This is a genomic window from Erythrobacter sp. S158, from assembly GCF_057364915.1.
Window position 1 is genome coordinate 1 of the sequence record NZ_CP200279.1, and the last position, 55392, is coordinate 55392.

The following is a 55392-nucleotide window of genomic DNA, read 5'->3' on the forward strand; positions in this document are numbered from 1 at the left end:
GTGAATTCCATACCGAGGCAGGCAGCGGCACGATCTGGAGGACGGGCAGGAGAATTGTCAGGCCGACCAAGGCTTTCAGCGAAAGCGGAGCCGTTCTCCAGAAATCGAAGAAAGCGGCTCGATGGAATGACAGCGCTACGAGCGCAACCAACTGGACGATCAGATTGGCTGATCCGTATTTCGATCCACCCCCGCCAAAGGCAAATGCCGCTACGAGGATCGCAAGCCCTGCCCAGAGGAGCTTGCGCTCGGCAATATTCTCATTGGTCATCGTTAGAGAGTCCCGCCTGATCCCTGGGAAATTCCGCGCTTATGCTTGCACGGAATTCAGGCAAAGAAAAAGCGCCCGGAAAAAATCCGCGCGCTCATTCTTGGTCAAAACCAACAAAAGTTGGTCAGGCTCGTGAGAGCTCAGGTGCCGGGCGACTGACCGTCGTCGTCATTGTCGACAACTGCGACAACGCCTGCGACCGCAGCAGCAGCAGCGAGGAGCAGGAGAACAACACTCGTTCCGCCACGGGCATTTTCACCTTCGGCTTCGCGGGCTAGGCCCGGCTGAGAAGCAGGCTCTGCCGTGTAAACCGGAGCATTGTCTGCAGCGCGGGTGTTAGCCTGAGCCGCAATCGGTGAGAACACCATACCAGCAGCAGCAGCCGAAACCATCACGCGAGAAATCGTCTTTTTCATCAAAGTTAACCCCCCTTGGGAATCCATTACGCATTTACCATTAGTGCAGTGCAGCAAGATTGACAACACCTTCTAGGAAAAAAGGGTAAACGGGCCCTTGTCGAAGGTGCAATCACGCTCTGTCAGCGGTTTGGCGTGGTTAATCGATAAACAGCCGAATTTAGTCTTTGGTTCCCGAAACACCCTTGAGGCGCGATTCGGACAAAATTACGTCATATTGCGCTATATCTCCGCCGGTGATGATTTCACCTCCAGACATGAGCCATGCATGTGCGCCGAACTCACCATCCTCGGGCTTTTCAACGCCAATCTGGATTTCGCTTTGCACGCCTAGCGAGCACAGCCAATTTTGGGCGGCAATCGCCTGAATCAGACAGTCGCTGCGCCATGGAAGGCGATCCGAAAGCCGCGGGATCACATATCTGATCCGGGCGAGCGTTGCGGCATCGACGGGCTGCCCGGACGCTGACATTGGCCGTCCAGCATTGCCCGCCGCAAGGTTGCGAAGCGGGATGTCACTTGCCTTGAAATTTCGAAAGATCAGTCTGGCACGAAAGAGCTCGCCGAGGCCGCGTGCCGAGTAGCTCGCAAGCCAGCCGATGTCGGCCAGGGTAGGCTTTTGCCCTTTCGCCGGGACCGGTGATGATTGCGCGGTTTCCATGATGTGCCTATGTCCGCGCTCCTCTTGGCACAGGGTTGCTGGCGCTGCCAAGCGTTACAGCGGCAAGGCCATGGGATCGAAGCGGTAAGGGGTGAGAGCGCGAAGCTGTGTCGGCGATCGGTGGGATCTTTTCAGACGAGGACGTGCAGGACGATCAGCTCGCCGTGCTGAAACGCTCCTTGTCGCGCATTCCGCATGATGCAAGCGGGGCATGGCGCTCAGGGCGGATCGCACTCGCTGCTGCAAGCCGGCACACCACAGACGAATCAACTATTCAGGTGCAGCCATTTGTTTGCGACAGCGGAAAGTTGGCTGCCGTGTTTGATGGGTACCTGCTCAACCCGGACGAATTGGCAGCCGACCTGGAGGCGGGCGGGGTAAAATTAGTCAGGTGTTCGGAAGTGGAGCTTGCCCTTCGCGCCTATGAAGCGTGGGGCAATGAATGCGCGAACAGGATGCAAGGCGAGTTCGCGATGATCGTGGCAGACCTTGCTACAGGTCAGCTCTTCGCAGCTCGCGACCACATGGGGACGGTTCCCCTGTATTATCGGCGCGAGGGCGGGCGCCTGATCGTCGCATCCGATTTCCCCACGCTTGCCGCGCTTGGCGAAACACTGGGCCTGGGAGCCATGACGCCAGATCGCCTTTATCTCGCCCAGATAATGGCCAATCGTTGGTACCTTCGTGAGGCGACCCCTTGGAAGGAAATCAAGCGGATCGTGAGGGCGCATACATTGCGCTTCGATGGGACGCGAGTGATCGCGCAGAAGTACTGGACCCCTCCGACCGAGGTCACAATCCGATACAAGCGCGACGAAGATTACGCCGAGCATTATCGCGAGATGTTGTTCGATTGTGTTCGCCGCTCCTTGCGCTCCCACCGCAAGGTAGGCGTTGCTGTGAGTGGCGGGCTCGACTTATCCGCAATTTTTGCGATCGCTCATCGGCTTGAAGGCTCGGGCCAATCCCTTGCGCCCAGCATCGCGGCGTATTCGCTTGCAGCGGAAGAGGGGGGGAATGCATTTGAATTGCCCTATGCGAGGGCCGTGGCCGCTCATGTTGGCCGCGACCTTGCAGAGGTTCCTTTATTCGATCCCGACATCGATTGGTACAGCGCAGACGGTGCTCGCCACATGGACCTGCCCACTCCTTCCAATGGTGCGATGATGTGGGGGCTTGAAGAGCGTGTGGTCGCCGAGGGCGCCCGAGTGCTCATCAATGGCGGCGGCGGGGACGAGTGGTTGCAGGGCAACGAGCTCTACTACTCTGAATATGCCGCAAGAGGGGAGTGGGGGAAATACTGGCAGGCTCTACGCCGCGATGCCGATGCTTTCGGTTGGCAGCGCGCATTCAAGCGCTCGATGCGTTTCACCAGTGCGGAACTCGCGCCTCGGTGGTTGCGCGAGCGGATCAGAACGCGCCTACGCGCCGCGCGCAGAAAAAGCGACGCGGCCATGAATTGGCTGTCGCCAGAACTGCGCAAGGTGCTGTCCGAAGCGGAAGAGCGCTATGAAGCCGAATTGCCCGACAATGCTGTCGATTGGACCAAGCGAAACACGGCTACGTCGCCGTTTAGTGACCTGTCGCACCAGCTTATGCGGCGACAGCGGTCACTGATCGGGGTCGAATCGCGGCACCCGATGCTCTCTCGCGCATTCATGGAGTTTTCGCTGCGCACACCGATTGACATCAAGATGAGGGGCGCAATGACCAAGGTTATTCACCGCAAGGCGATGGCCGGAATCCTGCCTGACGAGGTCGTCTGGCGGACAAATAAGGCTAACTTCACTAACACGGGGATTGATCAGCAATTCGCTGACTACGTCCGTGCGAACGCCTCCACGCAACTTGCTGAAATATGTGACCTCAACGGGCTTAAGGCCATTCTGGACGTCGATTTTAGCGCTCCAGAAGGAGATTATTGGGCGTGGGAAATTTGGGGCCTTTACGCATCCGCAGCATTTTTGTATCAGTAAATTTACGTAAGGGGGATTAACCCTGCCTCTGCGGTGCAACAGGACAGGATTATGCAATGACCAAAGCGACTGAAAAAGTGAAGTATGAGGCTCCGAAGCTGACCGTTTTCGGCTCGGTACGTAACCTCACCGGCGGCAGCGGTACGAGCTTCCGTGACGGTGCGGTAACCAACACCCGCTTCTAAGCGACCCAGCCGTTCCGCCGTACGGCGGAGCGCTCAACGCTTTACATCAGGCGCCCCGATCGGGGGTGCCTTTTGTTTTGCGTGAAGCTCCGGAAAATCGCTGATTTTCAGGTGCATCGAGTGCTTTCTGGCTGGCTCCTCACGAACGGCTTCTTCTCAGATTCGCTGATTCGCAAAAGGTCTTCGATGGAGCATTTTGTTCGGCCCGTTCGACAGGTCAGAGGCGGCGACGTGTAGAGCAATTCGCCTGAGGCCGCTGTTTCTTGAAGCGTTTCCCCTAATCCGGGTCTGCAAATGCCGAGACGTTCGTGGACATGAGCTCCGCCGGTTGTGAATGGCAAGCGCGTTGCGAATTGAATCGTTGCACAAACGGCTGCCTTTCGGACACGATTGATGCGTGAATGTTCTCTGCTTGGTTAAACCAGCGCATTTTTCGAGAGGTTGGCGGCAGTTCAAACTTCTGTCTAAAGGCTAGTCTCGATGGAATGGGAGCCCGATAGTCCGCGTCCGCAGGTTGAACTGCCACGAGAGCCCTATGATCGTTGGGTTGCTCCCAACGGATTTTGTCAGGCTGAGTTTTATCGCGATGAGCTCGGATACTTGATCCGCTTTCCTTCGCAGGCCGATTTCCTGATCGAAGTGCCCTCAGGCGATAGTGGTGAATTCCGCATCACCGGTTGGCCGACACCGCAATGCGATGCGAAGACCACAATCAACCTTTATCACAACGCAATCCAACCGATACTTGGCAACCATGCTGGCGGGCTGTTCCTGCACGGAAGCGCGGTTTGTGCACGCGTGGAGGATCATTCAAATGGAGAGGAAGGTGCTGTTGCATTCCTAGGGCTGTCTCGCAGTGGGAAGACGACCTTGGCAGGATCGTTCGCTCAAGCAGGACATCCCTTTTTGACCGAAGACGTGATTGATCTGGCGCACAGCGGCGGTCGATATTGGCTACAGCCCAAGCGGTCAAAGCTGCGCTTGTTCGCTGACAGCGCGAGGCACTTGCTCGGGATTGATACCGAGTTCGAAAATGACGATATCAAGCAGGATGTCGATGCCGGAGCAGGCTTGCCGTTTGCAGATAAAGCGAAACCGCTGCGGCAAATATATGTTCTTGGCACCGACTTGCGCGCAGACCTTTCCATTCGCCAATTCAGTTTGCAGGAAGCGCTGAGTGTGCTGCTTCCCAACGCGTTCATTCTCGACGTGGAAGACAAAGCAAGCTTGCGCGGGCATTTCGGCAGGCTCGCTGACCTGTCTCAGGACATCCCGTGCTACGCGCTTGACTTTACGCGCGACTACTCGGAATTGCCGCGTGTCAGGAAAGCGGTGCTCGAAAACCTCGCAAACGGGTAGCTGGTGCATCGTCGCTCCTGTATTTGGGGGATACGGAATTGCTTATGCAGCTCAGCGACCGCTTTGCAGTCTCGGCCGATGTCGTCGCTCGTGAAGTCGGCGGGGAAATGGTCCTTCTCGATTTATCGAGCGGACAATATTTCGGGCTTGATCCAGTTGGCGGACGAATCTGGAAATTGCTAGCTGAAGGTCCGCGCGAGCTTGCTGAGTTATGCGACAGCGTAGAAGCCGAATTCGAAGCGCCCCGCGATCGTATTGAAGCCGACCTGCTGGCTCTCGCCAAGCAGTTGAAGGACCAGGACCTGATTGTCGCTGCCTAGACCCAGATCCCCAAGACGGCTTACCGGCCTACTCTGACAAAGCCGTCTGGTCCCAGTTTCAGCACTCTGTCGGCAAGCGCGAGGCTCGCCGGACGATGAGTGATGATGATGACGGTGCGCCCTTTCAGCGAACCGATGCATTCTTCGACAAAGGCAGCTTCGCCTTCTAGGTCGTACATGCTCGTCGCTTCATCAAGAATGTAGATCGGCGGCTCGCTGTAGAGCGCACGAGCGAGTGCAATCCGTTGCCGTTGGCCACCTGACAGGCGTACCCCGTGATCGCCAATCACGGTCTCCAGGCCATCTGGAAGCGAGGCGATGAATTCATCCGCCTGTGCGAGCTTAACCGCGCGACTGACGGCCTCTTGCGGGTGAGGCGCGGATTGGCCGAACACGATATTGTCGGCAATCGTGCCGTTAAAAAGAAGGGCACGTTGGGGCACGTAGCCAAACTGTCGCCGCAAGTCCTGAACCTGATATTCGCTGATGCAGGTCCCATCGAGCGTGATCGTCCCCAACAAGGGTTCGTAAAAGCGCAAGAGCAGGCGAACGAGCGTCGACTTTCCGACACCGTTCTCGCCTGTGAGTGCCACGATCTCTCCCGGCTTCACATCGAAATCCAAGGCATCAAACAGAGTCGGACGGCCCGGATAGCCAAAGCTTACTTTGCGGAATGCGATAGCGCCTGAAGCTCGCTCAAGCTGCTGTCCAACTTGGTGTCCTGGCTCGGCCTCCTGCTCAAGCACGGACTGCAATCTAGCAAGAGTCCCACGCGCCATTTGGTAGGCACCATACATCTTGGCGAGAGCACCGGCAGGCTGCGTCAGGAGCGCCGCATAGAGAAGAAACGCGAACAGGTCGCTGGGTGAGCGATCCGCGCCGAGCAACTGCTCGCTACCAACCACGAGCACGGAAATCGCTGCAAGCGCCGCGATCAATGCCATGACCGGGCCAATTGTGACGCTCCATTGCGCTTGCCGGACTGCCAAGCGCCGAGAATTGTCAGCCGCTGTCGCAAATTCTGACTGGTGTTTTTCCTCTGTCCCAAACGCCTTGATTGCAGGAAGCATTTCAAGATCGCGCTCCGCAATTGCGATCAGTTCGACCTCGGCTGCACGCACCTCGCTTGAAAGCTTGCGCAGTCGCCTGCCTGACAACCTGATAAGACTATAAAAGGCGGGTATCAGAAGTGGGACAATCGCGGCCATGACCGGGTCAATCGTGAACAAAATCACGATGGCCCCTGCTGCCGTGAGCAGCATGGCGGGCGCATTGGCGATAGTGCCGGCCAGAAAATCGCTGAGATTGCCTACTTCGTAAGACGTGAGCGCGAGCACGTCGCCCCTGCGCGCATCGTCATGAAACCCAATACGCAGCATCTGGACATGGTTGTAGATCTTGATGCGAAGCTCGGTCAGGATCCGCGTCGATGCGCGTTCTGAAAGAATGGCTGCCGCAATGTTCAAAACCGTGAGGGCGACTAATGCTATAATCAGCAGGATGAGGATTTGCCCGACATCGATGTCGGACACTGCCGAGCCTGAAACCACTTCACCCAGGACCTGAGCTGCCAGCCATGGCACGGACAAAGCCGCGCCGGAACTTAGCAAGGTAAGCACGCTTATCAGCGTCAGTTGCCCGCGAAATCTGCGCGCCCATTGAAGCCAGAAGCCGAAACTCATCGCGAGTGTCCCTGGCGTACAAAACGTGCTGCCGTCTCCAGCAGCATTCGCCCCTGCAAGGCCAAGGTCGGCCACCCTTGCGCCTCCGGATATCTCTCCACGAGGTGGCGACGCGGCGGAAAAGCACGGGACAGCAGGAGTTTGGCTTTCGACCCTGCGCCCTTCGTGTGGCTGAGGTCGAGTTTGAACTGCGCCAAGGTGTCGTGCTCGCTGAAATACGCCTTGAGATCAGGCGCAAGCTTTGCCTTCTTCAGACGAGAATCGACAATTGGCGGCAGGGGCGTGCCCAGATCGCTACTCATTCCGACAAGGGCCTCTGCCACGAGCGGAGCAATTCCCTCCGCGATGCAATGGTCTGCGAGAGCCGCCCATTCATCTTCGCTCATGGCTCGTACCATGAGGTCGAAATCGATAGACCAGATCAGGCGTCTCTGGCTCGTGACTTTTCCGTCTTCGGCAAAATAGCCGTGTTCGGAATGCCACTTCTGATTGATCACCGCGTGCAGGATCATGGTCGCGGTGTTTGGCCTGAAGGCTGCGTCATCGAACTTCGGTAGTGGAAGCTTGCCCTCGAAAACCAATTCGAGCGGCAGCACCTCATGAAGAATAGGTCGGTCGACCGGCTTCCAGTGCAGATCGATCGAGTGCACAAAAAAACCAGCAGCTTCGTGTGTCCAACCTTCCTGAAAATAAAGACCATGCGGTTCGACCCTGCGCTCCCAGCCAAGTTCGGTGAGTACCTCGCGTGTGTGCTCCAGAGTTCCGGGGCATACCAGCAGGTCGGTGTCACCGCGCCTTCGGGTGGCCGGCTCTGCATGCAGGGAATAAGCGAGGGCCGTGCCTTTCAGGATAACGGAAGTCACCCTCTCCTCAGCCAGCTTGCGAACCGCTGCCGAAACGAGTTTGTGATGGGTCGCTTCCCAAAGAGCGATCAATCGCGCTTCTTCGGCAATTCTGTCGATAAGCGCGCTCGGCCAGTCTGTGAGGTGGGCCGAGTTGTTGTGCAGCAAGAGTGCTATGCCATGATACTCGATCCTCAGCCAGACATCGTGCCATTCTGCACTGTCAGCGATGTCCCAACCTGCTGGACCGGACGCTCGCAAAGAGCGCAAGCACTGAGCCAAGAAAAGGTCGACTGATGCGGTATCGGTCATGGGCTTCGCGATTGCCGTGCGTCTCTCTTGCTAGTCCCGCAGGGATGAGTTGGCCTGGTGCTTTCCAGCGCGTTCATGCGGGAAATCCGCCGCTTTGACCAGTGTCGCTCACACTCTCTGCCCACCTGTGTTCTTCAATCAGGGACTTGGCAAAAGCGGGCTGCCAGCCATTCACCCAGACACCGGTGCCCAGCCGCGTTCATGTGAAGTGCGTCGTAGGTCAGAAGCGGCTGCGATCCCTCGCAGGCCGCAAAAGCATCGGCTGGGTCTAGGACAGGAACCTTCAATTCTCTGCCAAGATCGCGCAGCGCCGAGCGATAGGGCCTCAGCCGTTGCATGATTGCCGAGCTGCCCGCTGGCGGAGGGGCGAGAAACACGACTTGGCGCCCTGCGTCTGCTCCAGCGGAGGCAAGCCGTGCTAAGGCCGACTTGTAGTCGGCAAGGGGCACGGGTTCTTTCGATCGCAGCCATCCGCGCGGGGCCGCGTCGTTGGTTCCGTAAGCGATAACGACCGTCTCTTCGGCGCTGTCTCGAACATCCCACCGCGCTTCGCCCAATCGTGCCGTGTGCCCACCAACACCGCGAAGCGAGACCGAAATGTCAGTTCCCAGTTCAGCCTCAAGCACGCGCCCAAATGCAGGACCACTTTCGCCGCCAAACTGCGTCATGCGCCCACCCGTGACATGACTGTCACCGTAGATCGCGATCTGCTCTCCTTCACTAGGACATGTGAATGACTCTTGGAGATGGGCGACTGAACTCGCAGGCAGGCTTCTGGCCCCACCAATCCGCCAGGAGGGTATCTCTACCCACAGGAGTGCCAAAGCACCCAAGGCCACAAATGCACATATCAGCGCTATTGTCCGTGTGATCTTCAAGGAAATCGCCCGAAAATTGCTAGACGCGGGATTGCACCTAAGAGAGATATGGGACAAGCCGCAACTTGAAGGCATCAGCAAGCAGAACGGAGACCCTGGGTGAGCATTCTCAGGCTTTCAGCGCTAAGAAACGTCCTCACCAAGGCCCGGCTTCGTTTCTTCCGCGGCGTGATGAAGATGGACATCCACCCCACGGTGGAGATGTCTCTTAGCGCGAAAATGGACATGACCTTCCCCAAGGGCGTGCATATCGGTGAGTGCACATACGTCGCCTTCAATGCGCGAATTCTGACGCACGACAGAACTCGAGGGCTCTACGTGCATACTCACGTCGGCAAGAATTGTTTTCTTGGTGGCGAGAGCTTGATCATGCCGGGCGTGACCATCGGCGACAATTGCGTGATCGGTGCAGGCAGCGTGGTGACAAGGAATGTGCCCGCACGTTCAATCGTGGCTGGAAATCCGGCACAGATTATCCGCGAAGGTATCGAAGTTGGCCCCTATGGCCGCTTTCTCGACGCTGACGAAACCGAGCGCCAGATCCGCGATACCGACCCTTCCGCTGCCGATTTGCCAAGCCGCTTGGCGCGCTGAGCATCGGATAGCATCAGCCTAATTTTTCAAAGGCCAATCTGCATAGTGAACAACCGACAGACACTAACGGGCGGCGATCCGGCTGAGGATTCAGATGACAGGCCTACCCTGACTATCGGTCTGCTGTGGCACACCTTCTTCTCCGAAAATCTCGGGGTCGGTGCGCTCACGATTGCCAATTCAAGTTTGATTGCTCAGGCCGTGGAGAAGGCGGGCTATCGCCCTGTCTTCCGTGTCATTGGTCCACGCGGAGAACTCGATTACGGCTCTGAGTGCGCGCATGAGCACGACTTCACCAATATCGGCTATAAAGCCCTCGCTAATCCATTTTCTAATCTGCACCGCGCCATCCGAAGCTGTGATATTACATTCGATATTGGTGCGGGCGACAGCTTTTCGGATATCTATCCGTGGGCTCGCTACAACCTGATCCTTGGGGTCAAGGTTGCTACCAAGATGGCGGGCGTTCCACTTGTTCTTAGCCCCCAAACCATCGGACCCTTTTTTTCCAAACGCGCTCGCGCGGGGGCGAAAGCGGTCATGCGAATGTCCAACCATGTTTGGGCGCGTGACGAGATGTCTTATGCGTTGCTTGAGGAGATGGGCGTCGCTGGCAAATCTTCGCTCACAACCGATGTCGCGTTCGCGCTTCCGTTCGAAACGCCAGCTGACAAGGAATCCCGCGACCTATCCGGCGGCAACATCAAGGTTGGCCTCAATGTCTCGGCCTATCTTTACCGTCATGGCGATGTGCCGACCGACAACATCAGGCTGGCCGCAAACTACAAGGATTTGGTCGATAGTATCCTGCAAAGACTCTCGAGCGACGAGCGCTACGAGGTCCATCTCGTCCCGCACGTTTTGATCCAATCGCGGGCATATGACGACGACTACGATATGGCGCTGGAACTTCAGCGTCGTTTCCCACAAGCGATCGTCCCACCCCGTTTCAACGGGCCTTCGGATGCGAAGTCGTACATTGCTGCGCTGGACCTGCTGTTGGGCAGCCGAATGCATGCGACGATTGCAGCGATCTCTTCGAATACCGCCGTCATTCCGCTCGCTTTTAGCCGTAAGTTCAATGGGCTCTATGGATCATTGAATTACAGGTGGAATGCCGACCTTACCAAGCAGAGCAACGAAGAAGTGCTCGGCAAGCTCGAGGCCGCATTAGCAGATCTACCGCGCGTCCGTGCAGAGGCCGTTGCAGCCAATGCAGAGGCGCAGAAGCGGCTTGGCGTGTATCGTGACTATCTCGACACTCGCATTTCGGAGCTGGTCGCGAACCGTGTTTGATATCGATACGATTAAGGCGAACGGGCTTTGCGCGGGTTGCGGCCTTTGCGCTGGCATCAGTGATCCTAACGATCCCGCAATTGTGATGGAAAACTCGCTGGAGGGCTTTCGACGCCCCGTTCTTCAACATGAACCGAGCGAAGACCAGAAACGCCGGATCGATCAGGCTTGTCCTGGTGCCAACATCAGGCACGATAAGACCGCGCATGAGGCAGAGTATCACGAGATTTGGGGGCCGCTTATCAAGGTGCGCCTCGGTTGGAGCACTGATGTTGCGCTTCGACAAAACGCTTCTTCAGGGGGCGGACTTTCGGCAGTTCTGAAGTACCTGCTGGAAACCCGGCAGATCGACTACGTGGTGCAAACCTCGGTTTCGGAAAGCTCGCCAATTCGCAACGCCCTGAAAATCAGTACGGGGCGAGAAGACGTGTTCCAGTCGGCCGGTTCACGCTACGCGCCCTCTTCTCCACTTGAGGATATTGGCAAGCGACTGGACGGCAGTGAGCGTTTCGCCTTCGTTGGCAAGCCATGCGATGTCGCAGGGCTTCGCCAGCTCGCGCGGCACGATCCTCGCGTAAATGAGAGGGTGCCTTACATGATCGCCTTCATGTGCGCCGGCGTGCCGAGCTATCGCGGAACTTCGGCGCTGTTGGGTGCGCTGGGTGTTGAAGATGAGACGGATGTGGTCGCCTTCCGATACCGCGGTGACGGCTGGCCCGGCTATGCGACCGCCGAGCTCTCCGATGGGCGCAAGCTGAAGATGGACTATGACAGCAGCTGGGGCGGGATCCTGAACAAGCATCTGCAGTTCCGCTGCAAGATCTGTCCTGACGGGATCGGCGAGTTTGCAGACATAGTGTGCGCCGACGGTTGGCACTCAGACGAAAGCGGAAAGGCGCATTTCGAGGAGCGCCCAGGACGCAGCCTTATCCTTACTCGAACGGCAAAAGGCGAAAGGCTGATCAATACGCTGATCGATGCCGGAGCCATCGAAACCGAGCCCACCACTACCGAAGCGATGAAAGTGATGCAGCCCTATCAGGCGCAGCGCAAAGGTTTCGTCTGGTCCCGGCTCTTCGCGATGATGGCGTTGGGCAAGCGAACGCCGCGTTTTCGCAATCTCAAACTCGCCCGCAATTCACGCCGTTTCGGTCTGGCGCGCGGCTTCAAAAGCATGGCCGGGATGGTTGTCCGCCTCGCTCGTGGCGGTCAACTGAATTAGCGCAGCTTTAGCTTGTCCTCGAGGACAAGCTGCTCGTCATTCCCGATATACTCGTTGTAGCGCGGGTGAGCGAACAGGTGAGCGTAATAGATCTGGTAGCGATACTTGACGTGATTGAGCGAGAGGAGGTTCTGGTTGAGGTGAACCTTCACATTCTCTGAGCGCTCATTGTACTCGGTGATGGCAGCTAGCTGTCCGTTGAACGGGCCGTACATTTCGATGGTCGAACCAAGGATGTCGTCAAAGTACATCGGAATGCGCGGGAGGAAACGTTCCGGGTGCGAGACAGCGTGATCGAACATCGAGAGTGAATCGCGGGTCGATGAGAAATAGTCGGTGTCATTGAAGATTGCACCTATCGGAGCGGCGTCGAAATCTTCGAAGAAGGCCGGGATCGTCTCTTTTACATTACCCAGCACCAGTCGCGCTTCGGGCAAGCGCTTTTTCAGGGCGTCCACATCCATCCGATATTGGCTTGCTTGAAACCAGTAAGGAAGGTCCTTTTCGGATTCCGGAGGCGGCATGCCCTCACCGGTGTCGAAGCCGATACATTCGATCGTAACGCCGGTGTCAGCCTTAATTCGCTCGGCAAACTCGACCATGAAAGCAAGGCCATTCCCGCCTGCAACGCCAATCTCGATCGCCGAGATCCGGTCCATACCGAGGCTCTTGGCAAGCCGCGCGGCGACCAGCATGCAGTAGGCGTAGTTCGGTCGCTCGGTCGCCTCGCTGCGAACGAGGTAATCGGCCGAATGCTTCGAGAATTTGTCCGTGATCTTGATCGCCTTGCGTACGATCGGGCCAAGCACAGAGGCCTGGATATCGCGCGAGGTGCCGATTCTTCCCAACATGATGTCTAGTTTCCGTTTTCGTTGAGGGTGCGAGCCCGATCAGTTTGATTTTTTCGCCTTTAGCGAGCGCAGTCCACGCTGAATGATGGGCGGTATTAGGTCGGCGGCAAGCTCGCGGGCTTTGACCGCCCAGTCGATCTTGTCTTCAGTTTTGGGGCGCGCGCGAAACTGAGTTGTGTGGGAGCGCTTATTCTCGTCCCAAGTGGACGTATAGTAATAGAGCGCTATCGATTTGCGCGAGATGCCGTCCGGGTGATTGACCGGGTTCGGATTGCCGTGATTGCTGAACGAGGTCGTGTTGAAAATGACCGCGCGATTGATCATCGGGACGATCGAATGGTGGCACCTGGACATGTCGTTTGCCCACAACTCCAGCTGGCCGCCATATTCCGGCTTCCAGTCGTCGTTAAGGTAAATCAAGAGATTTATCCGCCGCTCCAAATTCATGCTTACATGGTGGTTGAAGTCGGCATGAACCGATAAATGCCCGCCATTGCGGATCTCATGAAAACCGGCACCCCTGAAATAGGGATCGGGGATCAGACCTTCGATACCGGTGATGTTCTCAAGCACCTTGATGAAGGGCAGAGAATTGAATGAATAGAATAGCTGACGAAGCTCCGGATGCATTTCGTCCGGGCGATACTCGTGCTTCTGTTTTTCCTGCGGGCGACTGTAGCTCGCGGCTTCGCCGCCGCCGTGATGAAAGTGCTCGAGACATTTCGCGATGATCTCCGGCGGGAGAAAATCATCGATCATGATGTGCGGGAAGGGCTCACCGGCATTATAGGCCTCTTGATGCTCGAGACCGAACTTGTGCGCTGCTGACCGATCGACGAAGCCCGTCTGCGGGTCCATTGCAGTCAAAAAGGTCATCCCAAATCCCTAGCCAGCCCCTGAATGGCTGCGGATCGTCTTGCATTTCTGCGGTGCAACATCAACCTCTATTTGGCGCTGCAGATGCAGTGCTGACCCGGGGGTCAGTCGTCCATTTCGTACCGCAATTTTTTCAGATCGACAGGGCAAAATCGCTGGAGGATCGCATTTGATTTTCCGAACCGGTTAGAGAGTTCCGCATCCAATGCGGCGTCGGCTCTTTGCTTTGCTTTGGCTTCGCCCAAGGTCCAGCGATAGCCCACCCTTTCGATCAACTTTCCGAGAGGTGCTATGCGGCTTCGCGATCGCGGGTTGAAAGGGCTTTGACCGATCGAATTGGCTATGCGCAGCAGAGGGGCGCCGCTGAGCGGAGGACTGATGCTGCTTGCCGGAGCTTTCGCCAGCTCATGCTCAGCCACTGATTCTTCAAGTCCGACAAAATCAAACATCAGTCTGAGATATTTAGGACGATTACTGACCAACAATTCCTGCGGGAGGACCATCACGTTCTCTCGCCCAAAATACGCCGCATACGCCTCCGCGACCTTGTGAAATTCGAGCGTAAGCGGGTCGAACCAGAAATAGCCTGGCTCCGGCGCAAACCTCAGGAATTCTTCAATCCCCAAGCGTCCGCCCCGTTTGACGTATTGCTGGTAAATCGAACGGGCCATCGGCTTCTGAGCGCGCACGGTCAAAAGAACCTTTGCGTCCTCGCATGTCGCTGCGAGCCTTTGGGCCAATTGCGCGCTATCTCTGGAGCCTAGGAGGATGTTTCCCGAAAGGATCTCAGACGAGATCACGTCCACGACGCCAGGCTTTGGATCGGTTCTCAATGCTGAGATCTTGGCGCTTGCTTGCTCGGCGTCGAACCAGAAATCGTGCGGTCGCACGAGGAGATCATCAATTTCCTCATGCGTCATCAGTGAGCGGAACAGCCGCTTCTCGGCGAAGACAGTACTCTGGACCCAACTCGTCGCGGTTTTGTGAAACCCTGGGTGGAGCAGTAGCGTCATCGAATTCAGTCCATTGAGATAGCGCGCACGGTGCCTGTCCAGATGCCGATACCGAGTTTGTAGCGCACGATCATGTAAGCCAGGATGTTGCGTAACAGCATGATCGCGGAAATACACCACGCGATACCTTCTAATCCGGCATAGGCTGCAGCGGCTGGAACGCAGGCGAGCAGGAGCAAGGTGCCGGCGACCGTGATGATGAGATTTATCTTCTCATGGCCGGACATTGCGAGCACGAGACCGCACGGACCGGTCAAGGTGAAAGCAAGTTGCCCTACCACCAGAATGTAGACGAGCGACCTTGCTGCAATGAACTCATCGCCAATCAGTTGTAGCAAGGGTTCGCTGGCTATCAGCAAGATGATCGAGGCAGGTAAAGCGGCGGCTGTGCTAAGCCGAACCGCAGAACGCGCGAACCGCGCAACAAGCTCGGTATCCTTTGCGTGATAGGCGGTGCTGATTTTGGCCGAATAGACCGCAAAGAGTGCGACCGAGATAATCTGGAGCACAGCTGCGATCTGAGCCGCGACACGATAATAGCCCGCCTCCGCTGCCCCCAGCATGCTTGCTGCCACAGCCAGCCCATACCAATCGCCAATATTCGTCGCCATCGCGACACCCCAGAGCGGGATCGACGAGGTCAAAACAGTCTTGAGGGATATGTCCAGCGCTTCACCGGCGCGCCTGACGTGGCGACGAAAGGTGAATGCGCCAATCAGGATCGCGACGAACCCACCTACAGACGCCGCCCACAAAGCATCCTCGACAGAATCTGCAATTCCAGTGACCAGCGCAAACGCTGTGGACGCGGGGATTGCTAAGGCGGCGACGACTTGCCCACTGGTGAAGCGATGTTGTGAGCGCAGCAGGGCCCCTAGAAGCTGAACGCCGCCTCGAGCGACAAGCAGGACGCAAAGGATGAGCAGGAATTCGCGCGGAACGACGTCCCCGAAAAGAGGCAGCCAGACAAGATCGCCCGCAAGCCACAACATAAGGCCAATCGCAGCCATGAACGTGAACCCGAGCGTACAAACTCTCAAAACTGTAGCGAGGGCCAGCGGTGCGCCAGACGCGAGCGTTTTCGCGAAATGACGCACCACGCCAACGTCGAGACCAAACAGTCCGATCACAGCGAGGAAGATTGCAGTCTGGGCGGTGAGAGCGAACTGCCCGGTTGCGGCGGCACCCATTGAGCTGCCGATCATGAAGGTTACCGCAAAACCAGCCAAGACCGAGGCGCCACGGATGGCGAGCGAAGAGAGGGCAGCCGAGTGCTGCTCCAGTTTGCGAAGCATCGCCTGCATCAATCGCCCCATTTGTGTCGCATGAATGCGTTCATGTTCGGTGGAATTGTCCTTCAGCAGTCGATCGGCCTGGCGCATGTTTGGCCAGGAAGTGCGGAGTGTCGCTTGGCAATTCGATTGTCCAGAATTCTTTTCCTGCCACCTTCCGATCGCAACTGCGCTTCGCCGATCAAGCGAAATCCCCTGCTCGTTTCCACGGGTCGGCATTAGCTTCATCCGCAGTGTTGCCGACCGTCTTGTGTCGGGCTCCGTCCAGGTCGACGGACAGGTTCGCTATGCGAGTGCCGGTCGGGAGCGGCGTGTTGCCGTTCGCGCTCGCCGCGAACACGAAGGCTCGATTGGATTGGAATATGCTGTTGCCAGAGGCTGCAAAGGCAGTGGTGAAGACAGAGCCATTGAGGAGAACCCTGACTTCGCGCTCAGCCTGGTCCACATCAAATTCTACCGTGTGCCACGTGTTTGGAGTGAAGAGACCCGCTGGCACAACTTCGAAGTTGGTCAGCATCTTGGCTCCAGTCCCATCCTCAATCGTGGCTTTGAGCGAGCCATCAGGCTGCAAGGTGAGGTCGCATCCGGTGCTGACCTGAGCGAAGAGCTTGACCCCTTGTGTGAAATCAAAGGGAATATTGAACTGACCGCGAGCTGTGATCCTCGATGTGCCAGCCGGCACGTTCGCTGGATCCTGAAAGTATCCGACAGGATCTCCTTGCGTCAGAAACTCGGTCGGGACCGAGGCAGACGTGATGCTCGCCCCCTGTGTGAAGCCATTGATGGCGATCGAGGCTGTGGCTGTCTCGCCGTCCAGTGCTGCACTTCGACGTCGCACCTGAATGAACTGATCCGGCTCGATTGTGCCACTACTGTCGGTCCAAGCCTGAATCTCGGTTGTGCCGTCGCTTGAAACGGAACGCCATTCTGTTCCGCTGGCTGGAACCACGCTTTGCGATGCGAGGCGATTTAATATCTTGCGCAAGGGAAGTACGATGAGGCTATCGGCCGGCTGGTTTTCGAGAGCATTCCAGTGCGCTCCGCTCGGCAAGCTCTCCCACCTGATTACGGCAGCATGGTCGCTCGTGGTCCAGTCGACGGCTCCAGCAGTGGCGATTGCTCCAAGCCCTTCTCCCTCTGCGGCGGAGACCATAGCAGCCTCGATCTCTGCTCGCTCATAGGCCAGGGGCAAGTTATCAAGGTTCGGGAACACAGCGTCGCGTAGCTGAGCGTCGGATAGTGCGAAGTTGTTCTGGCTTTGCCATTCAGCATCGGTGACGCGCAGCTCACTCGCGATGCATTTGGCGACATATACCGTACCGTCGCCATCGTGATCGACCGAGATGAAAGGAAGATCGGAGCTGGGGTTAGATCCGTCGATTGCCGTTATGCCGTAAACGAAAGCATCGCGGACCTTGAAGTTGGTTCCCTCCTCGCCGAGCGAGAGGGCACGACCGGAACCGCCGATTTGCATCGTCGAGATGAAGAATAGGTTCGTAAAGCTCGGGTCAAAATCGTTGTCAGACACGAAGATGCCCTGGCTCCGGATGCCTTGGCGGCGCGGCGTAAGGCGGATGCGATTGCCAGCGTAGTAGACGGGTCCCACGGTGCCAGATGCGCTGTTCTCGAACATCTGGAACTGGTCGCCATGCGGGTCGCGGGCATCGCCGTTCAATTCTTCTGCAATGCCAGTCCGGGCGAAGGGCAGGCTTTCGATGTTTCTCAGAATGTGGATCGGAACACCTGGTGCAGGAGCGAGTGCGATGATGTCCTGATAAATGCGATCGAAATCACAATCCATCATGATGCAGCCCACCGTTGGCCTTAGGCCCTTTGCTGCATTGCTCAGGTCCCTGAACAGGCAATTGCGAAACTCGATGTCTTCCAAGACTGCGCCGCCCGTCTGGCGCAGTGCATTGGCCAGATATTCCGATAGTCCGATCTCGGTTCGGGCATTAACCTCGCTCGCGCCTGATGGGGCGATGATCGCAAAATGGGTGTCCAGGTCGGGGTCAAGTGAATTGATGCGTATGCGCGCGCCGGGAGCACATTCAATGTCGGCTGTACTTGCGGTCACGTTGGTTGCGCCGACAGCCACATGGACTACCTCGGTGCCTCGATTGAAGAACTCGATCCACCCTGTTGGAGCGCTTGGATCCTTCCAAATGAGGGGATGGGCTGTGCTCTCGGTCGCGGCAGTTGCGACGTTGTCGATCCGCTCATATTCGGGGAGTTCAGCGACGGTATCAAAATCGTTTTGACCTGGACCGTAGCCGTGGCGGAAGGTGGTGCCGTTGAGAAATCGAAGCTTCCCAAACGTACCGGTCCCCAGCATCAGGCAGGCGCTATGGTCGCTCGGCCATCCCGTCATCTGAAAGTTCAGCGAGGAAAAATCGATCCCGCGTACGGTCCCGTTCAATAGGATCGAGGGAACGCTGGCGGACCCATCGGCGCTTCGTATCACTAGCGGGGCACCAGCAGCCTCGATGTCGAGATCAGATATGATGCGCTGGGTGAAATTGCTTCCGCTCACCTCCACTGTTTTTCCCGCGAGGGTCAGTGCGTCATTTGCAAAAACGGCGTCCCACTCCGCATCTGAAGCCACCACGAAGTCTGCGTTTGTCGGCGGTGGAGGAGGTGGCGGAGGCGGGGGTGTCGGATTTGAGCCGCCACTAAGCTGGACTTGGCCAGCCGCAATCATTCGCGCGAGCATTAGGCGCAGGCCACGATCGACGTGGCGGTCGTACCGGCGGCCCGAACATGGCTGGCTCTTACGTAGATGTATCCCCCCGCCGGAACGTTCTCGAACACCACATCGGTCGCCGCATCCATTGCCCGAAGGGTGACGTTTCCTGCGCTGCCTACATAAAGATACTTCGGTACGCTGGCGAGCGGTGTCGTGTCGTTGGGAATTACGGGGAAAGCATTCTCGCTTGGGGTGAGGGCGGTTTGGGCGGCGGACTCAAATTCGTCGGACATTGCGAACCTTTCCATTGATCAGAAGTCTGATTGATAACCAAATCGGTTATATGTAGGAAAGTTGTTTCTTGACTTGCAGTTACGCTCACAGGGATCGCATGTCCCGTGAAGAACGCTCGCACATCTTGGAGTGGAATGGCTTCGCTAACGGTGCTAGCCAGTCGCACTAATGGCTTTCGGCGATCTCTTCGTCGTCTAGCTTGTTGTTGGGGTTTGAGGGAAACCGGGGCGGGCTCATCCGCAAAGACGTATGAACAACACTCAAAGAATTCGCCAGCCTTTGCCGGTTCGCCGGCCAACAGCTTTTTCGCAGAAGCCGGATCGCAGCAGCGTCGTCAGGGTCGGGCTGGCAACGGTGCTCCTCTATCTCATTCTCGTACCTCAGCAATTCAACATCACAATAGGCAGCTTTTACCTTTCGCCATACCGGATATTCCTGCTCGGTGCGACGATCTACCTTCTGACCAGTGCCCTCAGTAAGAGCCTGCGCTTTGTTTGGCCGGACCTGTTTTTGATCCTTTCCATCATCTGGATCACTCTTGCCTCCTACATGACCAGTGGCCAGCTCACGACCGCGATGGTTCAGGGCGGCTCCCACCTTGTTGACATCGGTCTGGCTTATTTTCTTGCCAGGGCGACAATTCAAACCCCGACCGATCTCCGACGGTTCCTGATCCTTGCTGCGCCCGGTGTCGCGTTTACGGGCGTTATGGTTTTTGCAGAGGCTGTTAGTCACCAATATATCGTCCAGTCTCTTGCCTCTGCGGTAACGGGTAATCCGGGCCCGGCGCGCGCCGACGTGCGGCTAGGCTTCATGCGAGGAATGGCGTCATTCCCTCATCCGATCCTTGCAGGCATTTTTCTCGCCAGCTTTGTACCGATTTACATGCTCTCCGGCCTTCGCGGCCTGCCAAGATTCATCGGCTGGGCTGGATCGATGTTCGCAGCATTCACGATGAGTTCTGCTGCCCTTCTGGGCCTCGTTGTCGGGCTCGCAATGTACGCATATGATTGGCTGACGGAACGGTTTTACAATCTCACTTGGAGATTGTTTTTGTCCTTCGCCGGACTTGCTTACGTGGTCATCGAGTTCTCGAGCAATACGGGCTTCTACGGCCTGCTTGTTCGCTATGCATCGTTGAATTCGGTGTCAGCGTACAACCGTGTTCTCATCTGGAAATACGGATCTCAGAACGTTGCCGAGAATCCATGGTTTGGAATCGGTTACGCGGATTGGGATCGACCCGACTGGATGCACTCCGATTCGTTCGACTGGTTCTGGCTCATTGTGGCGCTGCGCTTCGGCATTCCTGCAACCGTCTTTATTCTTGCGGCAGCAATCATGGCGATCGGGATGATTGCTTGGAAATCACGGCAGATGGCCCCAGCGGACTCCCGCTTGCTGCGTGGCGTTGCTATCTCTCTCGGCGTGTTTTCGCTCGGATTGAATTCGGTTTCGCTCTGGCTGACCACTCTTGCATGGTTTTTTATGCTGGTCGGGATCGCGGTCTCGCTGGGGACCTACGCTCCGCAACAGGCTCGGCCAGCCGGACGCCGTGTCATGGTCTGGAAGCCGCATCCGGCAGGAGGCGCGCCGACTGGTCAAGGGCCCCCTGTGCGAGCCTAGTGCGTGACCGTCGGGAGCGTGGCGGTCAGCTCACATTCTCTCGAGTTCGAGCGAGAAGACCTTTGACCGGGTGATAGCCATGCCGCCAAAGCCAGGGCCGCAGCGCAATAGAGCGGTGACTTGTCCCGACGAGGCGATAGTGAGACTTCCAACTGCCAATGAGCAGACCGACAAGGTAACGTTGCCAAGCACCTGCCCAAAGCAAAAGAAACGCGAGCATTTGGTGCATCTTGCTCCAGTGCAACCGCGCAAACTGCATGGTACCCGCAGCACGGTAGAGCAGGCGAGTTTCAGTAAGCGGCTCGCCATGGCCGAGGTCGTGATAGCCGCGAGCCTTGCCTATCCGCCAGAAGCTGTAGCCCTTCTGCCCGAGACGATAGAACAGGTCGACTTCCTCGCTGTAGAGGAAGTAGCTTGCATCAAGCCCGCCGACTTCGTCCCAAGCACTGCGCGAGAACATCACGAAGCTGCCGCTGAGAACGTCGACGCGGGCATCACGCGTAAAATCTTGATGGATCGCAACTGCAGCGCTTGACCGCCCGACGACGCGGCTTGCCATTTCACCAAGCGACGGCAAGCAAACGGTGTTGCTGAGATCAGGCTGACCGTCTCGGTTCAGGGTAACTCCTCCCCAAGCCGCCGCCTCATGATGCTCCTTTGCGCCATGCATTAGCGCATCAAGCGCCCCGGCGTCGAGTTCGGCATCGGGATTGAGGAGCAGCAGATATTCCCCGTCAGCATGCGCAGCGAGCAAGTTGTTTCCTGCGGCGAACCCCACATTGCCTTGGCTTGGAACGATCTGCACCCACGGAAATGTGCCCGCAACCCGTGCTTCTGTCGATCCGTCACCATTGTCCACGAAGAGGACTTCAAAGCTGTGATTACGGCAAGCCGGTGCAATTGACCTGAGGCAGGCGTCGATCACGTCTGCAGAATTGTACGCAACCACCAGAACGCTGATTGTTGGCTTCTCCCCTACTGATGTTGAAGCAAAAGTACTCGCCATGAGCTGGGCCCTCAGGCTTGCCTGGACGTAAGATCGCGGGTCCACATGGCTCCGCGGCCGCGCCACGCATTGAGCCGTGCTTCCAATCGCGCGAGCACTTTCATCGCATAAAACACGATGAGGTTGATTGGTGACACACCTGAACGAAGCGCCACGCTCAGCCCCTGCTGACCTACAAGATTGGACATGTGCGGGCTTGGATACTTTTGGCGAACCTCACGATTGCCCAATTGCCGACGCGCCTCGACTTTGATCTGCTGCGTCGCCGTCCGGGGAGGGCGGACGATAGAGTACACCGGGGTGCCGTCAGAAGTTTCGGAAACCATGCGTTTGGCATCATCGGCAAAGCGTGTGTGGATCCAGATGTCGTCGCCGACGATCGGGGGAAACTCGCCGATCTGATTAATGGCTTCTTTGGAGAGACCATAGCAGCCAGCGCCGCCCTTACCTGCTTTAGCGTAAGGCTGCTCGGCCCATGCGCGATAATACGCTCGCACAAACCAATTACACCGGTCGAGGTTTAACCTGATCGCAGGCGCTGCGGTCATCACGCCGGGCTTATCCAGGGCTTCGGCCAAAGCCGCCAAAGACACAAACCTGCACTCGACATCCGCATCGAGAATGATCGCTGGCGCATGCTTGGCGATACGAAGAGCGGCGTTTATCGCGCCTGTCTTTGAACCTTCCGAAAGGTCTAGAACTTCCGCTTCCGGAGCACTCTCGCGCGCGATTGCCACCGTGTCATCAGTGCAGCCATTTGCGGCGACGATGATCTCCATCTCGTCGCGGCCTGCCATGCCGTCAATCGCCGAAGCAAGACAGCGCGCGATCACGGTCTCCTCGTTATGTGCTGGAATGATCAGCGTGAAGGGCCTGACTTGGGTCACGGCGTCAATCTTCCAAGACCTCTGGCGCTAGAACATCGCCGGGATGAGAACCGGTCGGGCTCGCCGAACCGAAACCGCAACCAGCCGCGTTCTATTTGTCCGATCCGTACTCATAGTAATTGTACTGATATCCGTAACCTTGTCCCGCCTCGAGGGCGCGGTACTTGGTAAGGATCAGGCCGAGCACGTTCGCACCAGCCGAGCGCAGACGTTTCACAGCATTGCGAGCTTGTGCAAACGGTACCTTGTTCGCTTCGAGCACGAAGATCGTGCCGTCGACGTTGCGCGACAGTGTCGGTGCGTCCGCCAGCCCCAAAACCGGGCATGAATCGAACAGGACGAGCGAATATTCGTGGCGCACCTTCTCGATGAACTTGATCATTTCATCCGAAGAAAGAATCTCGGCTGGATTGGGCGGAATCGCGCCGATCGGGAGAACTTCGAGATTGTCGTGAACTCCTTTCACGACAGTTTCCTCAAGCGTTGCATGACCCATCAGCACTTCGACAAGACCGACCTTGGGCCGCTCAAGCTCAAGCAGGGTTGCCACCGACGGACGACGAAGGTCGGCGTCGATCAGCAGAGTCCTGCGGCCTGAGCGTGCGAACAACTCGGCGAGCACAACCGCAGTGGTCGACTTGCCCTCGGATTCGTGCGTCGAGGTCAGCTGCAAAACGTTCCGACTGCGCGGCAGCGAGAACTCGATCGCCACTTTTATCGAGGCATATGCCTCCATCAGCGAGGTAAAGTTGTTCGAGCTCTCTGAATCGATGTCGCGCTCGTCGACGTGGGGCGTGTGTCCGATCAGAGGCAGGTCGATCTTCTGCTCGACCTCATCGAGCGAGCGGACCCGGTCATCGAACATCTCGCGAAGCACTGCGAGACCGGCAGCAAGACCGATACCCAGAACTAGCGAGAGGCCAAGGTTCTGGATCAGGCTTGGCGCATAAGGGCGGCCCGGAACCAAAGCACTTTCAATCTTGGTCATCGTGCCGCTGTTGACGGTTGCGGCACTGCTGATCTGGTTGAAGCGGGCAAGCAGCGACTGAAGCTGTTCACGCAGCGCATTCGCTTCACGTTCGAGCGCGCCAAGTTGGACCATCTCGTCTTGCTCTGCCATCGAGTTGCTCGAGAGCGATCCGAGCTCAGCCTGGAGCGCCTGCTCCTGGTTGCGAGCCACGATGTAGGCATTGCGGACGGTCGATTTGATATCGGCGCTGCTGCGCTCGATCTGCGCATCGAGTATTTCGATCTGCGCGATCAGGTTCTGAATCTGCGGGAATTCGTCGCTGTAGCGCTGACGCAATTCAGCCAGCTCAGCAAGCTTGCCGGTTCGGTTCGTGATCAGCCCCTGAAGGACAGGATTGTTCTGTACCTCGGGAAGCTGCGCTGCTGGCAGGTTCTCCATCGAGCGCCATTTTTGCTCGGCAGCGATACGTGCCGCGCGTGCATCGGCGAAGCGCTGATTGATGCTCGCAAGGTTCGCGTTGGTCAGCGTCGAGTTGGATTGGGTAAGTCCATCGGCCGAAGTCACCGGCTGAACTACGATCCCGGTGTTACGCGCGTACGTGTTGGCATTGCGCTCGGCTTCCTCCAGCCGGCCGCGCACGATTTCGATCTGGTCGCGCAGATACTCAATCGCGTATTCATTGCCTTCGATGGTCTCGCGGGTCTCGGAAGAAATGAACGCGTCTGCGTATGCGTTGGCCATCTCGGCAGCGAGAGCGGGGTTGTCGGAGCGGAAACCGATCGGGATAACCCAACTGGTAGCCGGGATCTCGGACGTTACGCCCCTTACCAAGATCGACGTCGCCATCGCTTCCTTGGCTTCGAGCCATTGCTCATCGGTCATGTCCGGTGAACGGCGCTGGTCGATATCCTGGCCTAGCAGGTCGTACCTTTCGCCAAGATTACGTTCCTGAACGACCACTTCGGCAATGCTGCGGCTCTTGATGAGCTCGACCTGGGTCGCGAGGAACTCGCCAACCTGGTTGCTTGCAATGCCTTGCTCGACGTCCTGGCCCTCGAGAATGAACGCTCCGTAAGGCTCAACACTGACCTTGGCAGTCGCCTGATACATCGGCGTCGACAGCAGCGTCATGATCAACCCAACGGTAAGGGCCGTCAGGATCACGCCCGCAAGGAGCCACCGCTGCCGGAATAGGATGCCGCGTACGGTCGCCAGGCTGATAAGCTGCTGGCGCGGCTCAGCCGGGACCATCTGATGTTCAGGCAGATAGGTCTCAAGCCAAGTGCCACGGCCATCCGGTTCGGACGGATCGATAATAGAGCGGTCGTTCATTTCTTACATCAATTACCGGACTGCAGCGACACCGAAGACGCCAAATGCCGGCAGTGCCTGCAACAGGTTTTGATAGAAAACAGACAGGCCATTGGTGCCCATCACAACGCGGTCACCCGGCTGAAGCACGGGGTCAAGCATGGTGCCTTGGCTCACCTGCTCGTAATCGAACTTGGCAATCATTATGCCTTCCGGGCTCTCACGGAAAACCGCGACTTGTTCCCTCTTTGCGACGTTGGTCGGACCCTTGGCCATCGCAATCGCAGCGGAAAGGCGCGCGCCGGGCTGGAAAGCGAATACGCCGGGCTCTTCGACAGCGCCTTCGACAGTGACAAGGTGCGATGCATATTCAGCGATGTTGACGCTGACCATCGGTGAGCGAAGTCCCGCCCCGAGAAGCCGTCGCGAAACATCTTCTTCGAATTGCTTGGCAGTCATGCCGGCTGCCGGGATAGTGCCGAGCATCGGCAGCGATACCGCACCATCAACGCCAAGGCGCACATTCTCAATCGACAGATCTGGTTCACGGAAGACGTTCACCGAAATCTTGTCAGAGGGGCGCAGCATGTAAGTGGTCGCCCGAGTGTATGAGTAACCAGCCTGGCCAAGGTCGGTGCGGGCCTGCGTCGAAGCCGGACCAATGATCGGCTCAGGCGTAGATGCACAACCGGCAAGAGCAACCGAAGCCAAAAGGGTGGCGGCTCCGAGGCGTTTGCTGAATGATTTTTGCAAAGTCACAAATTCCCCCTAACTAAGGTCTTCCCCTTAGACCGGGCCCTTGGGATGTGCAACCGCTTTGCCGCGAGGAGAAGGTGGTGATCCGCAAGCCGAATGTCCCGAAACGAGACTGCCAAAAGCCCCCCAGATACCCAGTCAAGTATTGAGAAATTGAGCGTCAAGTCAGGACGGCCTTTGGCAGTTCGAGGCTATGGCGCGCTTGCGCATCGAAACGTAGCCATTATCGCTTGGAGTAATCCAAAGAACTTCGCGAGATCGGAACATGAATGTCACGCTGCGTATGACTACAAAGGCATGGAACCAGGCCGCGAGCTATGCCTGAAACGCCTTCGATCCTGAGCATGCTTGCCGCCTGCCTGTATGCAGTTGTCATCACAGCTTCTCTTCTTGCCTTCATCGAAGCGCGCAAGGCACGCCAGAGACCGCTTCACGGCCAAATCTGGATTGCTATCGCAGTAATCTTTACATTGCTCAGCGCCTCGCGCCTGCTTCTGATCGAAGACGCCGTAAGAGCCGATTTGCGTGAAGCTTTGCGAGCCAGCCAAATCTTTGCTGCGAGGCGCGAGATGCAAGGTCCGTTTGTCGCAGGAGCGCTTTTGCTTTGCTTGGCGGTGGGCTTCGGCGGCGCCTATTTCACAATGCGCAAGATCGTTGGACGTCGCGATCGCGCGGTAGCTATCGCAGCTGCGAGTTGTGCAGTCATGTTGGTCATAGTCGCAATGCGCGTAATCTCGCTGCATGCGATGGATTCTCTGCTCTATGGCCCGCTCAAATTGAATTGGGTTGGGGACTTGGGGGCCAGCGCAGCGATCATTGGCGCTGCGAGCTTCTATGTTTTGCTCTTACGCGGCCGGATTGCGCCAAAGGCGCGCTAGCCAAGTGCGTGGCTGTGCGCGATGATGTCGACAATCCTCTTGCTGGCAAAGCCGTCTCCGTAAGGATTGTGAGCCTGGGCCATTGCTTCGTATCGCTCTTGGTTGTCGAGCAGGGCTGAAGCTTCCGCTACGATACGCTGCGTGTTGGCGCCAACGATTTTTGCGGTTCCTGCGGCGACGCCCTCGGGGCGCTCAGTCGTGTCACGCATCACGAGGACCGGCTTGCCGAGACTGGGAGCTTCCTCCTGAATCCCCCCGGAATCGGTGAGAACAATCTCGCTCAATTCCATCATCGCGACGAAGTTCGGATAATCGAGCGGGTCAATCAAAGCGATGTTTGGTTTGTCGCCAAGGCTCGTTTTCATGACGTCGGCCACTTGGGGGTTCGGGTGGACTGGATAGATTATCGCGACGTCGCTGCGTGACGACAGCTGCGTCAACGCTTCTGCTATCTGCTTCATTCCGTCACCAAAATTCTCGCGTCGGTGAGCGGTGACGCAGACGATCCGGCGGCCCTCGAACCGGCCGGCGAGGTGCCCGACTATCGGGGCGAGGGCAGGGTTGGCTTTCACTTTCGCCCTGGTTTCCAGCAGCGCGTCGATCACCGTGTTGCCGGTCACGTGAATTGCGCTCTCGTCCACGTTCTCTGCGCGTAGCGCGTCAGCCGCAGAAGTGGTGGGAGCGAAATGCAGATCAGCCACTGCGCCTGTTACCTTGCGGTTCACTTCCTCGGGCCAGGGCGAATAAATGTCGCCGCTGCGAAGCCCTGCCTCGACATGACCGACCGGTATTCGGCGAAAGTAGCAGGCAAGCGTCGCCATCATCGTGGTCAGGGTGTCGCCATGCACGAGCACCCGGTCGGGCTGCGCAGAATCGAGCGCTTCCCCGAAACGCGTGATGATCCGCGAGGATAGGGCATCCAGGCCCTGGCCGGGCTGCATCAGATCGAGGTCGATATCTGGCGTTATGCCAGCAAGCTTGAGAACCTGATCGAGCATTTCGCGATGCTGAGCGGTGACAGCGACCTGCACATCGAAATCGCCAGACGCGCGAAGAGCCGCCACAACGGGAAACATCTTGATGGCTTCAGGACGCGTCCCAAAGGTAACAAGAATGCGCGGTTTCCCGCCTGAGTGGTTCATTTTTTGAGCATTCCGCGCGTATCAAACACCAGCTTGCCGGTGAGATCCGCTGGCAGCAAGTGTTTGAAAGCAGTGTGGTCAACAAGCACAACGATGACTTCTGCGGTCGCAAGCGCCTCGTCAAGTTTTACCAACTGCGCTCCTGTACCGGCGAAGCCCTTGGGCAGTTCGTCCGCGAAAGGCTCGACCACCATGATGCGCTGACCCCTGGTTTTGGCGAGGCTGAGAGCGATTTCGAGAGCAGGGCTCTCACGGAAATCGTCGATATCGGGCTTGAAAGCCAGACCAAGCAGGGCGACCTTCCCGCCGGGCACGGCATCGAGCAAGGCGCGAACGCGGCGCTCGGTGTAGGTCGCCTTGAAATCGTTTACCTCACGCGCAGTGCGGATAAGCCGCGCTGCCTTCGGAGAACTCGAGACAAGGAACCAGGGGTCCACTGCGATGCAATGTCCGCCGACGCCCGGACCGGGTTGCAGGATGTTGACCCGCGGGTGGCGGTTTGCCAGCGAGATTACGTCCCAGACATCCACGCCCAGATCATCGGCGATGACGCTGAGCTCGTTTGCAAACGCAATGTTTACATCGCGGTAGCTGTTCTCGGTAAGTTTGACCGTCTCGGCCACGCGGGCATTGGTAGTAAGACAATCACCTTCGACGAAGCTTGAATAGAGTGCCGCAGCACGTTCAGCGCAGTCAGGGGTGATGCCGCCGATTACGCGGTCATTCTGCACGAGCTCACGCACGATTTTTCCCGGAAGAACGCGTTCGGGGCAATATGCGAGTGCAATATCGCCGCCTTGCTGAGATCCGTAAACCGGGACTTGCAGATCGGGACGCATCTCGGCGATGATCTGTCCTACCCTTTCAGTGGTCCCAACCGGTGAGGTGCTCTCGACAATAACGCATGCGCCCGGCAGGATCTTGGGTGCGATCTCGCGGGCCGCAGCCTCGACGTAGCTGATGTCGGGTGTGTTCTCGTCTGTCAGCGGGGTAGGAACCGCAATCATGTAGAAATGCGCGGTCGGCACCTGCGTCGAAGCCGTGAGACGCTCGGATTCCGTGGCCTCGCGCACCAACCGGTCGAGGTCGCGCTCTTCGATATGAACGCCGCCCGCGTTGACAGTTTCGACAACCTTTTCAGAGATGTCGACGCCGCAAACATTCCAGCCATGGCTTGCCAGAACCGCCGCGGTAGGCAGGCCGATATAGCCGAGTCCGACAACCACGACCTGGTGGTCGGGAGCAGGCTGGATTGCCGCATCGGGGCCGATGGCACTGGCCGTGTCAAAAGGGGCGTTCATGAGCGTCGTTTTCCTCGCGGCGAATTCGCGCGAGAACCATGGACGCAAATGGGTAAATATCGCGTTAGGCTTGACCGTCTGAGCGCAGGGGCGCGCGGAAGTTGCGGCTCAGATGTTGCCGGTTTCTATGAATCTCACGATGGCTGACTGAAGCTGCGCCTTCGTCGGAGACAGCGCCGCACGAGTGCTTGCCAATTCGAGGCCTTCTGCAATCCGACCGGCGAGCTCCTGCTCCTCGAACGCGATGAGTACTCCGGGGCGGCCCTCCAGATTGTGCACAGTTGCGACCTGATGATCGTTGCGATGCTCGCCGAAGTCATATCGCCGCGGGAACAGAACGATCGGGGTCGAGAGCCTCTGCGCGGTCAGAACAGTGCCGATTCCAGCGTGGCTGACGATTACGCGGCTCTGCTTGACCAGCTCCTCAAACTCAGACGGCGCGATCTGCTCGCGCGCTTCCATATTGGCGGGCTGATAAGAGCCGCGCCCGGTCTGCGCGATCACCGGCATGTCGAAGCTCGGCGCAAGTTCGTCCATGGCTTCGATCAGCCGGTCGAAGCCAAGCTGCATGCCGACAGTCACCAAAATCACAGCACGGCTCCGCGATACTTGACGTTGTCGCCGTCAGCGAGGTGCTTCCACTGGGTGATGCATTCGTGCGCCGTGCGCCTTGAGAGTTTACCGCACATGGAAAGCTGCTCGGCGTTGGCGACGCTGTCGATCCAGAGGGTGCGAGCGCCCGTCAGACGTCCTGCCAGAAGGCAGAAATAGCCCGGCGCTGCGCCTGTCGAGAGGATCACGTCGGGGCGGTGCTTGAGAACGACCCAAAGCGCCTTAAAGGCACACAGAAGCGACTGAACCGGCTTGTTCTGGTTGCAATCGGGCAGTGTCTCAACAGCCTCGATACCATGCTGTTTTGCGACCGCCGGATCGGTTGTCGCAAAGCGCAGGTCGTATGCCTCAAGGCAATCGCGCAGGAGCATCAATTGCTCCCAGTGGCCTCCACCCGAAGCTGCCGCCAACACCTTCACGCCGGACTTTGTCACTGTGTCTGAGTGTCCCTTGCGACCACTGATCCCTGCCGCGCTCCTATGGCGCGGTCTTGCTCTTGGCAAGGTGACGCGGCAAGGAAGCCGCCGAGAGATTTTGGGAGACTTTTAGAATGAGCAACGCCGCCGGACCGCTGGTTGGATTGAAAGTGATCGAGTTTGCCGGGATCGGGCCAGGGCCGCATGTCGCGATGCTGCTGGCCGACCTCGGAGCCGAAGTGGTGCGGATCGATCGGCCCGGCGCGATGAGCCTCAACCCGATTGTCGAGCGTGCGCGCAACCGCGTGACCGTCGATCTCAAGACCGATGAGGGCAAGGCGTTTTGCCGCGACGCGGCGAGCAAGGCTGATGTGCTGATCGAAGGCCTGCGACCTGGCGTGATGGAGCGGCTGGGGCTTGGGCCGGACGAGCTTCTCGCCGACAACCCGGGCCTCGTCTATGCGCGCATGACCGGCTGGGGGCAGGACGGTCCGCTTGCGAGCGCTGCCGGGCATGACATCAACTACATCGCGATCACCGGCGCGCTCGATGCGATTGGCGAGAACGGCAAGCCGCCTGTTCCGCCGCAGAACCTGGTTGGCGATTTCGGCGGCGGCTCGATGTATTGCGCCTTCGGGATCATGGCTGCGCTTTACGAGCGAGAGCGGTCGGGTAAGGGGCAGGTGGTTGATGCCGCGATTGTCGATGGCGTCACCAGCCTCATGAGTTTTTTCTTCGGGCAGGCAAAGGGCGCTGTACGCACCACCGAGCGCGGCAAGGGCCTGCTGAGCGGTGCAGCGCATTTCTACCAGTGCTACGAATGCGCTGATGGGAAGGAGATCTCGCTGGGGTCGATCGAGCCGCAGTTCTACGCCGAGATGCTGACGCGTGCCGGTGCTCCGCAGGAATTGGCGCAAGGCCAGATGGACCCGTCCAACTGGGACGAGTATGCAGACAAGCTTGCCGCCTTGTTCAAGACCAAGACGCAGGCCGAATGGAACGAGCTGCTCGAGGGCACCGATGCCTGTTACGGGCCGGTTGTCGGCCTCGACGAAGTCCGCGAGCATCCGCACATGAAAGCTCGTGAGGCTTACGTCGAGCACGACGGAGACTGGCATCCAGCCCCCGCACCGCGCTTTGATCGAACTCCGGGCGCTGTACGCTCGAGCGCTGATGACGGCGCTGAGGTCGTTGCTCGCTGGACGAAGGGATAAACCTCAAGATGGCAGGCAAATTCTTCGACGAATGGCAGGTCGGCGATGAGCTCGAACATGACATTCGTCGCACCGTGACCGAAACCGACAATCTGCTCTTCTCGACGATGACTCACAATCCGCAGCCGCTGCACCTCGATGTCGAGGCCGCCAAGGCGAGCGGCTTTGGTCAGATCCTGGTCAATTCAACTTTCACCTTTTCGCTGCTTGTCGGGCTGTCGGTGGGCGATACGACGCTAGGCACGCTGGTTGCCAATCTCGGCTTCGACAAGGTGGTGACGCCGAACCCCGTCTTCATCGGCGACACGCTTCGTGCGCGCAGTTCGGTCAAAGAGCTGCGCGAGAGCAAATCGCGTCCGAACGCCGGGATCGTAACCTTCACGCATGAGCTTCTGAATCAGCGCGACGAGATTGTTTGCCGCTGCGAACGCTCTGCTTTGTTGCAGAAGAAGCAATAAATTTGGAAACCTCTTGCATGGCCTGTGTGTTGAGAAAGCATCATGGCCACTCAGGACTCCAAGAACCCGAACTCGATCGCCGACGTCGTCGATGGTCTGGATGAACTCGCCAGCAGTGAGGACGAGGTCAAGATCGCCGATGTCCTCGACAAGTTTGGTGCGCGCAGTTTTGCGCCAGTCATGCTGGTGCTCGCGCTGCTCGAAATCAGCCCGGTCGGCGTCATTCCCGGCGTGCCGAGCTTCCTGGCGATTTGTGTCGCACTGATCGCGGTGCAAATGCTCGTCGGCCGAAACCACATCTGGGTCCCGAGCTGGATTGCGGAACGCTCGGTTTCATCGACCAAGATGGACAAGGCGACGACCAAGCTCGAAGGCCCCGCCGAAAAGCTCGATGGCGTCGCAAAAGAGCGGCTTGAGATCCTTGCGCAAGGGCCTGCGCTGAAGGTTGCCGCAGCCATCATCATCCTACTGTGTCTCATGGTCCCGCCACTGGAAGTTCTCCCTTGGGCGAGCGCCGGGCCGATGTTGGCGATCAGCATTATCTGTCTGGCAATAATGGTGAGGGATGGCCTCGCTATGCTTGTTGCCTGGATACTCGCCTTCGGTGCTGTTGGCGGATTGGCTGCATGGTACCTTGGCTCTGATGCGGCGGGCAGCGGTTTCTTGCCGTTCTGAGCAAGGCGTCGCAAACTTGACGGGCGGCCTGCCCCGCGTGCACATTACCGATCGGTAGACGCATGCGGGGAGGGAGCCATGCGAAGCAACTTAATCCGGCTTTGGGCAACAAGCGCTGTCGCAATGGCGCTTGTAGCCTGCAGCAGCGAACCGGAGCTTGATCCGGCACAGACCGGCACGGGCGAAGACACAATCGAGCTCGCCGAGTTTCCTGATCGTCCATACTGGGGCGATACGCACCTCCATACGGACAATTCGGTCGATGCATTCGGCTTCGGTGTGCGCCTCGGCCCGGAAGCGGCACTTCGCTTCGCAAGGGGTGAGACTGTCGCCGCCACGACCGGTTCGCAAGCCCGTCTGGCACGTCCGCTCGATTTCCTCGTCATTTCGGATCACTCCGACGCGCTCGGTGCGACGCGCCGACTTTATGACGCGCCGCGCTGGTATGTGAACTGGGTGATCCGCGACGAGACCGTACTTCGCTGGTACGACATGATGCACGAAAGCCCGGAGCAATCTCAGCTAGCCGTGGCTGAACTCATAACCGCCGCCGCAAACAACGAAATCCCCGAGGCATTTGCAGACCCGGAAAGGGCGCGCGAAGGTGCAGAGGACATCTGGAACACGCAGCTTGGCCTGCTCGATCGCTATAATGAGCCGGGCGTATTCACAGCTCTTGCAGGGTTTGAGTGGACGCTCATGCCAGACGGCAACAACTTGCACCGTGTCGTGATGTTCCGCGACGGCAGCGACCGGACGAGCCAGACGCTTCCTTTCCCCGGCCTCAACACGACGGCGGAGGAATTGTGGGACTACATGGCAGCCTATGAGGAGCGGACAGGTGGGCGCGTCCTCGCAATCCCGCACAATTCGAACCTTTCGAACGGCATGATGTTTGAGACGACGAAAACCGATGGCTCTCCTATGACAGCCGAATACGCAGCGATGCGTGCGCGGATGGAGCCTGTCGTCGAAGTCACCCAGATCAAGGGCGACAGCGAAACGCACCCGTTCTTGTCGCCTAATGACGAGATGGCTGGCTTCGGGGTGAAAGGGTGGGAGCTTGGCAACCTGCCGCTTACCCAGCGTTCCACGCCTGACATGTATGAAGGCTCCTATGCCCGCTCGGCGCTGCTGCGCGGGCTCTCGCTCGAAGCGCAACTTGGCGTGAACCCCTATGCTTTCGGCATGATCGGGGCGACCGATAGCCACACCGCCTTCGCCACGGGTGACGAAGACAACTTCTACGGGAAGCACACGGGCAACGAGCCCGCAAATGAGAGCCGCGCCCTCGAACCGCAGAACCTAGGCACGCGCGAGGGCCGTTATGGCTGGCATTATCTTGCAGGCGGATACGCCGCCGCATGGGCGCGCGGGAACACGCGTGCTGAGATTTTCGACGCCTTTGCCCGGCGCGAAGTCTACGCGACTACCGGGCCGCGCATGACGGTGCGCGTCTTCGGTGGATTTGATTTCACTGAGGAGGACTGGGACAGCGACTGGGTGCGCGCGGGGTACACCCGAGGCGTTCCGATGGGCGGCGATCTGGAGGATCAAGGCACGGCGCCAAGCTTTCTCATTAGCGCGATGAAGGACCCCGACGGCGCAAACCTCGACCGGGTGCAAGTCGTGAAAGGCTGGCTCGATGCGTCAGGCACTGCTCAGGAGCAGGTGTACAACGTCGTGTGGAGCGACATGGAAACGCGCCGCCGTACAGGCGATAGTCTGGACCCAGTGGGCGATACGGTCGATCGCGAGACAGCGACCTACACCAACGATATCGGCGCAAGCGAGCTGCACGCCACCTGGACCGATCCCGACTACAGCGCGGGGCAGAGAGCGTTCTACTACGTACGCGTGATCGAAATCCCTACGCCGCGCTGGACCTTGTTCGATGCGGTGCGCTTCGGGATTACGCTTCCGCCGGATGCGATGGAGGATGCGGTCGCGCAGGAGCGCGCCTACACCTCGCCGATCTGGCTGCGACCTGCTGCGTCGGAGGCGCAATGACGCTTCCCGGCTGGGCGCGCGAGCCGCTGGTCCATTTCATCGCGCTCGGCGCTATCGTCTATGTTGCGCTCACCTGGGGCGGCACGCCTGTCGACCCAGCGTCACGCGTGATCACCGTCGGACCAGAGCAGCAGGCTGAGTTGGCGCTCGGCTTCGAGCGCATGATGGGCCGCGCGCCTACCGACGCCGAACTCGACGCGGCGATCGATCGCTATGTGCGCGACGAAGTCCTTTATCGCGAGGCCTTGAGGCTCGGGCTGGACCAAGGCGATGCCGTGGTGCGGCAGCGGATGGTTTCGAAGATGGACATGTCGGCGAGCCTCGCTGCCGAGCTTGCTGATCCCGATGACACGGTGCTGCGGGCGTACTTTGAAGCGAATGCCGCCGATTACGCGGGCGAGCCCAGCCTCACATTCGAACAGGCGCTCTTCGCCGGCGAGGATGAGGCTCGGCAGGCGCGTGAGACGGGCGCCGTACAAGGCACCGTCACTAGTCTGCCGAAAGCCATCACCGCCATGAGCGCTTCGGAAGTGCAGGCCCGTTTCGGCGAACAGTTTGCCCGCAATCTTGCCGAGCTTGAGCCGCGCGATGAGTGGCAAGGCCCGGTCCCATCCGGCTTCGGGTGGCATCTGGTTCGTTTGACACAGCGGACTGCCAAGGACCCTTCGTTTGACGCGGTGCGCGAGGAGGTCGAAAACGACTGGCGAAGCGCCGAAACCGCCGCTCGCAAGGACCGCGCATTCGAGGTCCTGCGCAGCGCCTACCGGATAGAGATCGACAGGTGATCCGCCTCGCGCTGCTGCTCCTGTTTGCGCTCATCGCCGCGCCGGCGTCCGCTGACGAATTGCGCCCGGCGGTGATTGAGATGACCGAGCGCGAACCGGGCGAATGGGCGCTTGAATGGAAGCTGCCTGTCTCGGCGACGCGAGCCATGAATGCGGCTCCCGTAGGCGAGCCAGTCATTCCCCAAAGCTGCGAGATGATCGGTGAACCTGTCCAACGCGCCGCCGTGCTTGCGCTCTTGGGCCGCGCAGATTTGCGCTGCGAGGGATCTCTTGCGGACGAAAAGTTCGGCCTCACCGAACTGCTGGGCAACGCAGATGCCATTGCGCGGGTTGAGCCGCTCTATCGCCCCGTCCAGACCTTTCGCCTCACGTCGGACAATCCCACTGCGACAATCATGGCCGAGCCGGACGCTTGGCAGGTCCTGCGCGATTATTTCATCATCGGGGCCGAGCATATCCTTTTCGGCTGGGACCACCTGCTGTTCGTAATCGCGCTGGTCCTGCTGGTCCGCGCTCCGTGGCCGGTGGTCAAAGCTGCAACCGCATTCACGGTCGCGCATTCGATCACGCTGGTCGCGACCACGCTTGGCTATGCTGGCCTTCCAAGTCGCTCGGTCGAGGCGCTTATCGCGCTTTCCATCGTGTTTCTGGCGGTCGAGATCGCTCTCGTGCTGCGAGAGCCTGATAGCATGACCATCACCCGGCGCTATCCGTGGGCGGTGGCTTTTGCTTTCGGCCTCTTCCACGGGTTCGGCTTTGCAGGAGCTTTGGCCGACATCGGCCTTCCGCAGGGGGAAATTGCGACCGCCCTCTTGGCCTTCAATCTCGGCGTGGAAGCGGGCCAACTGCTGGTGATCGCGCTCCTGATTGCCTTCTTGGCAGCGCTATCTCGCGGCGCACCGCGGATCGAAACGCCCGCCATCCGGATTGCGACCTACGTGATCGGGATCACAGGGAGCTTTTGGCTGATCGAGCGGGTGGTGGGTTAGCTTTCCACCTCAGGCTCAATCACGCGGTCACCGCCAAGCGCCTGCCACAAAAGGATCCGCGCACGGTCCGCGCGGCCCAAAGCCGCAGCTGCTCGCTCACCGCTTGCATCGGCGGCGCGGCGTGCTTCGAGGACTTCGAGGAAACTCGCTAGCCCTGCACGGTAGCGATCGTTCGCTAGGCTTGCCGCACGTTGCAATTCGTCGCGCTCCTGCACCGCAAGCGTCGCTTCTGCATCGCTCGCCGCGATCAAGCCATAGGCTGCTTCGGCATCGCCCAGAGCCTGAAACACCGCGCCTCGATAGGCCTGGAATGCAGCGCGCTTGTTGGCCGCTGCACCGTCGATCTCGGCCTCGATACGCCCGAAGTCGAGGAGCGGCGCGGCAACACCTGCGGTGAGCGTGCCGACAATGGAATCCTCGCTGAAGAAGTCGCCAGCGTTGAATGCCAGGAGCCCAATTACGGCTGAGAGAGACAGGCGTGGGAACCGCGCTCTTGCAGCCGCGGCAAGGTCAGCATCGCTCGCCGCAAGCTCTGCGGCAGCAGCGACAACATCGGGGCGGTTCGCAAGAAGTTCGGAAGGAAGGGCAGCAGGGGGCGCTTGCGCAGAAAGGTCCGGGCCTCCAAGCGCCAGAGCGGTGGCGACGTCAGCAGCGGAAGAACCTGTCAGCGTGATAAGGCGTCCGACAATCCGCACGCGCTCGCTTTCCAGCGCCGCAAGCCGCGATCGCGAGGCGCTTGCCGCCGCTTCGGCGCGCACTCGGTCGAAGCCGGGCGCGATACCCGCTTCTTCGCGGGTGCGTGCAAGCGAGGCGAGCTGTGTCGCGGCGGCCACGTCGCTCTCGATCGACTGGCGACGCGCCTCGAGCACGCGCCAGTCGGTGACGCTGCCTGCGATCTCTGCGAGTAGCGCAATACGGACGGCTGCGGCAGACGCGCTCGCCGCGTCAATCCGAGCAATCGCTGCGCGTTCTTGTGCGCGAAGTCGCCCAAACAGGTCGGCGTCCCAGCTGGCGGTCAGGTTGGCGGCGTAAGAGACCTGTTCGGTGTCGATTTGCTGTGCGAACGGGTTGTCCGAGCCGAACTGATTGGGGTTAATCCGGTTGCCTGTGACATTACCGTCCACGCCAACATTTGGCAGGCGCTCGGCCCCCGCACGGCGCGCACCTGCACGCGCGGCATCGACCCGCGCCAGGGCTTCGGCAAGGCTGGGGCCTCTCTCGATGGCCGCTTGCGAGAGCGCTGCAAAAGCAAGGTCTTCGTTCGGAAGGAGCGATGCGAGACCTGCCTGTGATGCTCCGTCGGGGGAGTAGAAGAATTCCGAGGGCAGTTCAGGTGTGGGGGTCGCGATTTCAGGCGCTGGACCTGCAACGCAGGCAGCAAGAGGCGCAGCCAATGCAAGCGTCAGTAGACGAGGGGAGAGCGGACGCATGGTCTTACCCTTCCTCGCCTGGCTGGTCGTCATTGGCTGGGATGAATGCGTCAATCTGTTGCCCAACCCGAAAGGCTTCGGCTTCCGCGCTTTGCGGAAGTGCATAGATCAGCTGGAGTACGCGAACATCGACGCGTTCAGCCGCACTGTTGGTGAGCGAGCGTTTGGGCACGACCTGCGGCTCTGCGCGCACGAACTCGGCCTTGACGCGGATTTGCGCGGCACCGCGCGGGGAGACCACCGCAGGCGCGCCAAGCTTCACGCGCACGGCCTCGTTCTCGTCGATGTCGACGCGGATGTGCAGAGGGTTCGTCTCGCCCATCTGGATGAAAGGCTCGGCATTGCCCCCGCCCTGTGTTGCGACGAACTCGCCCGGACGAATGTTCACGGCGAGAATTTCGCCAGCAATCGGCGCGCGCACGGTCAGGCGGCCAAGTTCGGTGCGGGCGGTGGAAGCGCGGGCCTGCGCCTGGTCGAGCCGGGCGCGGGCGAGTTGCAGGCGGTTTCCTGCGGCGGCTGCTTCACCTTCGACGCGGATCACCTCGCTGCGGCTGACCGCAGCGGGATCGTCGAGGCTTTCATAAAGGGCAAGCTGCTCGCGCGCGATCCGGCGGGCGGTTTCGGCCTCACCGATGGCGGCGCGGGCTTCGCGAATGGCGGCTTCGGCTTCGCGAAGGTTTGCGCGAACGGCCCGGTCGTCGACGAGGAACAGCGGCTGGCCTTTCTCGACGCGCTCTCCCGGGGTGACGCGCAGATCGGTGACAAGGCCCGAAAGAGCCGAGCCGATATTGATGACCTCGCTCGCCGGTTCGACGATGCCTGCGCCTGCGACCCGTGCGCTGTTAGCAAGCTCACCCGTTGCCTTGGGAGGCTCGTTCGCAGGGTCTTCGAGTTCGCGATCGGGCAGGTTGGTCCAGATATAAATCGCGGCGAAGATTATCCCGACGACGGCGATCACCGGCAGGATCTGGCGCGAGAAACTGATGTTGGAGGGGAGCAGGGCCATAATGTCCTCAGTGGTCTTCCGGCATTTCGGTGCCGTCATGGGTTACGCGGCCGTCCTCGAGCACGAGGATACGGTCGGCGAGATCGAAAATTCGGTTGTCGTGGGTAACGATGATGCAAGCGCGATCGGGTGCAACGGCGACTTCGTGCAGCAGGTCCATGACCCGTCGACCGGAAGAGGCGTCGAGCGCAGCGGTAGGTTCGTCGCACACCACGAGGCGCGGTTCGTGAACCAGCGCACGGGCGATGGCGACGCGCTGTTGCTGGCCGCCCGAGAGCTGGTTGGGCAGCTTGTTCGCCTGATCGCCGATATTGAGCTTTTCGAGAAGCACGGTGGCTTTCTCGCGCGCTTCCTCGATCCCCATGCCCTTAGCGATCAGTGGGACGGCAGCGTTCGCAGCAGCGTCGATTGATGGGATCAGGTTGTACTGCTGGAAAATGAATCCGATGTTCTGCAGGCGGAAGTTGACCAGCTCTGCGTCCGACAGTTTGTAGATGTCGGTTCCGAAAACCTTCACCTCGCCTTCAGTCGGCCAGAGAATGCCGCACATGATCGAGATCAGCGTGGTCTTGCCCGAGCCGCTTTCACCTACGACATAAGTCATTTCGCCTGGCTTGATGTCGGTGTCGATGCCGTGAAGCACACGGATCGTGGACTGACCCGCTTCGAAATCGCGCACGATGCCGCGCGCGCAAATTGCAGCCTCCGGAGGGCAGCCGCCAATTGCGGATGTGTCCATGGGCTTGCCGTTGACGTCGTTCATGCTTGCGAGCCCCTCTTCACCGGAAGACCGAAGCGGGTTCGGTGTTGAGGACGCTGCGCAGCGCGAGCCACCCGGTGATCGCGAGGATCACGATGACCGCGCCAAGGCTGATGAGGGGGATCTGCCAAGGGATATAGAAGCCTTTGAAGAACGGATTACCGCTGAAGCTCCACAGGAACACAGCCGTTCCCACGACGCCCAGCGCGTAGCCGACTGCTCCGACAAGTCCGGCTTGTACGCCGACCATGCGGACGATCTTTGAATTGGTCACGCCGATCGCCTTCAATGCGCCAAACTGCTTGATGTTGTCGCGGATGAAGAGGCTGAACGTAAGGCCCACGATGGCGACGCCGACGACAAAGCCGAGGATCACGGTGATGCCAAAGTTTGTCGGGATACCAGTGTTCTGGATGATGAAATCGACGCCTGCCCGAGCGAAGTCGTCGCGGGTTTCCGCCTTCAGGCCGGTCTGCTCCTCGATCCTCGCCGCGACCTCTTCAGCGGTGAGGCCTTCGCTCACACCCGCAAGGACGAAACTCAGACGATTCCTGGTGCCGGGGACGTAGTTCAAAGCCTGGCTGTACTTAGTGTAGAGAACCGCGGTGCTGGTGAATGCGGGAATTGTATCCGCGACGCCTCGAATGACTGCGCGCTGGTCGTTGAGCTCGAGGCGCTCCCCGAGCGGGTTCACGCCTGCTCCGAACATGTTCACCACGCCGCCATCGTCGATAATGACCGAATCGGGCTGTGACAGCACTTCCTTCGAACCTTCGAACAGATTCTTGGGGAGGCCGATCAGGGTCGCATCGTCGACGCCGATGATTGCCACCTGCTCAAGGTCGCCTTCCCGCGTGCGGACCGAGGCGACGGACCTAAGGTGCGGGACGGCCCATTCGACGCCGGGCACGGAGCGAACTTCGTCCAGCGCGGTCGAGGGCATCGCATAATTGACATCGGTTGTCCGGCTAACCGGATCCATGACCCAAACCTGCGCTTCGGGCGAATTGTAAACGCCGCTCGCACCGCGTTCGATCAGGTTGACGAAAATAGTCAGCTGCTGGGTGATCAGCAGCGTCGAAAAAGCGATGCCGAACAAAAGCCCGTAGAACTTCTGCGCGTCGCCAGTCAGCATTCGAATCGCGATCCAGAGCATAGATCAAACGGGGCCTTTGAGGGGGGAGGGGAGAGGGTGGCCGAGTGGGGACTTGATTAACCGAGAGGAAAGAACGATATTGAACGATGTCGTTCAAATGAACGCTACCGTTCAGTTTGTCAACACGCATTTTGAAATCAGAGAATTTTCCGCATTGAGCACTCAAGTTAAAGAGAAGAAGCGGCCTGGCCGGCCATCCGATATCGCCAAACGAGAGGCGATTGTCGAAGCAGCAACCAAGCGCTTCTTCGGAGACGGCTTCGCCGCCACATCGATCGAGCAAGTCGCTGCGGATGCCGGCGTCTCGAAAGTGACGATCTACAACCATTTCGGCGACAAGCGCGGCCTCTTCGCAGCCGCAGTTGAGTGCGAATGCGAAAAGATGCGCGACTACTTCAGCCTCGAAGCGATGCCCACCGGTCCGATCCGCGAGCGTTTATCCATAATCGCTCAGGCCATGTTTGAGTTCCTGTCTCGGCCTGAAATGATCCAGTTCGAACGTCGAATTGCAGCCGAAACCGAGCATGAACCAGCTATCGGGGAAGCCTTCTTAAAGGCCGGGCCATGGCGGATGAAAGCGGCCTTCAGTGCTTGGCTTGCACATGCAGCTGCGAACGGTGAACTCGACATCGCAGACCCGATGCTTGCGGCCGAGCAATTCGTCTCGATGTCAAAGGGAATGGGAGATCTTGAGCGCCGTTTTGGGGCCATTCCAAGCAAGGAAGAGAATGCGGCCCGCATTTCGGGCGCAGTCGATGTGTTCCTTTCTGCATACGCGCCGCGATGAATGGCGTAGCTTCGAAGGTCACCATTATCTTGCCATTCATGGGACCTCACCTACATATTTGGTCTGAGAAAGGACTTCCCTTGCCATGAGCGAACAGAACGACCCCAACCAGCAGCCTCCCGAAGGCCAGAACCCATGGGTCAAGCAATTGATGATTTGGGGCGGCATCTTCATGGCGCTGCTGCTCGTCGTGTCGATGTTCAGCGGCGCTGGGCAGACGCAAGGCACCGCGATCCGCTATTCGGAATTTCGCGACCAGGTCACTGCTGGCGCTGTGCAGGAAGTCCAGCTTGGCGATGAGCTCATCACTGGAACCCTCAAGAATGGCGAAACGTTCTCGACCCTGCCGGTCCCGAACGACACCGAGATCACGCAGCTGCTAGAAGCGAACGATGTCGACTTCACCGGCAAGCAGCGCGATGAGCCTAATGTACTCCTTTACATCCTGATCCAGTCGCTGCCGTTCATTCTGATCCTCGGCATCGCGTTCTTCGCACTTCGCCAGGTTCAAAAAGGCGGCGGTGGCGGCGCGATGGGCTTCGGCAAGTCGAAAGCCAAGATGCTCACCGAACGTCAGGGCCGTGTGACCTTTGAAGATGTTGCCGGCATCGACGAGGCGCGCGAAGAGCTGGAAGAAGTGGTCGAGTTCCTTAAGGACCCGCAGCGCTTCTCGAAGCTTGGTGGCCAGATCCCGAAGGGCGCTCTGCTGGTAGGCTCGCCCGGTACCGGTAAGACACTACTTGCCCGTGCGATTGCTGGCGAAGCCGGTGTGCCGTTCTTCACCATCTCTGGTTCGGACTTTGTCGAGATGTTTGTGGGCGTCGGTGCAAGCCGTGTGCGCGACATGTTCGAGCAAGCCAAAAAGAACGCGCCTTGCATCGTGTTCATCGACGAGATCGACGCCGTTGGCCGTTCACGTGGTCATGGCCTCGGAAACTCGAACGACGAGCGCGAGCAGACGCTGAACCAGCTGCTCGTCGAAATGGACGGCTTTGAAGCAAACGAGGGTATCATCATCGTCGCGGCGACCAACCGTCCCGACGTGCTCGACCCCGCGCTGCTGCGTCCGGGCCGCTTTGACCGCCAGGTCGTGGTGCCGATCCCTGACATTGATGGGCGCGAGAAGATTCTCGGCGTTCACATGAAGAAGGTGCCGCTCGCACCCGACGTGAACCCGCGCACCATCGCGCGCGGCACCCCGGGCTTCTCGGGCGCTGACCTCGCGAACCTCGTCAATGAGGCTGCGCTTCTTGCTGCTCGCCGTAACAAGCGCCTTGTCGCCATGCAGGAATTCGAGGACGCCAAGGACAAGGTCATGATGGGCGCAGAACGCCGCAGCATGGTCATGACCGAGGACGAGAAAAAGATGACCGCCTATCACGAGGCAGGCCATGCGCTCGTCTCGCTGAACGAACCGGCATCCGACCCGATCCACAAGGCTACGATCATTCCACGCGGCCGTGCGCTGGGTATGGTCATGCGCTTGCCCGAGCGTGACAGCTATTCCTATCACCGCGACAAGATGCACGCGAACCTGGCTGTTGCCATGGGTGGCCGTGTTGCCGAGGAAATCATCTTCGGCCACAACAAGGTCTCAAGCGGCGCATCGGGTGACATTCAGTACGCCACCGACCTTGCCAAGAACATGGTCACCAAGTGGGGCATGTCCGACAAGCTCGGCCCGCTGCAATATGAACAGCAGCAGGAAGGCTATCTCGGCATGGGCCAGTCGGCTCGCACCATGGCGGGTGCTGAAACCAACAAGTTGATTGACGCCGAGATCAAGGAACTGGTCGAAGGCGGCCTCAAGCGTGCAACCGACATCCTCACCGAACAGGAGAATAAGCTCCACCTGCTCGCACAGGCGCTGCTCGAATACGAGACGCTGACCGGTGAAGAGATCGACGCGCTGATGAAGGACGGGAAGATCGACCGCCCTGACGAGCCGCGTGGCCCTGCCGCGATCAAGCCGGCCCAAGGGTCCGCCATTCCCAAGGCGGGCAAGCGCTTCGGTGGCTCGAAGGGTGATGAAGCCCCGCAAGGCGCCTAACTACGAGACTGTGGATGAAGACTGGGGCGCTGCCTGACTATCCGGCGGCGCCCTTTTCACATCTGCGTCAGAAGGCGCCGAGCATAATCAGCGTCTGGATGAAAAGCCCGATCACTACCCAGATGAAGATGCTGAGCACCATAAGGCGCCAGAACGATGAGAAGCGACCGATCTCGTAAGTGTGGCGCAGGTGCTTGTAGAGGTGAATGGGCGGAATGATCATCCCTGCCAGAACGAGTGCAGGCAACGGCACGCCTGCTGCGCCGAGAACCGACAACACGATGAACATCAGTGACATGAAGCTGAGCGAATAGGTGATGAAGATCGCGTGATCGTAAGCGTGGAAGCGCCGCTTCCAGGCAAAGATCAGCCACACGAACGGGATCGATAGCGGGATTAGCAGCCAGCTGAATTTGTAGGCGTTCGCCTGTAATTTGTAGAGCATGAGACCCGGGTTCTCCTGCCACTTTTTGGCTAGGCCTTCGTCGAGCCAGTCTATCCCGGTCTCGCCCATAGACATGCGGGCGCTGCCGTCGGAGTCGATCGGTATGATCCGCGTGCCATCGGGCTGCACCTCGATTTGAGGCTGCTCGGCGTCGACAAATGGCAGCTCGGAAATCTGACCAAGGTTTTCGAGGTCTTCCAGCGCCGCGTCCCTACGCGCCCCGAGATCCGCTCTGTCACCCTCGTCCAGTGTATCGGAAGCAAGTTCTGCCTCGATTTCGCGAAGCGTGCGCTCGTTATTCTCGATCGCGCTGTTCAGCGAGGATTCGACCTGCTCCATCCCAATCTGGTCATCGAACGTCGTCGGCGTAGAGATGCCGATGATCTGGAAGATCGCGAACATCGAAAAGACGCTGAACAGGAACATCGACATCGGGCTGACGAACTGCGCGCGTTCTCCCTCGATGTAGCGACGCGTCAGCTTGCCCGGTTTGAACGTCAGCAGCGGCAACGTCTTCCACAGCTTGCCATCAAGATGCAGGACCCCGTGCACAAGATCGTGCGCAATGGCGGACAGTGTCCTGTGAATATGCGTTTTCTGACCGCATTCGGGGCAGAAACTGCCATGGGCGATCGAGCCACAATTGGGACACGCTTCTTCTTGGGAAGTCGTGATGGAAGGATCGTATTCGGCCTTGCCGCGTGCAGGCTCTACGGCCCGGCCTGCGAGCGCGCCTTCGATGGCGCCGCCAATCCCTTCTGCAATATCGCTCATCGCGCACCACCCCTGACTGTGCTGCGCTGCACTATAATCGAGGAAGCGACTTTGCCAAATCGTAAGGCGTATTAGCCCTTCGCGAGCTTCCGCTCGATCGCGGTCCACAGTTGGGCAAAGGCACGCGCCGCTGGCGAACGCGGTGCGAAGGCACCGACCGGCTTGCGCTCCACCGCGCACTGCTCGATCGCGCTGGCCAGTGGGACAACGGGCCATTTGGGATTGGCAGCACGCGCTTCCTTGTGAAGCGTGCGGCGCATGTCGATCATCGACATCACCGGCAAAATCGGTGGGTGCCCCTTACCCGAACCGCGCACTTCTTCGACCACCTGGTCGAGCGCTCGTGCCGAGAGAGGGGAGGGAGGCAGGGGGACGATCACGATATCGGCCGCGCGCATGACCTGAGCGCTCACTTCGCTCATGACGGGAGGGCAGTCGAAGATGATGCGATCATAGTCCTTGCGCAGTCCTTCGGCGAGTTTCGCAAGCCGCTTCTTCTTGCCGATCCGGTCGAATTGGCGGTCCAGTGTGCGGATGCTTTCGTCAGCAGGCAGGAGATGGAGATTGGCGTAGTCGGTCTTGCGGATCAGCTTGTTCGCTTTGCGATCCAGATCGAAAACGCTTTCGGCCGTGCGCTTCTTCTTTGGGTCAACGCCCAACAGAAAGCCCGAGCCATTCGACGCGTCGAGGTCCCAAAGGAGCGTTTCTCGCCGCGAGATGTTTGCTGCACACCAGGCCAGATTGACTGCAAAGGTCGTCTTTCCGACCCCGCCTTTGACACTGTAAACTGCTATGGAAGCCATGGCTGCGCTTTCAATCCCCCCGAGTGTGACGGTTCAATTACATGATATGCTGTTACCCCCGGTCAAGGCAATAACAAGGCCCGCGAAGCTTTGTCGCAATCGTGTCATCGCACGCTGATCCATTCGCCTTATCACCCAAACACGAAAAAGGCCGCCAAACTGGCGGCCTTTTCATTTCGGGACATTTTGGCCCCGTGAATGAGCGGTGTTCTTATCCGTCGTAGTCGGCACCGATCGAGGTGGACCGGGTCGGAGCGCTTGCCGTGATACGCAGAGCTTCCGCCGACTGGCTGAGCGAACCGATTTCATCGGCGTCATCTTCGTCGTCCGGCAGGATCTTCTGCAGGCCGGTAACGAGCGATTCGTGCAGTTCCTTGGGCTTGATGGTCTGCTCGGCAATCTCGCGCAGCGCGACGACCGGGTTCTTGTCGCGGTCGCGGTCAAGCGTCAGCTCGCTGCCACCCGAGATTTCGCGCGCACGCTGTGCTGCAAGCAGAACGAGGTCGAAGCGGTTGGGAACCTTGTCGACGCAATCTTCAACGGTAACGCGTGCCATCTGAGCGGGCCCTTATCCAAAAGCAGGTTGTCTGAAAGAGCGCTGCACCTAGGCATCGCGGGGCCAAGAGTCAAGATTTTGCAACTCATGGCGCACTTGGGCGTTGGATGGTTATGGCGCGAGAAAATCCCCCCGATCCGCTCGACAAAGAATGCGTTGATTACTGCGACCCCGATCCGTTCGAGGTGTCTGCGCAGGGGCACGATTTCACCTTCTATCCTCGCGGCAAGGATCGGCTGAAGAATCTGCTCGATCTGATAGCCAACGCCCGCGAGACGCTCGACGTATTTTACTACATGTTTCAGGATGATGTCTCGGGGACCAAGGTCCGCGACGCACTGGCCGAAGCGTCTGGGCGCGGGGTGAAGGTCGCTCTCATCGTCGACGATTTCGGTTCCGACGCGCCGCCATCCTTTTTCGAGCCCATCGTCGAAGCTGGCGGCGATTTCGCGATCTTCTCAGCTGACTGGAACGTGCGATATCTCGTTCGAAACCACCAGAAGTTCGCGATTGCCGATAATGCGCGAGTGATGACCGGAGGTTCGAACGTTTCCGACCATTACTTCGCGGTCCCGGCTGACAATGGTTGGTGTGACCTTGGCGTCCTGATCGAAGGGCCACTCGCGGAGCAATTCACCAAGTGGTTCAAGCTACTCAAGGACTGGACCGAAAGCGATGGTTCGCAGTTTCGCCGGGTCCGCAAAATGATCCGCGACTGGGACCCCGGTGATGGCAGTGTGCAATTGCTCGTGGGTGGGCCGCTGATCCGGCGCTCCCACTGGTCTTACGCCTTCAAAAAGGATCTGCGCAAAGCGAGCCGTCTCGATCTCGTAACCGCCTACTTCGGCCCGCCTCGCAGCTTCCGCCGGGCCATCGCCAAGGTCGCCAAACGCGGAAAGGCGCGCCTGATCACCGCTGGCAAGTCGGACCTTGAGGGCACGATTGCGGTCGCTCGCCTCTTCTACAAACGGCTACTGAAGGCGGGCGCTTCGATCTTCGAATTCCAGCCGTGCAAGCTGCACATGAAGCTGCTCGTGGTCGACGACAAAAGTTACTTCGGAAGCGCGAACCTCGACCGCCGGTCCGTTCGCATCAACATCGAACTGATGGTCAGGGTGGAAGACGAGGCACTTGCGCAAAGGCTGCGCGAATTCATCGACGGGTTGCAAGAGGCTACGATCCTTGCCGACAAGCAATGGTATCGTGAGAACTCCAGCTTGCTTGAGCGCGTACGCTGGCGCCTATTCCATTGGCTGAGTCTCGTCGATTATCGCGCGGGCCGAATGGCCGCATCGACCTAGCCGTCGATCCCGTAGCTTGAATAGTCGCGCATATTGGGCGAGGTGAATTTGGTGATCTCGCTCTGGAAGTGCAGCGGGACGTTGCCGGTCGAACCATGGCGTTGCTTGGCGACGATCAAGGTCGCCTTGTTCTTCACTTCGAGATACTCCGCTTCCCACTGCGCGTATTTGTCCTGCACTTCAGGTGAAGAGGAGCCGTCGGGATTGGGCATGTCGGGACGCACGGCTTCCTTGTAATAATCCGCCCGGTAGATGAACCACACCATGTCGGCGTCCTGCTCGATCGAGCCGGATTCGCGCAAATCGGAAAGCATCGGCTTCTTGTCGTCGCGCTGCTCAACCGCACGGCTTAGCTGCGAGAGTGCGATCACCGGAACGGACAATTCCTTGGCGAGCGTCTTGAGGCCGCGACTGATTTCGGAGATTTCGTTGACGCGGTTGTCGTTTGCCCGACCAGAGCCTTGCAGAAGCTGAAGGTAATCGACCACGATCAGCCCGATATCGTGCCGCCGCTTGAGCCGGCGCGCACGGGTGCGAAGACCTCCAATGGTGAGCGCCGGGGTATCGTCGATGTAGAGCGGCAGCTCGGCAAGGCGCTGACTGGCGAAGGACAGCTTCTGGAAATCGTCGCGCGTCAGCGTACCTGAGCGCAGCGCTTCGGAAGACACTTCGGACTGCTCGGCAAGGATACGGGTTGCCAACTGGTCCGCACTCATTTCCAGGCTGAAGAAAGCGGTTGGCGCACCGTAATTGTGTTCGCCCCCATCGCGCTGCCAATTGAGATGTTCCTCGGCGCAGTTGAAGGCGATGTTGGTCGCAAGCGAGGTCTTCCCCATACCCGGACGCCCTGCGAGGATGATAAGGTCGGAATCGTGTAGGCCGGCAGTTTTCTGGTCGATCGTCTCAAGACCAGTGGTCTTGCCCGACAGGCCGCCGCCCGAATTCATCGCGGCCTCGACCATCTTGATCGCTGTCAGCGAGGCATCGCGGAAGGTGGATGCCTCGTTGCCGGTCGCAGCGCCTTCAGCAACGCGGAACAGGTCTGCTTCGGCCTGACTGATCCGGTCCATCGGATCGGTTTCTTCCGATGTGTCCAGCGCGCCTTCGACGAGCCCGCGTCCAACACTCACCAGTTCACGAAGAAGCGCGAGGTCATAAATCTGCTGAGCCAGTTCACGCGGAGCGAGAAGGCCCGAGCCGTTCGCTGTCAGCTGTGCAAGGTATTTGGGGCCGCCCAACTCCTTCAAAGCTTCGTCCGCCTCAAAGTGCGGGCGCAGGGTTACCGGCGAGGCCGTGGCATTGCGCTCGATCATCTTCAGGATTCGGTCGAAAATCCGTTCATGCAGCGGCTCGAAAAAATGATCTGGTCGGATCGGGGTCTGCAATTCTTCGAGAACCCGGTTGTCGATCAGCACCGCGCCCAGAAACGCTGCCTCCGCTTCGAGGTTCGAAGGGAGCTTGCGCGCGCCGTCGGCGCCATCGTTCTGGTCGTTCACGGGTCGGATCGGTTCGGGATTTGCCATGGCTCTAGAATCCGCGAAGTGGCCTTCAACTGCAAGAGCGATGAGCGGCGAATTATTTTCGCAGATGCCTCTTGCCTTGTGGATAGCGGGGATTCGCAAAAGGAAGTCTTGAAGTGTGACCCTCGCATCTGCGAAAGCAAGCCGGATGTCCGTCCTGCCATCCGATTCCGCGAATTCTCATCGCATCGCCCACATCGCTCTCGATGAAGAGACGATCCTGTGGCGCAATGCCGATGTCGAACAGGAACGGCGCGTGGCGATCTACGACCTGATCGAGGAAAACACCTTCAAGCCGGTCCGCAGCGCAAAGCGCGGAGCCAAGGGCCCTTATCGCCTCAGCCTCGCGGTGCGCGACGGTCGGTTGGCAATGGACATTGCGGACGAGGAAGAAAACCCGCTCGAGACGCTGCTCATAGGCCTTGCCCGTTTCCGCCGTCCGATCCGGGAGTATTTCGCGATCTGCGACAGCTACTACCAGGCGATACGCAAGGCGACGCCGGCCGAGATCGAGACGATCGACATGGCCCGGCGCGGAATTCACAACAGTGCGGCAGAGCTTCTGGTCGAGCGGCTTGAAGGCAAGGTCGAAACCGACTTTGCAACTGCGCGGCGGCTTTTCACGCTCATCTGCGTCCTTCACATCAAGGGCTGACGGATGGCGCGCAGGGCAAAGACGCGCGGCTCTCTGGGCCGGTGGATGTTCCGACTGTTGGCGCTCGGCGTGCTGGTTGGCGTTGGTTTTGCGGCTTGGCTTTGGTGGGACATGCGCAGCTGGCGGCCCGATGTGGCGCTTTATCCTGAACAGGGCGCTGTTGTCGCCAGCGGTACTTCAGGCACTCGGTTTCAAACTCTCAAGGCGATTGGCGCGGACTTCGTCTATCTCGAGCTTGCCGACGCGGTCGGTGTGCCGGACCCCGGCTTCGCTTCGCGGCTGTCGCGAGCGCGCAGCTCAGGGCTCAAGGTGGGTATCGTGCAGCCTTTCGACCCATGTCTGCGCGCCGATGAACAGTCTTCGCGCTACACCCGTATGGTGCCGCGTGATGGCGAACTGCTTCCTCCCGCAATCGCGCTCTTTCGCACGGCAAGCGGGTGCGAGCCTGCTGTCAGCGACGCTGCGGTTGAGAGCGAGCTTATGACCCTGGTCAATCAGATCGAGATGCATGCGGGCAAGCCGGTCATCCTGAAACTTGGCCGCCAGTTCGAAGCGCGTCATAGGACGGCTCGCTCTACCGAGCGCGACCTGTGGTTGATGCGCGACCGTGCGCGGCCAGACTATGCCGGACGACCGTGGCTGCTATGGAGCGCAAACAGTCAATTGGTTAGCGAGGCATCGACGGATGCAATCGAATGGGTGGTGGTGCAAAGATGAATGACGACGCGCTGATCGCAGCTGCAAGGGAGGCTGCAACCAAGGCATATGCGCCGTACTCCGAATACGAAGTGGGGGCCGCCCTGCTGTTCGATGACGGCGCCGTGATAACCGGCTCTAACGTCGAGAATGCGAGCTATGGTCTTGCGCTATGTGCCGAGACGAATGCCGTTTCCAGGGCGCTCAACGAGGGGCGGCGCGGCGGGCTTGTCAGGGTTGCTGTCGTCGGGCCTCTCGACAAGGGCGACGGCGCGCCGATCACGCCATGCGGGCGCTGCCGCCAGGTCCTTAATGAAATCGCTCAGCTGGGCGATACCAACCCGGATATTCTGTGCGTCGGCAACGACGAAGTACGCCGCGTTAAGCTATCCGAGCTTCTCCCGCATGCCTTCGGCCCGGCAAATCTCGTCTAGTTACCGAGCAAGTCTCCGAGTCCTCCGAGCGGATTGGAGCGGAATTCGCGCTCTTCACTTCCGATGTAAGCGAAGATTCCGTCCAGACCTTGGTCGGTGACCGAGCGGTTGATGCGCTCCCGGTTTAATCCGGCATCGCGAATGAAGCTGTGGTCTTCGGCAAGTTTGTCAAACTGGCCATAGACACCTGCCTTTTCGAGCGCGCTGTCCACAAGCGGCTCCAGGCGCGAATGAAGGCGATCGTTCGAGGACTGACGCAGATATTGCGTGCCTCCATCGCTTTCACGGATGATGCCGGGTGCGTCACTGAACGACAGATTGTCGATCGCATCGCGGAAGATCGGCTTTGCTTCGCCTGCGGCGACCCCTGCCGCATCGTTGATTGAGCGGGTGACACCGCCCAGCACGCCAAGCCTGTTGCCTGCGTTAAGGAGCGAGCCCATCAGCCCACCTGCGCGCCCGCCGAGATTGCCGACAATCGGAAGGCCGATACGAATGCTCTCGTCGTCGTAGAACGCGCCGGGCTGAGACAGCTTGTCGAGTGCGTTGTCTGTTGCGCGCCCCAGAATGGAAGAGAGGCCAAGACCTTGCGCGCGAAGCGGGTAAGGCGTGAGCGCCAGCATTGCGAACGCGCCGGTTCCGGCGAGCAACTGGCGGCGATCAATGGTGCGGTTCAATCTCGTTCTCCCTTAAGATCGCTTTTGAGCTTAGCACATTCCGACCGGCAGCGGTTTGAAATTGTGGGCGCTTGGCACCAACGGCCTTGCGACGCGTTGGTGACCAGAAGCTACCGGAGAGCGCGTATTTTTGTAGAGCCACCCATTGCCGATGCCCTCATTCGCGGCGCTATCCTTGCCGTTCTTGCGCTGGGCTGGATGAATCTGCTCATCCGGCTGAATGGACTTCGTACGCTGTCGAAGATGACGAACTTCGACTTCGTGACCACCGTTGCCTTCGGTTCGCTTCTCGCGGGTGCAGGGCAGGCGAGCGAATGGACGGCATTCCTGCAGGCAATCGCAGCCATGCTCGGCCTGATCCTTGCGCAAGCCGCGACGTCCTTCCTACGCCGCCGATCGGAGACCGCAGCCGACATGATTGGCAATCAGCCCTGCCTAATCATGCGCGACGGTGAATTCGACGAAGGGGCGCTCAAAGCGAACCACATTCGGCGCGAGGACATGATCGCCAAGCTGCGCGAGGCGAATGTCCTCCAGCTGTCCGAAGTCCGCGCCGCTATCCTCGAGACGACCGGCGATGTGTCGGTGCTTCACGGGAACGCGGAAGTCGATGAAGTTCTGCTGGAGGACGTGCGGGGAACTTAGCCCTCGCTGGTTTCAATCCACTCCAGCAGCGCTGCAAGGCAGTCGCGGGCGAGCAGTTTGCAACGCTCGGGTGACCAGCCTTGCTCGGGCTCGGGGAAGTCCGCGAGATCTTTGTAAGGCATCTCCAGCGTCATCGCACAGGCGCCGTAGCGCTCGGCCACCTGATTGGTCGAGATTGCGAGATTGGCCTTGCCGGCCGCTGCTTTGGGATAGCCGAGCTCAGTCTGAAAATCGGGGGTCCGGCGGTCGAGGATCCGCTGGTAGCGATAGAATTGTTTACCCAGTTCGTCGGTCCAGCTCGGGATGCCTTCGAAGCCGGCAAGAAAGACCGCAGGAATGGCTTCGTCACCGTGGACGTCCATCGCGTAATCGACACCGGTCTCATCCATCTTCGCCCGGATTGCGAGCACTTCGGGCGATTTATCGGCGCTGGGCTTGGCCCACTCGCGATTGAGGTTCGTGCCTACAGCGTTGGTGCGCAGATGGCCGCGGCGCGATCCGTCCGGGTTGCAATTTGGCACGACATGAATGCGCGCATGCTTTCGCAGCCCGCGCGCCACCGGATCGGTGGGATCGGTCAGGCATTCGAGCGCGCCTTCCATCCACCACTCTGCTTGTGTTTCACCGGGGTGCTGGCGCGCGTAGAGCCACACCTGTTTCTCCCCATCGCCCATCTGCAGCATGTCGAGCGGCTGCCCGTCGAGCGTGGTGGTGAGGCGAACGAGGTCGACCCCCTCGCACGCGGCCGCTTCGGCGACGAGGTCGTGGTGACGCTCCATCGAGTAAGGCGCGAAATATGCAAACCAGCTGAGGTTGGAGGCAGGGACGTAGCGAATGGTAAGCGTGCCATTGTCCTCATTCTTGTCAAAGGTGCTGGCCGCGCGGGTCCAGTATTCGCGGTCTTCGGAAACGCATGCGTCGTAATTGGGCCAGCCACCCGGGTAGGCGCTACCGTTGAGGCCGGTGATCTTAAGCGTCACTTCCTCGCCCGCTGCGCCAGTCACGCGGAAGTGAAACCACTGCGCGAATTCGGACATGTGGTCCTTCTTGATGGCGAGTTTTGCGCTTGCTCCGTCGATCGACAGCACTTCGATATTGCCGCTGTCGAAAGCGGCATCGATTGCGATATTGGTCATGAATGCCCCTGATTGTTGCCGAGCGAGCCTTAGCGCAGTTCGTCGACGTCTATGGATACGGTTTCGCCATTGCCACCGGGAAAGTCCTTGAACAAGGCGGCAGTGAGCGTACGCGCGCTCGCATCCACATCGGCATAAGGCGATTTGATCGAAATGGGCTGCTGAGCGCGGCCTTCCCAAAGGCTTTCTCCGCCAGGTCCGGAAATGCGGACAGAGAGTTCAGTGACGACCCTCGGCCCGCGATCGCCTCCACCCAGATTGATGCCGACACCAACACCGACGCCGCTTCCGAAGCTACCGGTTCCGCCGCCCACGCCGACACTGACCGGGCCTCCTCGATCGGCACCTTCGATCGGATTGCGCGATGTCCGGATTGTCGCGATTTGCCCGGCTGATGCGGTATCCATGACCACCGTGTAGCCCAGCGCTTCGAGCTCGCTTGAAACTGCGGAGGCAAAAGCGTCCCGTGCGCCCGTATTTTGCAACTCGTCCGGGAATTCGAGGGTGATCGTGCCCTGCCCCAACATTGCAGGTTGCTCGGACACGAAGCGCGTTACTTCGACCGGGCCGGTGTAAGTCCCGGCACAGGCGCTGAGCGTGCCAGCGAGCGCAAGAACAAGGGCAGGGCGAACAATACGGGGCAGAGCCATCATGAGCTATTTCCTCAGTTAACTGGCGCATGTTAGGGGCGCGCGCATGAATAGAAACGAAAACGCCACGGATCGTGTTCCCGTTTTGGTGACGGGCGGTGCCGGCTACATAGGCAGTCACGCGGTTCTTGCGCTGAAAGACGCCGGATGGCCCGTCGCGGTTATCGATAATCTGACGACCGGTTTTCGGTTCGCCGTTCCTGATGGTGTTGCCTTCTACGAGGGCGATATCGAGGACGCCGAACTGCTCGGACGCATTTTCGAAGAGCAAGGCACGAGGGCAATCATGCATTTTGCTGGTTCGGTGGTAGTGCCCGAAAGCGTCGAAGATCCGCTCAAATACTATCACAACAATACGGCGAAGAGCCGCACGCTCATCGAGGCTGCGGTCAAGGCCGGTGTGCCGCACTTCATTTTCTCGTCCACGGCCGCGACCTACGGTGTGCCGGAAGTCTCGTCCGTGCGCGAAGATACGCCGCAAAGTCCGATCAATCCTTATGGTTGGTCGAAGCTGATGACCGAGCAGATGCTGACCGATACCGCCTCTGCCCACACACTCAATTTCTGTGCGCTGCGATATTTCAATGTGGCGGGGGCTGATCCTAAAGCGCGCACCGGTCAGTCGACGGCGGGCGCGACGCATTTGATCAAAGTCGCGGTCGAAGCGGCGCTCGGCAAGCGTGACGGGGTCGCTGTCTTCGGCACCGATTTCGATACGCCCGATGGAACAGGCGTTCGTGACTACATTCACGTCAGCGATCTGGCTACGGCACATGTGCTCGCGCTAGAGGCACTGATGGCCCAGCCCGAGCGGTCGCTGAAGATGAACTGCGGTTATGGTCGAGGTTTTTCTGTGCTCGAAGTTCTCGATGCGGTCGATCGCGTGACGAACATGACAATTGACCGCCGCATGGAAGGCCGCCGCGCGGGCGATCCGGCGTCGCTTATCTCCGATCCGTCACGCATTCGAGCCAACCTGCCGTGGCAGCCGGAGCATGATGACCTCGACACGATCATCGCCCACGCGCTCGCATGGGAGAGGAAATTGTCTCAATTGCGCGGCGAAGGTTGACGAATCGTAGGGCCACGGGTAGTGCCGCGCCTTGAATTTCCGGCATCGGAGACCATCTCCGGTGCCTGTTTTATTACCGGGAAGCCGAAAATGAAAATCCGCAACAGCCTCAAGTCGCTGAAGAACCGCCACCGCGATTGCCGCGTTATTCGCCGTCGTGGTCGCACCTATGTCATCAACAAGACTAATCGCCGCTTCAAGGCCCGCCAGGGCTAAGCCGGACGATTGGCCGACTGCCCAATAGCAGGCGGTCGAAGAAACGCAGCGGCCCGCCTCCAGACCGGAGAGCGGGCCGCAGCCGTTTGTAGGCTCCGATAAGACGAGGCATCAGACTTGAGCGCAGACAATCAGGGCAAGGCGGTCGTGTTCGACATCGGCCGCGTGCTGTTCCACTGGCAACTTCGCAACCTGTTCGCAAAGTTGATCCACGACAAGGATGAGCTCGACTGGTTTCTTGCCAATGTCGTAACCGAAGAATGGCACTTCCAGCACGATCGCGGCGTGCCGTTGGGTGAGATGCTACCGGCACGGATCGCGCAATATCCAGATCAAGCGCTCAGAATCGCGGCCTATGCGGCGCGCTTCAACGAAAGCGCACCCGATGCCGTTGCGGGCGTACACGAAATCGTCAGGCGCCTGCATGCAGCGGGTGTCCCACTCTACAGCCTTACCAATTTCGGCGTGGAGCTGTTCTCCCAGTTTCGCCGTGAACACGACATTTTCGAGCTGTTCGAAGATATTGTTGTCTCGGGCCAAGAGCGGATCGCCAAGCCGGAT

56 protein-coding genes (1 of these 56 only partly in view) are annotated in these 55392 nt (G+C 59.2%); 25 read left to right on the top strand and 31 right to left on the bottom strand.

Annotated features, from left to right (window positions below):
* The 3 genes from AC0V6T_RS00005 to AC0V6T_RS00015 form a co-directional block, all read right to left on the bottom strand.
* The coding region (locus AC0V6T_RS00005) for a hypothetical protein (protein ID WP_486123183.1) at positions 1 to 271 on the bottom strand (271 nt) is incomplete at its 3' end.
* 140 nt (positions 272 to 411) lie between these two features.
* The gene (locus AC0V6T_RS00010) at positions 412 to 687 is read right to left on the bottom strand and encodes a hypothetical protein (protein ID WP_486123185.1); all 276 of its coding nucleotides are present in this window, start codon (positions 685 to 687) and stop codon (positions 412 to 414) included.
* A 160-nt stretch (positions 688 to 847) separates the two neighbouring features.
* Positions 848 to 1348 (bottom strand): lasso peptide biosynthesis B2 protein, encoded by a 501-nt coding sequence (locus AC0V6T_RS00015; RefSeq protein WP_486123187.1) that lies wholly within the window; start codon positions 1346 to 1348, stop codon positions 848 to 850.
* Between the two features lie 107 nt (positions 1349 to 1455).
* On the opposite strand from AC0V6T_RS00015, the gene AC0V6T_RS00020 reads away from it, so the two are divergent.
* The 4 genes from AC0V6T_RS00020 (at position 1456) to AC0V6T_RS00035 (ending at position 5188) form a co-directional block, all read left to right on the top strand.
* Positions 1456 to 3324, top strand: coding sequence for an asparagine synthetase B family protein (locus AC0V6T_RS00020; RefSeq protein ID WP_486123189.1), 1869 nt, complete (start codon positions 1456 to 1458; stop codon positions 3322 to 3324).
* 56 nt (positions 3325 to 3380) lie between these two features.
* Positions 3381 to 3509: a lasso RiPP family leader peptide-containing protein gene (locus tag AC0V6T_RS00025; protein ID WP_486123191.1), complete on the top strand. Its 129-nt coding sequence runs from the start codon at positions 3381 to 3383 to the stop codon at positions 3507 to 3509.
* 480 nt (positions 3510 to 3989) lie between these two features.
* Positions 3990 to 4868, top strand: coding sequence for a hypothetical protein (locus tag AC0V6T_RS00030; protein ID WP_486123193.1), 879 nt, complete (start codon positions 3990 to 3992; stop codon positions 4866 to 4868).
* Positions 4869 to 4912: 44 nt separating this feature from the next.
* Positions 4913 to 5188 carry a PqqD family protein gene (locus AC0V6T_RS00035; protein ID WP_486123195.1) on the top strand — a complete coding sequence of 92 codons (276 nt, stop codon included), beginning with the start codon at positions 4913 to 4915 and terminating at the stop codon, positions 5186 to 5188.
* Positions 5189 to 5208: 20 nt separating this feature from the next.
* On the opposite strand, the gene AC0V6T_RS00040 is transcribed toward AC0V6T_RS00035, so the two are convergent.
* The 3 genes from AC0V6T_RS00040 to AC0V6T_RS00050 form a co-directional block, all read right to left on the bottom strand.
* Positions 5209 to 6870 (bottom strand): ABC transporter ATP-binding protein, encoded by a 1662-nt coding sequence (locus AC0V6T_RS00040; protein ID WP_486123197.1) that lies wholly within the window; start codon positions 6868 to 6870, stop codon positions 5209 to 5211.
* Positions 6867 to 8024 carry a nucleotidyltransferase family protein gene (locus AC0V6T_RS00045; RefSeq protein ID WP_486123199.1) on the bottom strand — a complete coding sequence of 386 codons (1158 nt, stop codon included), beginning with the start codon at positions 8022 to 8024 and terminating at the stop codon, positions 6867 to 6869. Before AC0V6T_RS00045 ends, AC0V6T_RS00040 begins: the two co-directional genes overlap by 4 nt.
* A gap of 134 nt (positions 8025 to 8158) precedes the next feature.
* Positions 8159 to 8977, bottom strand: a complete 819-nt coding sequence (locus AC0V6T_RS00050) for an SGNH/GDSL hydrolase family protein (RefSeq protein WP_486123201.1) — start codon at positions 8975 to 8977, stop codon at positions 8159 to 8161.
* Between the two features lie 24 nt (positions 8978 to 9001).
* Here AC0V6T_RS00050 and AC0V6T_RS00055 point away from each other — a divergent pair, with 24 nt between their 5' ends.
* The 3 genes from AC0V6T_RS00055 (at position 9002) to AC0V6T_RS00065 (ending at position 12014) form a co-directional block, all read left to right on the top strand.
* Complete coding sequence (locus AC0V6T_RS00055) at positions 9002 to 9496, top strand: acyltransferase (RefSeq protein WP_486123203.1); 495 nt, start codon at positions 9002 to 9004, stop codon at positions 9494 to 9496.
* A gap of 45 nt (positions 9497 to 9541) precedes the next feature.
* On the top strand, positions 9542 to 10792 hold the full coding sequence (locus AC0V6T_RS00060) for a polysaccharide pyruvyl transferase family protein (protein ID WP_486123205.1): 1251 nt from the start codon (positions 9542 to 9544) through the stop codon (positions 10790 to 10792).
* Positions 10793 to 10877: 85 nt separating this feature from the next.
* A complete protein-coding gene (locus AC0V6T_RS00065; protein WP_486123208.1) occupies positions 10878 to 12014 on the top strand; it encodes a Coenzyme F420 hydrogenase/dehydrogenase, beta subunit C-terminal domain in 1137 nt (378 codons plus the stop codon).
* Here the strand turns inward: AC0V6T_RS00065 and AC0V6T_RS00070 are convergent.
* From AC0V6T_RS00070 to AC0V6T_RS00095, 6 genes are all read right to left on the bottom strand, one after another.
* Positions 12011 to 12865 (bottom strand): hypothetical protein, encoded by an 855-nt coding sequence (locus tag AC0V6T_RS00070; protein ID WP_486123210.1) that lies wholly within the window; start codon positions 12863 to 12865, stop codon positions 12011 to 12013. The two genes, AC0V6T_RS00065 and AC0V6T_RS00070, sit on opposite strands and share 4 nt — an antisense overlap.
* Before the next feature lie 39 nt (positions 12866 to 12904).
* Positions 12905 to 13741: a 2OG-Fe(II) oxygenase gene (locus AC0V6T_RS00075; RefSeq protein ID WP_486123212.1), complete on the bottom strand. Its 837-nt coding sequence runs from the start codon at positions 13739 to 13741 to the stop codon at positions 12905 to 12907.
* Positions 13742 to 13845: 104 nt separating this feature from the next.
* The gene (locus AC0V6T_RS00080) at positions 13846 to 14754 is read right to left on the bottom strand and encodes a hypothetical protein (RefSeq protein ID WP_486123214.1); all 909 of its coding nucleotides are present in this window, start codon (positions 14752 to 14754) and stop codon (positions 13846 to 13848) included.
* 5 nt (positions 14755 to 14759) lie between these two features.
* Complete coding sequence (locus AC0V6T_RS00085; protein WP_486123216.1) at positions 14760 to 16136, bottom strand: MATE family efflux transporter; 1377 nt, start codon at positions 16134 to 16136, stop codon at positions 14760 to 14762.
* Positions 16137 to 16227: 91 nt separating this feature from the next.
* On the bottom strand, positions 16228 to 18579 hold the full coding sequence (locus AC0V6T_RS00090) for a LamG domain-containing protein (protein WP_486123218.1): 2352 nt from the start codon (positions 18577 to 18579) through the stop codon (positions 16228 to 16230).
* Between the two features lie 179 nt (positions 18580 to 18758).
* Positions 18759 to 19025, bottom strand: a complete 267-nt coding sequence (locus AC0V6T_RS00095) for a spike base protein, RCAP_Rcc01079 family (RefSeq protein ID WP_040464967.1) — start codon at positions 19023 to 19025, stop codon at positions 18759 to 18761.
* Between the two features lie 250 nt (positions 19026 to 19275).
* Between AC0V6T_RS00095 and AC0V6T_RS00100 the strand changes: the two genes are divergently transcribed.
* A complete protein-coding gene (locus tag AC0V6T_RS00100) occupies positions 19276 to 20652 on the top strand; it encodes an O-antigen ligase family protein (RefSeq protein ID WP_486123221.1) in 1377 nt (458 codons plus the stop codon).
* A 25-nt stretch (positions 20653 to 20677) separates the two neighbouring features.
* Here AC0V6T_RS00100 and AC0V6T_RS00105 read toward each other — a convergent pair whose 3' ends face one another.
* The 4 genes from AC0V6T_RS00105 to AC0V6T_RS00120 all read right to left on the bottom strand — a co-directional run bounded on the left by AC0V6T_RS00105 (position 20678) and on the right by AC0V6T_RS00120 (position 25585).
* On the bottom strand, positions 20678 to 21658 hold the full coding sequence (locus AC0V6T_RS00105) for a glycosyltransferase family 2 protein (RefSeq protein WP_486123223.1): 981 nt from the start codon (positions 21656 to 21658) through the stop codon (positions 20678 to 20680).
* A gap of 11 nt (positions 21659 to 21669) precedes the next feature.
* The gene (locus AC0V6T_RS00110) at positions 21670 to 22545 is read right to left on the bottom strand and encodes a glycosyltransferase family 2 protein (protein WP_486123225.1); all 876 of its coding nucleotides are present in this window, start codon (positions 22543 to 22545) and stop codon (positions 21670 to 21672) included.
* Positions 22546 to 22636: 91 nt separating this feature from the next.
* Positions 22637 to 24847, bottom strand: a complete 2211-nt coding sequence (locus AC0V6T_RS00115; RefSeq protein ID WP_486123227.1) for a GumC family protein — start codon at positions 24845 to 24847, stop codon at positions 22637 to 22639.
* Positions 24848 to 24859: 12 nt separating this feature from the next.
* On the bottom strand, positions 24860 to 25585 hold the full coding sequence (locus AC0V6T_RS00120) for a polysaccharide biosynthesis/export family protein (RefSeq protein WP_486123229.1): 726 nt from the start codon (positions 25583 to 25585) through the stop codon (positions 24860 to 24862).
* Positions 25586 to 25899: 314 nt separating this feature from the next.
* On the opposite strand from AC0V6T_RS00120, the gene AC0V6T_RS00125 reads away from it, so the two are divergent.
* Entirely contained in the window at positions 25900 to 26460 is a 561-nt protein-coding gene (locus tag AC0V6T_RS00125; protein WP_486123231.1) for a hypothetical protein, read from the top strand.
* On the opposite strand, the gene wecB is transcribed toward AC0V6T_RS00125, so the two are convergent.
* From wecB to AC0V6T_RS00145, 4 genes are all read right to left on the bottom strand, one after another.
* The gene (gene wecB, locus AC0V6T_RS00130; RefSeq protein ID WP_486123233.1) at positions 26457 to 27602 is read right to left on the bottom strand and encodes a non-hydrolyzing UDP-N-acetylglucosamine 2-epimerase; all 1146 of its coding nucleotides are present in this window, start codon (positions 27600 to 27602) and stop codon (positions 26457 to 26459) included. The genes AC0V6T_RS00125 and wecB overlap by 4 nt on opposite strands.
* Entirely contained in the window at positions 27599 to 28903 is a 1305-nt protein-coding gene (wecC, locus tag AC0V6T_RS00135; RefSeq protein WP_486123235.1) for a UDP-N-acetyl-D-mannosamine dehydrogenase, read from the bottom strand. Before wecC ends, wecB begins: the two co-directional genes overlap by 4 nt.
* A gap of 108 nt (positions 28904 to 29011) precedes the next feature.
* Complete coding sequence (locus AC0V6T_RS00140; protein WP_486123237.1) at positions 29012 to 29494, bottom strand: glycosyltransferase; 483 nt, start codon at positions 29492 to 29494, stop codon at positions 29012 to 29014.
* Positions 29491 to 29949: a glucuronosyltransferase gene (locus tag AC0V6T_RS00145; protein ID WP_486123239.1), complete on the bottom strand. Its 459-nt coding sequence runs from the start codon at positions 29947 to 29949 to the stop codon at positions 29491 to 29493. The genes AC0V6T_RS00140 and AC0V6T_RS00145 overlap by 4 nt, the downstream gene beginning before the upstream one ends.
* A gap of 116 nt (positions 29950 to 30065) precedes the next feature.
* Between AC0V6T_RS00145 and AC0V6T_RS00150 the strand changes: the two genes are divergently transcribed.
* The 6 genes from AC0V6T_RS00150 (at position 30066) to AC0V6T_RS00175 (ending at position 36062) form a co-directional block, all read left to right on the top strand.
* Positions 30066 to 31145 carry a CaiB/BaiF CoA transferase family protein gene (locus AC0V6T_RS00150; protein ID WP_486123241.1) on the top strand — a complete coding sequence of 360 codons (1080 nt, stop codon included), beginning with the start codon at positions 30066 to 30068 and terminating at the stop codon, positions 31143 to 31145.
* A gap of 8 nt (positions 31146 to 31153) precedes the next feature.
* Positions 31154 to 31603 (top strand): MaoC family dehydratase, encoded by a 450-nt coding sequence (locus AC0V6T_RS00155; RefSeq protein ID WP_486123243.1) that lies wholly within the window; start codon positions 31154 to 31156, stop codon positions 31601 to 31603.
* A gap of 42 nt (positions 31604 to 31645) precedes the next feature.
* Positions 31646 to 32278 (top strand): exopolysaccharide biosynthesis protein, encoded by a 633-nt coding sequence (locus AC0V6T_RS00160; RefSeq protein WP_486123245.1) that lies wholly within the window; start codon positions 31646 to 31648, stop codon positions 32276 to 32278.
* 123 nt (positions 32279 to 32401) lie between these two features.
* Positions 32402 to 34288 carry a DUF3604 domain-containing protein gene (locus tag AC0V6T_RS00165; RefSeq protein WP_486123247.1) on the top strand — a complete coding sequence of 629 codons (1887 nt, stop codon included), beginning with the start codon at positions 32402 to 32404 and terminating at the stop codon, positions 34286 to 34288.
* Positions 34285 to 35073: a peptidyl-prolyl cis-trans isomerase gene (locus AC0V6T_RS00170; RefSeq protein ID WP_486123249.1), complete on the top strand. Its 789-nt coding sequence runs from the start codon at positions 34285 to 34287 to the stop codon at positions 35071 to 35073. Before AC0V6T_RS00165 ends, AC0V6T_RS00170 begins: the two co-directional genes overlap by 4 nt.
* Entirely contained in the window at positions 35070 to 36062 is a 993-nt protein-coding gene (locus tag AC0V6T_RS00175; protein ID WP_486123251.1) for a HupE/UreJ family protein, read from the top strand. Before AC0V6T_RS00170 ends, AC0V6T_RS00175 begins: the two co-directional genes overlap by 4 nt.
* Here AC0V6T_RS00175 and AC0V6T_RS00180 read toward each other — a convergent pair.
* From AC0V6T_RS00180 to AC0V6T_RS00195, 4 genes are read right to left on the bottom strand one after another with little or no spacing between them, the layout of a single operon-like run.
* The gene (locus AC0V6T_RS00180; RefSeq protein WP_486123253.1) at positions 36059 to 37492 is read right to left on the bottom strand and encodes an efflux transporter outer membrane subunit; all 1434 of its coding nucleotides are present in this window, start codon (positions 37490 to 37492) and stop codon (positions 36059 to 36061) included. The two genes, AC0V6T_RS00175 and AC0V6T_RS00180, sit on opposite strands and share 4 nt — an antisense overlap.
* A gap of 4 nt (positions 37493 to 37496) precedes the next feature.
* Positions 37497 to 38498: an efflux RND transporter periplasmic adaptor subunit gene (locus AC0V6T_RS00185; RefSeq protein ID WP_486123255.1), complete on the bottom strand. Its 1002-nt coding sequence runs from the start codon at positions 38496 to 38498 to the stop codon at positions 37497 to 37499.
* Positions 38499 to 38505: 7 nt separating this feature from the next.
* Positions 38506 to 39261: an ABC transporter ATP-binding protein gene (locus AC0V6T_RS00190; protein WP_007165398.1), complete on the bottom strand. Its 756-nt coding sequence runs from the start codon at positions 39259 to 39261 to the stop codon at positions 38506 to 38508.
* A gap of 16 nt (positions 39262 to 39277) precedes the next feature.
* On the bottom strand, positions 39278 to 40393 hold the full coding sequence (locus AC0V6T_RS00195) for an ABC transporter permease (protein ID WP_241761209.1): 1116 nt from the start codon (positions 40391 to 40393) through the stop codon (positions 39278 to 39280).
* Positions 40394 to 40568: 175 nt separating this feature from the next.
* Between AC0V6T_RS00195 and AC0V6T_RS00200 the strand changes: the two genes are divergently transcribed.
* A complete protein-coding gene (locus tag AC0V6T_RS00200) occupies positions 40569 to 41201 on the top strand; it encodes a TetR/AcrR family transcriptional regulator (protein WP_486123258.1) in 633 nt (210 codons plus the stop codon).
* A gap of 85 nt (positions 41202 to 41286) precedes the next feature.
* The gene (gene ftsH / locus AC0V6T_RS00205; protein ID WP_486123260.1) at positions 41287 to 43251 is read left to right on the top strand and encodes an ATP-dependent zinc metalloprotease FtsH; all 1965 of its coding nucleotides are present in this window, start codon (positions 41287 to 41289) and stop codon (positions 43249 to 43251) included.
* A gap of 67 nt (positions 43252 to 43318) precedes the next feature.
* On the opposite strand, the gene AC0V6T_RS00210 is transcribed toward ftsH, so the two are convergent.
* The 3 genes from AC0V6T_RS00210 to rpoZ all read right to left on the bottom strand — a co-directional run bounded on the left by AC0V6T_RS00210 (position 43319) and on the right by rpoZ (position 45829).
* Positions 43319 to 44470, bottom strand: coding sequence for a DUF3667 domain-containing protein (locus tag AC0V6T_RS00210; protein WP_486123262.1), 1152 nt, complete (start codon positions 44468 to 44470; stop codon positions 43319 to 43321).
* A gap of 71 nt (positions 44471 to 44541) precedes the next feature.
* A complete protein-coding gene (locus tag AC0V6T_RS00215; protein WP_486123264.1) occupies positions 44542 to 45273 on the bottom strand; it encodes a ParA family protein in 732 nt (243 codons plus the stop codon).
* Positions 45274 to 45484: 211 nt separating this feature from the next.
* Complete coding sequence (rpoZ, locus tag AC0V6T_RS00220) at positions 45485 to 45829, bottom strand: DNA-directed RNA polymerase subunit omega (protein WP_007165392.1); 345 nt, start codon at positions 45827 to 45829, stop codon at positions 45485 to 45487.
* 113 nt (positions 45830 to 45942) lie between these two features.
* Here rpoZ and AC0V6T_RS00225 point away from each other — a divergent pair, with 113 nt between their 5' ends.
* Positions 45943 to 47130 carry a phospholipase D-like domain-containing protein gene (locus tag AC0V6T_RS00225; protein ID WP_486123267.1) on the top strand — a complete coding sequence of 396 codons (1188 nt, stop codon included), beginning with the start codon at positions 45943 to 45945 and terminating at the stop codon, positions 47128 to 47130.
* On the opposite strand, the gene AC0V6T_RS00230 is transcribed toward AC0V6T_RS00225, so the two are convergent.
* Positions 47127 to 48653, bottom strand: a complete 1527-nt coding sequence (locus tag AC0V6T_RS00230; RefSeq protein ID WP_486123269.1) for a replicative DNA helicase — start codon at positions 48651 to 48653, stop codon at positions 47127 to 47129. The genes AC0V6T_RS00225 and AC0V6T_RS00230 overlap by 4 nt on opposite strands.
* 145 nt (positions 48654 to 48798) lie before the next feature.
* Here AC0V6T_RS00230 and AC0V6T_RS00235 point away from each other — a divergent pair, with 145 nt between their 5' ends.
* The 3 genes from AC0V6T_RS00235 to AC0V6T_RS00245 are packed head-to-tail and all read left to right on the top strand — an operon-like array spanning position 48799 to position 50435.
* Complete coding sequence (locus AC0V6T_RS00235) at positions 48799 to 49305, top strand: UPF0262 family protein (RefSeq protein WP_486128451.1); 507 nt, start codon at positions 48799 to 48801, stop codon at positions 49303 to 49305.
* A 3-nt stretch (positions 49306 to 49308) separates the two neighbouring features.
* A complete protein-coding gene (locus tag AC0V6T_RS00240; RefSeq protein WP_486123271.1) occupies positions 49309 to 50022 on the top strand; it encodes a glycoside hydrolase family 25 protein in 714 nt (237 codons plus the stop codon).
* A complete protein-coding gene (locus tag AC0V6T_RS00245) occupies positions 50019 to 50435 on the top strand; it encodes a cytidine deaminase (protein WP_486128453.1) in 417 nt (138 codons plus the stop codon). The genes AC0V6T_RS00240 and AC0V6T_RS00245 overlap by 4 nt, the downstream gene beginning before the upstream one ends.
* Here the strand turns inward: AC0V6T_RS00245 and AC0V6T_RS00250 are convergent.
* Positions 50432 to 51112, bottom strand: coding sequence for a DUF4197 domain-containing protein (locus AC0V6T_RS00250; RefSeq protein WP_486123273.1), 681 nt, complete (start codon positions 51110 to 51112; stop codon positions 50432 to 50434). The two genes, AC0V6T_RS00245 and AC0V6T_RS00250, sit on opposite strands and share 4 nt — an antisense overlap.
* Positions 51113 to 51211: 99 nt before the next feature.
* Here AC0V6T_RS00250 and AC0V6T_RS00255 point away from each other — a divergent pair, with 99 nt between their 5' ends.
* Positions 51212 to 51757: a DUF421 domain-containing protein gene (locus AC0V6T_RS00255; RefSeq protein WP_486123275.1), complete on the top strand. Its 546-nt coding sequence runs from the start codon at positions 51212 to 51214 to the stop codon at positions 51755 to 51757.
* Here the strand turns inward: AC0V6T_RS00255 and AC0V6T_RS00260 are convergent.
* Both AC0V6T_RS00260 and AC0V6T_RS00265 read right to left on the bottom strand, forming a co-directional pair.
* On the bottom strand, positions 51754 to 52893 hold the full coding sequence (locus tag AC0V6T_RS00260; protein WP_486123277.1) for a M14 family metallopeptidase: 1140 nt from the start codon (positions 52891 to 52893) through the stop codon (positions 51754 to 51756). The two genes, AC0V6T_RS00255 and AC0V6T_RS00260, sit on opposite strands and share 4 nt — an antisense overlap.
* A gap of 29 nt (positions 52894 to 52922) precedes the next feature.
* Positions 52923 to 53546 (bottom strand): hypothetical protein, encoded by a 624-nt coding sequence (locus tag AC0V6T_RS00265; RefSeq protein ID WP_486123279.1) that lies wholly within the window; start codon positions 53544 to 53546, stop codon positions 52923 to 52925.
* Positions 53547 to 53589: 43 nt separating this feature from the next.
* Between AC0V6T_RS00265 and galE the strand changes: the two genes are divergently transcribed.
* The 3 genes from galE to AC0V6T_RS00280 form a co-directional block, all read left to right on the top strand.
* The gene (gene galE / locus AC0V6T_RS00270; protein WP_486123281.1) at positions 53590 to 54615 is read left to right on the top strand and encodes a UDP-glucose 4-epimerase GalE; all 1026 of its coding nucleotides are present in this window, start codon (positions 53590 to 53592) and stop codon (positions 54613 to 54615) included.
* 90 nt (positions 54616 to 54705) lie between these two features.
* The gene (gene ykgO, locus AC0V6T_RS00275) at positions 54706 to 54831 is read left to right on the top strand and encodes a type B 50S ribosomal protein L36 (protein ID WP_007165381.1); all 126 of its coding nucleotides are present in this window, start codon (positions 54706 to 54708) and stop codon (positions 54829 to 54831) included.
* Between the two features lie 117 nt (positions 54832 to 54948).
* On the top strand, positions 54949 to 55392 hold the 5' portion of the coding sequence (locus AC0V6T_RS00280; RefSeq protein WP_486123284.1) for an HAD family hydrolase. It continues 174 nt past the right edge of the window; only the first 444 of its 618 coding nucleotides appear in the window; its start codon is at positions 54949 to 54951; its stop codon lies beyond the right edge, outside the window.

What these genes read in the sequence shown, in the direction of transcription:
- wecB (WP_486123233.1), bottom strand. Translation starts at nt 27,602, where the DNA reads ATGAACCACTCAGGCGGGAAACCGCGCATTCTTGTTACCTTTGGGACG.
- AC0V6T_RS00080 (WP_486123214.1), bottom strand. Translation starts at nt 14,754, where the DNA reads ATGACGCTACTGCTCCACCCAGGGTTTCACAAAACCGCGACGAGTTGG.
- AC0V6T_RS00245 (WP_486128453.1), top strand. Translation starts at nt 50,019, where the DNA reads ATGAATGACGACGCGCTGATCGCAGCTGCAAGGGAGGCTGCAACCAAG.
- rpoZ (WP_007165392.1), bottom strand. Translation starts at nt 45,829, where the DNA reads ATGGCACGCGTTACCGTTGAAGATTGCGTCGACAAGGTTCCCAACCGC.
- AC0V6T_RS00155 (WP_486123243.1), top strand. Translation starts at nt 31,154, where the DNA reads ATGGCAGGCAAATTCTTCGACGAATGGCAGGTCGGCGATGAGCTCGAA.
- AC0V6T_RS00235 (WP_486128451.1), top strand. Translation starts at nt 48,799, where the DNA reads ATGTCCGTCCTGCCATCCGATTCCGCGAATTCTCATCGCATCGCCCAC.
- AC0V6T_RS00070 (WP_486123210.1), bottom strand. Translation starts at nt 12,865, where the DNA reads ATGTTGGGAAGAATCGGCACCTCGCGCGATATCCAGGCCTCTGTGCTT.
- AC0V6T_RS00180 (WP_486123253.1), bottom strand. Translation starts at nt 37,492, where the DNA reads ATGCGTCCGCTCTCCCCTCGTCTACTGACGCTTGCATTGGCTGCGCCT.
- AC0V6T_RS00095 (WP_040464967.1), bottom strand. Translation starts at nt 19,025, where the DNA reads ATGTCCGACGAATTTGAGTCCGCCGCCCAAACCGCCCTCACCCCAAGC.
- AC0V6T_RS00035 (WP_486123195.1), top strand. Translation starts at nt 4,913, where the DNA reads ATGCAGCTCAGCGACCGCTTTGCAGTCTCGGCCGATGTCGTCGCTCGT.
- ykgO (WP_007165381.1), top strand. Translation starts at nt 54,706, where the DNA reads ATGAAAATCCGCAACAGCCTCAAGTCGCTGAAGAACCGCCACCGCGAT.
- AC0V6T_RS00195 (WP_241761209.1), bottom strand. Translation starts at nt 40,393, where the DNA reads ATGCTGACTGGCGACGCGCAGAAGTTCTACGGGCTTTTGTTCGGCATC.
- AC0V6T_RS00050 (WP_486123201.1), bottom strand. Translation starts at nt 8,977, where the DNA reads ATGCCTTCAAGTTGCGGCTTGTCCCATATCTCTCTTAGGTGCAATCCC.
- AC0V6T_RS00045 (WP_486123199.1), bottom strand. Translation starts at nt 8,024, where the DNA reads ATGACCGATACCGCATCAGTCGACCTTTTCTTGGCTCAGTGCTTGCGC.
- AC0V6T_RS00170 (WP_486123249.1), top strand. Translation starts at nt 34,285, where the DNA reads ATGACGCTTCCCGGCTGGGCGCGCGAGCCGCTGGTCCATTTCATCGCG.
- AC0V6T_RS00160 (WP_486123245.1), top strand. Translation starts at nt 31,646, where the DNA reads ATGGCCACTCAGGACTCCAAGAACCCGAACTCGATCGCCGACGTCGTC.
- AC0V6T_RS00210 (WP_486123262.1), bottom strand. Translation starts at nt 44,470, where the DNA reads ATGAGCGATATTGCAGAAGGGATTGGCGGCGCCATCGAAGGCGCGCTC.
- AC0V6T_RS00125 (WP_486123231.1), top strand. Translation starts at nt 25,900, where the DNA reads ATGCCTGAAACGCCTTCGATCCTGAGCATGCTTGCCGCCTGCCTGTAT.
- AC0V6T_RS00105 (WP_486123223.1), bottom strand. Translation starts at nt 21,658, where the DNA reads ATGGCGAGTACTTTTGCTTCAACATCAGTAGGGGAGAAGCCAACAATC.
- wecC (WP_486123235.1), bottom strand. Translation starts at nt 28,903, where the DNA reads ATGAACGCCCCTTTTGACACGGCCAGTGCCATCGGCCCCGATGCGGCA.
- galE (WP_486123281.1), top strand. Translation starts at nt 53,590, where the DNA reads ATGAATAGAAACGAAAACGCCACGGATCGTGTTCCCGTTTTGGTGACG.
- AC0V6T_RS00260 (WP_486123277.1), bottom strand. Translation starts at nt 52,893, where the DNA reads ATGACCAATATCGCAATCGATGCCGCTTTCGACAGCGGCAATATCGAA.
- AC0V6T_RS00010 (WP_486123185.1), bottom strand. Translation starts at nt 687, where the DNA reads ATGAAAAAGACGATTTCTCGCGTGATGGTTTCGGCTGCTGCTGCTGGT.
- AC0V6T_RS00190 (WP_007165398.1), bottom strand. Translation starts at nt 39,261, where the DNA reads ATGAACGACGTCAACGGCAAGCCCATGGACACATCCGCAATTGGCGGC.
- AC0V6T_RS00230 (WP_486123269.1), bottom strand. Translation starts at nt 48,653, where the DNA reads ATGGCAAATCCCGAACCGATCCGACCCGTGAACGACCAGAACGATGGC.
- AC0V6T_RS00030 (WP_486123193.1), top strand. Translation starts at nt 3,990, where the DNA reads ATGGAATGGGAGCCCGATAGTCCGCGTCCGCAGGTTGAACTGCCACGA.
- AC0V6T_RS00185 (WP_486123255.1), bottom strand. Translation starts at nt 38,498, where the DNA reads ATGGCCCTGCTCCCCTCCAACATCAGTTTCTCGCGCCAGATCCTGCCG.
- AC0V6T_RS00115 (WP_486123227.1), bottom strand. Translation starts at nt 24,847, where the DNA reads ATGAACGACCGCTCTATTATCGATCCGTCCGAACCGGATGGCCGTGGC.
- AC0V6T_RS00075 (WP_486123212.1), bottom strand. Translation starts at nt 13,741, where the DNA reads ATGACCTTTTTGACTGCAATGGACCCGCAGACGGGCTTCGTCGATCGG.
- AC0V6T_RS00015 (WP_486123187.1), bottom strand. Translation starts at nt 1,348, where the DNA reads ATGGAAACCGCGCAATCATCACCGGTCCCGGCGAAAGGGCAAAAGCCT.
- ftsH (WP_486123260.1), top strand. Translation starts at nt 41,287, where the DNA reads ATGAGCGAACAGAACGACCCCAACCAGCAGCCTCCCGAAGGCCAGAAC.
- AC0V6T_RS00040 (WP_486123197.1), bottom strand. Translation starts at nt 6,870, where the DNA reads ATGAGTTTCGGCTTCTGGCTTCAATGGGCGCGCAGATTTCGCGGGCAA.
- AC0V6T_RS00065 (WP_486123208.1), top strand. Translation starts at nt 10,878, where the DNA reads ATGGAAAACTCGCTGGAGGGCTTTCGACGCCCCGTTCTTCAACATGAA.
- AC0V6T_RS00100 (WP_486123221.1), top strand. Translation starts at nt 19,276, where the DNA reads ATGAACAACACTCAAAGAATTCGCCAGCCTTTGCCGGTTCGCCGGCCA.
- AC0V6T_RS00165 (WP_486123247.1), top strand. Translation starts at nt 32,402, where the DNA reads ATGGCGCTTGTAGCCTGCAGCAGCGAACCGGAGCTTGATCCGGCACAG.
- AC0V6T_RS00225 (WP_486123267.1), top strand. Translation starts at nt 45,943, where the DNA reads ATGGCGCGAGAAAATCCCCCCGATCCGCTCGACAAAGAATGCGTTGAT.
- AC0V6T_RS00240 (WP_486123271.1), top strand. Translation starts at nt 49,309, where the DNA reads ATGGCGCGCAGGGCAAAGACGCGCGGCTCTCTGGGCCGGTGGATGTTC.
- AC0V6T_RS00215 (WP_486123264.1), bottom strand. Translation starts at nt 45,273, where the DNA reads ATGGCTTCCATAGCAGTTTACAGTGTCAAAGGCGGGGTCGGAAAGACG.
- AC0V6T_RS00150 (WP_486123241.1), top strand. Translation starts at nt 30,066, where the DNA reads ATGAGCAACGCCGCCGGACCGCTGGTTGGATTGAAAGTGATCGAGTTT.
- AC0V6T_RS00085 (WP_486123216.1), bottom strand. Translation starts at nt 16,136, where the DNA reads ATGCGCCAGGCCGATCGACTGCTGAAGGACAATTCCACCGAACATGAA.
- AC0V6T_RS00025 (WP_486123191.1), top strand. Translation starts at nt 3,381, where the DNA reads ATGACCAAAGCGACTGAAAAAGTGAAGTATGAGGCTCCGAAGCTGACC.
- AC0V6T_RS00265 (WP_486123279.1), bottom strand. Translation starts at nt 53,546, where the DNA reads ATGATGGCTCTGCCCCGTATTGTTCGCCCTGCCCTTGTTCTTGCGCTC.